The 57,671-nt window shown below is 37.9% G+C and carries 10 protein-coding genes, 1 tRNA gene, 1 rRNA gene and 1 pseudogene (1 of these 13 only partly in view); 8 read left to right on the top strand and 5 right to left on the bottom strand.

All coding sequences use genetic code 11. The annotated features are described in order from the left end of the window. Positions 1-376, top strand: a pseudogene (locus C3B55_RS02840) (FKBP-type peptidyl-prolyl cis-trans isomerase); it begins 321 nt to the left of the window's first position. 2,371 nt (positions 377-2,747) lie between these two features. On the opposite strand, the gene C3B55_RS02830 reads toward C3B55_RS02840, so the two are convergent. Continuing rightward, positions 2,748-4,829, bottom strand: a complete 2,082-nt coding sequence (locus tag C3B55_RS02830; RefSeq protein WP_129211280.1) for a carboxy terminal-processing peptidase — start codon at positions 4,827-4,829, stop codon at positions 2,748-2,750. A gap of 4,525 nt (positions 4,830-9,354) precedes the next feature. On the opposite strand from C3B55_RS02830, the gene C3B55_RS02825 reads away from it, so the two are divergent. Continuing rightward, positions 9,355-11,163: an aminopeptidase P family protein gene (locus tag C3B55_RS02825; RefSeq protein WP_129211278.1), complete on the top strand. Its 1,809-nt coding sequence runs from the start codon at positions 9,355-9,357 to the stop codon at positions 11,161-11,163. A gap of 1,178 nt (positions 11,164-12,341) precedes the next feature. Here the strand turns inward: C3B55_RS02825 and rhtA are convergent. Next, on the bottom strand, positions 12,342-13,229 hold the full coding sequence (gene rhtA, locus C3B55_RS02820) for a threonine/homoserine exporter RhtA (RefSeq protein ID WP_129211903.1): 888 nt from the start codon (positions 13,227-13,229) through the stop codon (positions 12,342-12,344). An 837-nt stretch (positions 13,230-14,066) separates the two neighbouring features. On the opposite strand from rhtA, the gene C3B55_RS02815 reads away from it, so the two are divergent. Next, positions 14,067-14,142: transfer RNA gene (locus C3B55_RS02815), tRNA-Ala, on the top strand. A gap of 294 nt (positions 14,143-14,436) precedes the next feature. Then, positions 14,437-14,552: ribosomal RNA gene (rrf, locus tag C3B55_RS02810) — 5S ribosomal RNA — on the top strand. 5,990 nt (positions 14,553-20,542) lie between these two features. On the opposite strand, the gene C3B55_RS02805 is transcribed toward rrf, so the two are convergent. After that, a complete protein-coding gene (locus tag C3B55_RS02805) occupies positions 20,543-21,694 on the bottom strand; it encodes an MFS transporter (protein ID WP_129211277.1) in 1,152 nt (383 codons plus the stop codon). Positions 21,695-25,889: 4,195 nt separating this feature from the next. Beyond that, entirely contained in the window at positions 25,890-26,270 is a 381-nt protein-coding gene (gene queD / locus C3B55_RS02800) for a 6-carboxytetrahydropterin synthase QueD (protein ID WP_129211275.1), read from the bottom strand. Positions 26,271-34,160: 7,890 nt separating this feature from the next. Here queD and C3B55_RS02795 point away from each other — a divergent pair. From C3B55_RS02795 to C3B55_RS04590, 3 genes are all read left to right on the top strand, one after another. Continuing rightward, positions 34,161-39,029, top strand: coding sequence for an NAD-glutamate dehydrogenase (locus tag C3B55_RS02795; protein WP_129211273.1), 4,869 nt, complete (start codon positions 34,161-34,163; stop codon positions 39,027-39,029). 4,219 nt (positions 39,030-43,248) lie between these two features. Then, entirely contained in the window at positions 43,249-44,538 is a 1,290-nt protein-coding gene (locus C3B55_RS02790; RefSeq protein WP_129211272.1) for an aromatic amino acid transport family protein, read from the top strand. A gap of 1,212 nt (positions 44,539-45,750) precedes the next feature. Continuing rightward, a complete protein-coding gene (locus C3B55_RS04590) occupies positions 45,751-45,903 on the top strand; it encodes a hypothetical protein (RefSeq protein WP_157978056.1) in 153 nt (50 codons plus the stop codon). Between the two features lie 56 nt (positions 45,904-45,959). On the opposite strand, the gene acnB is transcribed toward C3B55_RS04590, so the two are convergent. Then, on the bottom strand, positions 45,960-48,569 hold the full coding sequence (gene acnB, locus C3B55_RS02785) for a bifunctional aconitate hydratase 2/2-methylisocitrate dehydratase (protein WP_129211270.1): 2,610 nt from the start codon (positions 48,567-48,569) through the stop codon (positions 45,960-45,962). Between the two features lie 5,341 nt (positions 48,570-53,910). On the opposite strand from acnB, the gene C3B55_RS02780 reads away from it, so the two are divergent. Next, positions 53,911-55,095, top strand: a complete 1,185-nt coding sequence (locus C3B55_RS02780; protein ID WP_129211901.1) for a DUF2252 family protein — start codon at positions 53,911-53,913, stop codon at positions 55,093-55,095. Positions 55,096-57,671 lie beyond the last annotated feature (2,576 nt).

Below are 57,671 nucleotides of genomic sequence, written 5' to 3'. Positions count from 1 at the left end.
AATTTCTTAAGGAAAATTCTAATAAAGATGACGTAATAACTACCGCTTCAGGCCTGCAGTACAAAATCGTGAAAAAACCTATGGCGCTCAGCCTAAGCCTACCGACATAGTAACGGTTCACTATACTGGCAAGCTCACTAACGGCACTACCTTTGACAGCTCTATAGATCGCAGTAGTCCAATTGACCTGTTAGTCAGTGGCGTGATTCAGGGTTGGGTTGAAGGTCTACAGCTGATGCATGTTGGTGAGAAAGTTGAGTTGTACATCCCATAAGACCTAGCCTATGGCGTATATAGTCCAAGCCCTGCGATTCCAGCAAACTCTGTGCTGATATTTGATTTAGAGCTGCTAGCTATTAAGGATATAAGCTTCTAATCTGCCTGCAGAGAAGTAATTGGCATATGAATAACATAGCACTATTTTTTCGATGCTCGTGTTTTTTTGTATGTTTGCTACAGCAGAACTCATCTGATCAAAACACGTATAAATATAAACGAATCACTTGAATCAGAAATAGTCTAGCTTAAGACTGCAACGCAGTTAATCACACATTAGTGCCAAGTTAATGAAGTCTTAGTTTTTATGTGCGCAAAAAACGCCCGATTTAACTGTAAGCCTTATATTGCGTGACTTGTACTCGATAAAACAGGCTCTGTTCACAAGGTTATCAACAATTTTTGTGGATAACCTTTGAGTTATCTAGCACTGAAGTAATGTACGGCGCTACCTTTTATTTTTATTTGTATCTCCTGTCTATGTTTATCTTGATTGCTCGGTTGTGAGCTTTTATTAGTTCCGCTGTTCGCTATTATTGCTAATCAAGATTTCAATGATTTTGTTAGCATGTCCGATAATATTGTTGTGTTGAGATCGGTTATAATATCCAGTAACTATGAACTCATGGCCTCGTTCGTCTGCACTACGATTCAAAAAATAACAGACACAGTTAGCTCTATTGAGCGGCTAACTATACTCACTTTTATTGCTAAGGTTGGCGTGAATCAATTTTTTATGCTAGCTCTTGCAGACCTGCATGGCTTACGTAAAAACGAGGTGGTTGGCTGGTACTTAAGTTGTGAGCAGGTCTGTAGATAAAAATATATCACGCTCATGAATAGCAAAGCAAAACGAATTTTTAATATATACTAGTGCGGTCTAAACGTTACGCATTAGCAAATATTGAGATATTCAGCGCGTTAAAATTGTGATCTTATGCATGAAAACTGGTTTGGTAACTAATTAAGTTTGCTTGCACAAATCTTGCGGTACCACAGCTTTAGCAGAAAATTATTACCGCTAATATGCCCAATAAGATTATTACTAGGCCCAATTTTGTCGTTTAGATATTGTACTTTAGGTATTGCAGTATGTCATGGCTGAAGATATTATCAATGGCTTGAAGCTATTGATATCAACATAGCTGGATCAGCTGCTTACGTTGTTGTTTAAGCAATGATGTAAAGTATTTGCTTGGTTTAGCAGATTGTATGGTACTAGTTTTACTAGGTAATGGTAACGTACCTGCTGGGTTTTAGCTCGGTAATTAACTTTAGTGAATTAATTGCTTCAGTTAAGGTAGTTGTTGTGAACAAAGTAGAAGAATTTTTCTTAATTAGCTACCGTACATGGCTAATGGACAAGCAGATGACCTGTGACATTTATTGACTCAACTTTTCTGATATCAAATCATCGCTTATACATAGCAGACTGGCTTACGCTGAAACAAGTCGATAGCATACTTTTAGCGTCGCATGCGATAGTTAATGCTAGTGCACTATAACTGACCACAGTATCTACGTTAGTCCTGTGCTAGCTCTTGCGTTTAATGTTAGCTTAGCTGCAGAAAATTCGAGCGCCTTGGTAGTGAAGGTATGATCAACTATCAGCTGCCCATTAAGCATTTTTTGATAGCGATGTATTTTGCTGTGAGCAGTATTAACGTTATTTGGTTTTGGCGTTTATCAGGTGCGTTTTATTGATTAGCCGTTCATGTTGGTAACAAAGTATGTATCTAGGAAAAATTAAATTAATACTCATTGCGGTCTCAACTTTGATCTTTTAGGTAGCCATTGTGCCTTAAGTGATCACTTAAACATATGACGCCTTAGTTGATGTGCTAGCTTCAACGAGCGCACTCGCACTAGGTGGGGTTACAATAAATATTGTCAATAAAGTGTTTATCAATTTTATGTAGTTCAGTCTTAATTTTACTTATGAGTGAAGGCTATAATAGCTAAAACTTAAATTATCATCTATTAAGATAATAGAATTTATATCACGCTAATAACATAGCGCAGTTCACAATTAGTTTGCAGGCGTCGGTGGGCGATTGCTTAGTGGGTTCAATCTTTACCTGGCTAAACATGGATGCTGAATTACGCAGCATTTACAAGATATAATTAGCAGTCACTTGCGCGACAGGCTACTTTGAGTTTGCTAAAGTGAAGCAGAACTGGTTATAAAAAACAAAGTAACATAAGAGTGTGGGTGAGTTGTTTAAATCACAATTGAGTACTTTTATAGTAAAAGATGTGTCGTTAGGATAAGCAAATTATTCATTAATGGTTATGCCATGCATACTACCATAAGTTATGGTAATGCTTAATGCATTGAGTTATTTATCCATGATATACAGTATTTTCAATTAAAAAGTTGCGTATTCTAAACCTGAAATCTTTGATTTCAAAACAAAATAACATCTATATAAAAAACTTTTTGTGGTCTAATTATATTAATAGGCTGGCACTTACTGCTTAGCTATCTGATTACTGATTGTGAGGTAGTCAAGCAAGACACGACCTGTCTCAGATAGGTAAATATCATCTTCTAGCTTAGTTTTTTTAGGCTCAACTGAGAGCCCATCTTCATCGTCTTTTTTTAGCTCTTGGAGCTTGTCTTCGCCTTTAGCCTTACGCCGAGCGTTTTCTAGCATAAGTTGCTGATGCTCGATTTTAGCGTGTTGTGCACGGCGATCAGCTTCATTAAGACTGATAGTCTTTTCTTCCATTAGTTTTTTGGTTAGGGCTAGCTTGGCACAGAGAAATACGAACTCAGCATCCTGAGTGGAGCGTATGTAGTGGTTATCCTTCAACTGTGTTAAGTATGGCTTAAATGGGTTCAATATAGGCTTGATTGTGGGGTTAATAGTATCCCACGGCATTGCTTCAGGTAGAGCGCTTTCGCCAATTGCCTTGGTGTCAATGATTGACGGGAAATCAATATCAGGAAGTATGCCATGCTGCTGAGTGCTTTGCCCGGATATTCGATAGAATTTCGCAATAGTTAGCTTTAGTTCGCCATGGTTTAGCGGCTGAATGGTCTGCACGGTGCCTTTACCAAAAGTCTGGCTACCAATGATTAATGCACGGTGGTAGTCTTGCATGGCACCGGCAAAAATCTCTGAAGCAGACGCTGAGAGGCGGTTGACTAATAATGCCATGGGTCCTTTGTAGAACGTGCCTGCGTTCTCATCTTCCAGTACGTCGACATGACCGTCAGCATTGCGTACAGATACGGTCGGACCTTTATCGATAAACAGGCTAGTTAGCTCAGTAGCTTCCTGTAGAGAACCGCCGCCATTGTTGCGCAGGTCGATAATCATACCGTAGACTTTTTCTTTTTCTAGCTCTGTTAGGATTTTCTTAACGTCACGGGTGGTGCTCTTATAGTCCTGGTCACCAGCACGAAGCGCTTTGAAGTCTAGATAAAACGCTGGAATGATCACTACGCCTAATTTGTAGTTCTTGCCATTTTGTGTAAGGTTTAAGACACGTTTTTGTACGGCTTGATCTTCAAGCTTTACCGCTTCACGAGTCAATGATACGATCTTGCTCGTCTGGTCGTTTGGCCCGTTAGTGTGCGGAATCACTTCTAAACGCACTATACTGCCTTTCGGCCCACGGATCAGCTTGACCACTTCGTCCAGGCGCCAGCCGACTACGTCGACTATCTCTTGATCTCCCTGAGCTACGCCGATTATCTTGTCTGCTGGCATAACCTGCTTAGTCTTATCTGCCGGACCTGCTGGTACCAGACGTATAATCCTGATCTGGTCATTATCGCTTTGCAAGACGGCACCAATGCCTTCCAGAGATAGACTCATATTGATATCGAAATTTTCCACGTTATCTGGTGATAAATAATTAGTGTGTGGGTCGTAGGACATCGCGAATGTATTGATGTAAGCCTGGAAAATATCTTCGGTACGAGTTTGATCTAAACGCGCCTGCTGATTCTTATAGCGCTTGGTTAGCAGTTCTTGAATAGCCTTTGGTTCTTTGCCGGCGATCTTCAAGCGCAATACTTCATCCTGGATACGTTTGTGCCACAGGTCGTCAAGCGCAGCATTGCTAGTCAGCCAGGGGGCGTTTTTACGATCTATCAGAATGGTTTCTTTCTGTGTGAAGTCAAACTTGTCAACGCCTTCGTTTAACTGATCCAACACAAAATCTAAACGTGCTTTAACGCAGTCTAGATAATGTTTGTAGATAATAAATACAGGCTGCAAGTTGCCGTTTTTGAGAAAATCATCAAACTTGGTTTTCCACTTGTCGAACTCAGCGATATCGCTAGCCAGGAAATAGCTGTGCGATGGATCCAATAGTTTGAGGTAGCTGTCATAGATGATCACAGAGCGAGTATCGTCTAGCGGTGTCTTGTTATAGTGATAGCGTTTAAGCAACTCGACAGCATTAAGGCTGGCAATCACCTCATCACGATCAGGCTGAAGATTATTCCAGCTATTAGCGATGCATGTATTTGTCAGCTTCAGCGCGAAGTTAGTATAGATAAAAAAAGCAAGGGCGATACGGTAGAATAAATGTTTCATGCTTATTCGACGCGAAGGGCAATTAGTACTGCATATTACGCAGTCTCTAAATAGAGCTGGTTTTATGCAAATCTGCCGCATAATGCAAAAGACCCAGCGCTACAACAATAATGACTAGTTAAGTCAAACCTCAATATGGAGGCATTGTAAAAACATTACAAGGTACTGAAGGTCATATAGCGTGATTGATAGAATGCGGCTCTATATATTTAGCGTAAGTCACATTAGTACTTGTTTGACGTCTGTAAGACTTGATCATGCCGATTTATTGCGGTGCACAGGAAACTCTTTTTACTGCTTCTAGGTGCGAGATATGATGTTGGCCAGGATAGATAGACCATTGGGCTGCCTATTAAATTTTATAAACAGGCGTAGCGCATATCTAAACTATCTCAGGTAGTTTAGATAACTGTATTCTTATTGTTGGTTTTGATCCTGTGTACCGCAACTACTTTAAAGCTGAACTGTTCATTGATTTAAGCCCGCAACTGTCTACAAATCTTGTGATTAAGGACTCCAACGCAGCACTTATCTGACTAACTAATGAGTAATTAGTTTTCTGGAAACTTGATGTTTGTTATTGATTGCAGTCTAATCTAATTCAGAGATTAAGGTCCAGCTAGTTAATATGGTTAATTAAATTTTAGGTTAAAGAAATTTAGCAGCTGACTCAGTGCTGGATCAGCTGGCCAGTCTTGTTATTCATATATACGCAATACCAGGTCATGGTTTACTGCCTGCTAGTCACCAGACTGACAGTAGTAATTATATAGATTATTATGTAAATCCTTAGTATAATACGTCCATCTTAACATCTTAAATTCATGTTTTAGCCATTCTAGCAACCGTTTAATCTTTACCATGCATAATAACTTGGTAACGAAGAATATTCGCAACCATAGCATGGCATAGCACATGTTATGGTTGCGTTCAAATCAATCCATCATAAATACTAACATATGCTGTAATCAGCTTAAGGCTGCAAGCCTATAAATACTTCCATGACTAGTTTGCCTAAGTTGTATGTGTTTAACATTTTTTTGTTATTACGTATAAGCAATTTCGGCCTATTTTGCTTATCTTACAGTGTGGTTTGGTAACTGTGGATCACAGATGGCGCTTCCTAAATCAAAATACTAATATTATTGATTAATATTCTCTTGAATAAATCTTATGTCAGGTTATTTCAAATAAACGCACCTGGGTTGATAGAACAGGCACTAACCAGTCATGTATATATCGCCTGCTAAACAGTTGAGTACGTCAATAACCAACTTCAACAGTACGTACTTTAACCAGTAGCAAATCAAGTTATCCGGTAGCTTCTTAGTAGGCTGGTGTACCACGTCTAGTTAGCCGCTATAGCTTAGATAGATAGCTCGAGAATAGGTTGCAAACTGCCACGGCTAAGTTCATTGCGGTAGTTGACCAGCTTTATAGGTAGCTAACAAATTGTAGTTGCTGATAAAACAGGTGACAAAGATTCTATCAATGTAGTGTAGAGCGTCTTAGCACTACTCTTCTGCACAATTTGTCTTGATTAACCAAGAATGTCATATATGGTCAGAGCTTTATCTTAATCGTGCTTTACAAAGGTTATAGTCAGTTCAAGTTTACGTTAGATCTGACAGATCTATTTTATGCAGGATGCAGGTTTCATACTAATCTTTGCGTTTAGCAAAAAACAATAGTTTATTCAGTAATAATAAACACAGGTATATCACTATTCAAGTGTGTGAGAGCTACGTCATATTATTAACTACTAAACATTTAATGCAGGTAGAGCATCTAGATATATCTTTAAACTCTATTAACCAATAAAAAGCATTTCCTGTGTGCTTGTTATTGGTAATCTAGCGTTAATAGTTTTAATGTGCAGTAGTTCGGAGGCGACCCTCTTCTAGTCAATGGTTATGCTAGTAGTGAGTGGTTAGAAACATAGCTTTGAGAAACCACGGAAGTATGCTGCTTTTATAAGCTTATAGTCATGATTTCTGGGTCGCTATAAGAGAGTGCTGTCACTGTTTACTGAAGTCAATAAAAACTAATATAACAGAGGTTGCTCGCTTAAACTTGATAGGCTAAACAGAGTGACGCATTCATGAAATTTAGTGGTTATCAAGCTACGCATTGTTTTACATGTCTACATTATCAATGTTCGTCAGTTTAGTTGCGTGCAGTCATGCTATACGTTAGCCAAACAATTCATGGAAGCAACCAGATAGACTAAACTGAATACTGATGCACCTCTTTAGCTAAAGTAATACGGAGCTAGTTAGTTTTTTGAGGTGTTTTCTAGTAAGACAAAACAAAACCATGCGATAAACCTAATGCGATGTAGTAATTTTTGGATTGTTATTTACATCATCTAGCTAATATAAGTTAAAGTTTCGCTAGTTAATAGTTTATTAATTTTTTTGAGTAATATAGTGTTCAGCTACCATTAACTTTCTACATACGTTAATGGTGATTTTCTTCATTCTTTGAGTTGCTCTAAGTAATGGTCGTTGCACCATCTATGCAGATTTCCAGCAGTACTAGAAAAAAACAATTTTAGTTGTTTGCCTCAGTACATATCGCTATTGTTTTTACGTAATGTCAATTATGCCGAAAGTATGGTAATCTACCATGGATACATATAAAATTACCAGGTAGTTATAGGGAGTGCATATATTCAGCAAAGTCTTTTCGGAAACCTGCTTCGGATCTGTACTATGCTATTAACGATATTGTACAGGTAAAACTAGGTGGGTTGATATAAATAAAGGTTTCCGGGAACTAAGGTAGTTATATCAAAAACACTCAACACCAATAGGTATATTGAAAGGATTCTTCAGTGTGCGCTTAACTTGAAAAAAGCCAACATTATAAGCTTGTAATGGCGTTATGTTGGTTTAGTGCCAAGATATACAACGCTGGCACTGGCGGCATATGTGTTGGTCATGATACTGGGAATCGCTTGAAGCTCAATATCTTTATTAATTTGCACTGCCACTGGCTATTGCGCGTTTCGCGTGGTTGTACTTGTCATGTGCTCGTGGCTTGCTGCTGTCGTCATAACTACATAGTTTAGCTGTCACTACGGTAAAGCCTTCAGTTGGCGTTTCGGCAACATAATTTGTGTATATTTTGGATATCATGCAGCGTGTGTGGCAATGGAAGCAAATGTCAAGATATGGATTAAAGTATATATTAGCCAGCAAACTAGGCTAAGTTTAGTAAATATTGAGGTGTGTTGTCTATAAAAAATTTAGTTTTAATTAAATGTCTTTATGATATATTGTTGGATCTGTTGTTCAGTTTAGTTTGCTTGCTAAACGTTAGGTTTCACTAATTTTATGTGTTTAGATAACAATTTTAGAGCTGCCAGATATGCTTTACTTCACTGATCTAGCTATTCCTGCAACGGCTAATATTAAAAATGATATTTTCTGGTGGTTTAGCTATTAACACATCTAATCTTTTTAGATGTTGCTTCTATGTCTACTCTACTTTTGGTTCGATTCAATATTTGCTGTATTTGCTTTGCTACAAAATATTGTTTCATGTAATGTCTACTGTACCGTAGCCTATTAGTGTGGCAAGTTTTTTAGTGTTGCTGAGTTTACATATTCATTGCAATCTCCAAAGCATCCGAATTTTTACGAATCGGATTATACTTAAAAATTTCTCTTAATGTTTTTGTCGTATTTTGTTCAGTGGACACTCTGTGGATATCTATGTTGGTACCAAGCGAAAAGGCCTGAGGATTTCTTCTTTTAAAAAAAGCTATACTTTTATGCCACCACAACATTAGCGGACGAGTGACGATTGATATAATCAATAACCGAATATCCTGGCTATCTACGCTAACTTTAGTAATTTTGCGTTTAGTTTTCGAGCGCATAACCTAGTAAACGTTTAAGTAAGTGTACTGTTAGGTTGCAGCGTTTACTAGGTTATGCGCCTATATATTTTCAGGGCTTCTTGTGTCTTTGAAGTAAAAATATCATCAGCAGCATAAAAAACGGTTAGCGATTGCTTTGCGCGAAGCGATCTTTGTAGAATCTTTTTACATGCCGGCAAACAATGAATTGAGCGCTTTAGATAGACATTACTATCATTATTGCTTGGGTGCATGAATATAGCAGATATTATCATATCTAGTGCTGCACTATAATCAAGGTATTCATCGATTTAGCTGAGCAGTTAGTAGGTTTTATGTCGTTTTTTGTGTATGAGCTGTATAGTTTAAAGGGTAGTCTTGCGTTCATTTTGTAAACGTAGTTTTGTCGCTTGAGGTAAAACCAGCTACCATAGTCTTGCGTGAGCATCTGCTGGATTGTTCAGAAAAGATTGCTAGTGTATTTCATGCGGTATATATTATACCGTCCTAGCCTAGGCGGGATTTATCAACGAATACAAAGAAATAGCTATGACACAATACAATTCATCAAGGCCAACAATGCCAGTACATTGGCATTGTTGGCCTTGATGAATTGTGCTAACAATATACAACAATTATGTGTTGTTAGCAGGAGACATGATGAGTGCGCAGCTTTTAATCCACGGAACTATACCCAACCGTCTGGCGCATACTCGTGAACTGATGAACCGCAAAAGTATTCATACCCTGTTGATACCGTCGGCAGATCCGCATTTATCTGAGTACTTGCCTGACTGTTGGCAAGGACAGCAATGGCTCTCTGGGTTTTATGGCTCGGCTGGCACATTGATTGTTACTGCTGATTTTGCCGGTGTATGGACTGACAGCCGTTATTGGGAACAGGCAATCAAGGAACTAAAGAATAGTGGCATCAAACTAGTAAAGTTGCACTCAGATCAATCCAACCCGTTTGAGTGGCTGTCTGAACAAACCCCGGCAGGCGCCGTAGTGGCAGTAGATGGTGCAGTTATCTCCGCAGCCTCAGCGCGTATCCTAGGCGATAAGCTAGCAAAACGCGGCGCGCGCTTACGTACTGATATTGACGTATTGAATGAAGTCTGGCAAGATCGTCCTGATTTTCCTAGTCAGCCGATTTATCAACACCTGCCGCCGCAGGCAGCCATCAGTTTTAGCGACAAACTTGCTGCCCTGCGCGTTAGCTTAAAAGAGAAAGGTGTTGACTGGCATTTTATTGCCACCTTGGATGATATCGCCTGGCTATTTAATTTGCGTGGTAGTGATGTCTTGTTTAACCCAGTTTTCTTGTCCTTTGTGTTGATCAACCCAAAACAAGTTACTCTTTTTGTGGCACAGGGCAAGATCAACGCTGAATTGCGTAAAATGCTTGAACTAGATGGCGTGATCTTGCGTGACTACAGCGAAACGGCAAATGCGTTACGTGCTGTGCCGTCTGGTGCTAACTTACAAGTAGACCCGACACGGGTGTCTGTCAGTTTACTAGAAAACCTTACTGCCGGTGTTAAGCTGGTTGAAGGGCTGAATCCAACCACTTTGGCTAAGTCGCGCAAAAGCTTGGCAGAAACCGATCATATCCGCCGAGTTATGGAGCAAGATGGTGCAGCACTTTGCGAATTTTTTGCCTGGTTAGACAGTGCTTTAGGCTATGAACGCATTACTGAGTTGACCATTGATGAATACCTGACGGCTGCGCGTACATGTCGTCCAGATTATGTGTCGCTGAGTTTTAACACCATTGCTGCGTTTAACGCTAACGGTGCAATGCCGCATTACCAAGCTACTAAAACGTCTAATGCTCTTATCGAAGGTGATGGGTTACTCCTGATTGACTCTGGTGGCCAATACCTTGGCGGCACTACGGATCTTACACGGATGGTGCCTATTGGCACACCGAGTGAGGAACAGAAACATGACTGCACGCGAGTGCTTAAAGCTGTAATTGCTCTGTCCTGTGTGCGCTTTCCAAAGGGTATTTTGTCGCCATTGTTGGATGCCATTGCTCGTGCGCCGATCTGGGCTGAAGGTATTGACTACGGCCATAGTACTGGTCATGGCGTAGGCTATTTTTTGAATGTGCATGAAGGCCCGCAAGTTATCGCCTATCGTGCTGCAACTACACCACAAACCGCTATGCTACCTGGGATGATTACCTCAATTGAGCCTGGCACTTATCGTCCTGGCCGTTGGGGTGTGCGTATCGAAAACTTAGTATTGAATCGTAAAGCTGGAAAGACTGAGTTTGGTGAGTTCCTAAAGTTCGAAACTCTAACTTTATGTCCGATCGATACTCGTTGCCTAGAGCTATCCTTGTTAACTGTACATGAACGCGAGTGGTTTAACGCCTACCATGCTGAAGTGTATGCACGCTTGAGCCCTTTGCTTGGTGGCGTAGCCTTGAAATGGCTACGGGTACATACCGTAGCCATTTAATTGGTAAACGGTGCTTAGGATTTGCTCATAATTGATGCTCAAAGTTTATTAGTGATTAATCTTTAGCCAAGAGCTTTGCGCATTAATTTTAGACGTTATGGACTGCAAAACAAATAAATAGCCTATCAACATGCTTACTTACCTGATACGTTTCTATCAATACTTTGTTTAGCTATGTCCTGAAAGGCGACTTTTATTAGCCATAGGCAATAATGCCTTTGGATTTAAATCCACTTTCTTCAAAAGCGTAGCTTGGTAGTAAGATCACTTAAGTATCTTGCATGTAATCTAGATGGCGTGAACCAGGTCAGCAATCAAAGCGCTTCTAGCTCTTTGATTGCTGAGGAAACACAGTTACAAACTCTGGCACTATGTTTGTAGTACCTATTACATTTTTAGCAAAACTGACTAAGATGTAACAATTTTTAGTTAAATATAACATCTGGAGAAACATTTATAGTAGTTTTGAAATCACTACTAAGTGATGTTAGTATTGGTATACCAATATGCGTTAGTTTTAGTACGTATCGTATGGCGGTTAAGTGCAGGTTGTGCACATTGTTAAAGTGTCTAGATCGAAGCAGCATGCTAGGATTCTGCTTATATTCAGTACTTGCTTCTTCTTTTGTTTTTTATTATTAGGATAAGCTTATTTACTTTAATTTATTTAAAAATAGTAGAGGTCAAACTTCAAGATCTAGACTTCATATGGATAGCTTTTTGTGCAGGTATGGATAAGTTTTCGGTGATTTATTCTTGGTTTAAGTATATCTGCATGATCTTTTTTTATACATATTGACGTAGAAAATTTTCGCCAACTAACCCAGTATCAATTAGCACTGTTGATTACTAAATCAAGCGATATATTCAATATTTCTAGTGGCTTGTATTCTTGTATTATGTCTTACGTACGCATATAGACACCGCATTTTGCATTTAGCAAATACTTGGCAAGTAAGCACTTCAATGCAATCTTGCAGTAGTGCTGATTAACAAGTTAGTATGCGATTTCTTATAGAATTTAGCAAAGTATGTCTGACGCTAATGTTGCAGATAAAGATTTTAATGGTCTATAATTTATTTTCGATTACAGGGTTTCGTTTTTTCTCCAAAAAAAAGATTCATGTATAATGTAAAATGTAGATTAAATGAACAGTAAATGTTGCCACTACCTTCGATTAATTTGCCGACGCTAAAGGTTTGGATTCATTGCGCATCGTCAGTGTAGCACCAATTGATGCCAAAATAATGCAAATGATTGCGAGCCATTGTGCAATAGATAAATGCTCTTGTAGGAAAAATAAGCCGGAGAAAGCGCCAAATGCTGGTTCGATGCTCATTAAGGTGCCGAAGGTACGGGCAGGAAGACGAGTAAGCGCGACCATTTCCAAAGTATACGGTAAGGCAGTCGATAGAATTGCGACGCCTATAGCGACAGGAATTAATGCTGGTGTCAACAGTGCAGTACCGGCATGCACAATACCAATTGGCGCAATAAACAAGGCGGCAATCATGACGCCCAAAGCTGCAGTTTGCACGCCATTATCATTGCCGGCCTTCTGGCCAAACAAAATATATAGTGCCCAGCAGACGCCAGCACCTAATGCATAAGCTACCCCTACCAGATCCATGGTGTTGTCAGTTTTTCCTGTAGGGATTAATAACAGTAAACCTATGATAGCTAGGCTAACCCATAGGAAGTCTACCGCTTTGCGCAGAGCATATATAGCTACGGCAAGCGGTCCAGTGAACTCTAATGCTACTGCAATGCTCAGGGGAAGTGTACGCAAGGACATATAAAAGAGGAAGTTCATACCACCTAGCGCGATTCCATAGATAACGACTGTGCGCAACGATTTTGCTGTCAACTTGGCGCGCCAAGGGCGTAATAGAATTAGCATGATTACACTAGCAAAAATCAAGCGTAAGGTAGTGGTGCCTTGTGCGCCAACAACAGGGAACATACTCTTGGCAAGCGAAGCGCCGGACTGAATGGAGATCATGGCGATCAGCAGCAAGCCAACTGGAAATAATTTCGAGGGGAGGCTGCGTGGTGGGGTGATCATTGGGGTTGGTTCGTCCGAAGTCATGGTAAAGAAGTAGAATGCCTATTATACTTGTCATTAGGCTCTATATTGAATATACAAAAGCAAAATTAAGTGTTGACTATAAATTATATCTACTTATAATTTTAAGTGCTATATGCGTTGTATAAAAAATAAAAAAATCCTGAATAAGCAAAATATGTAAGCTACGATAGTAAAACTACATTCAGTTTAGCTAAGCCTACAAATAATCGCTAAAGCTAAAGCAGGGTTGTGTGGTTCTATAATCAATTTTTTCTTTTCATTAATAGAAAAGAAAAAATTGAGAAAATAAATGTTGACAACAGTTATATAATTTTGTAGCATATGATACCCCTTATTAGCTTAAGGGGGGGGGGAAGAATTTAAAACTATGTATTATGCATAGCCATGTCAAGCTTGACAATTTTGATTATTAATGTATAGTAGTGGCACCTAGGTCAAATTTGGCAAACAAAAACTTTTAACTGACTGCTCTTTAACAATTAAGATTAGAAACCTCCACAATAGCTGGCTAAATATTCTAAAAAATACAGCACTACACATTAAGTAAATAAGTTTATATGTTTATATTATGAATTAAAATAGTACGAACATTTATATACACCACCTTTTTGTCTATACAAACAAATTTTACTATAATTTAGCAAATAAATATTAAATGTATTCATTTAGAATAAAATAATTTAGTAGTAAGCACAAAGCGTGCGCTAAAAAAATATTAACTGCTTTGTTTGAGTTAGGTTTCAGTACAAATAATATTAATTATTAAAAAACAATGCCTTTAGTCTATGTAAAAATACCTGTATAAAAGACAGGGGGGTCATAGCTCAGCTGGGAGAGCGCCTGCCTTGCACGCAGGAGGTCAACGGTTCGATCCCGTTTGGCTCCACCACTACTTTTCTGAACACTTATTTATATTGAAAACCTAAAAAGAGCATCAATGCTTTTGCTCAATAAAAGCGATACTAGTTACAAAATAGTTCAGTTTATATTTGCTACCAACTATTTTTTAGTTAGCGTCCTATTAAGATCTTAATACCTCTTTAAAAAATAAAAAATCTTCTCAAAGGTCGTAAAAACTTTAGATAATTAATTTGTAAATTACATTAGGTATTGAAACATTTTATGTTACGTATATAATTTGCTGAAAAGAGTTAGTTTGATCGCGACTCAGCACCAAGAATTTCTTGACGATCATAGAGCATTGGAACCACCTGATACCATCCCGAACTCAGCAGTGAAACGATGCATCGCCAATGGTAGTGTGGGGTTCCCCCATGTAAGAGTAGGTCATCGTCAAGATTAAATTACAGAACCCCTGCCTGCATTATTAGCAGGCAGGGGTTCTGCTTTTCTATCGCTTAAAAGCATAAGCAAAGCTTGCTTGTATGTTAACATTGTTAATATTTTATAATCATGGACTGGTTATTTATATCTCGTGGAAACATTAGATACTGCTTTGAGTTTTAGTCGCAGTACTGCTTAGAAGTAGTTTAAGTAACCTTTAGTCTTAGATTAACATATCTATTTATATCATTAGTAGTAAATATGTCCATTTATGTCTGCGTTAGTGTTTTTTTGAAATGCTATAGAAATTGCAGCGTATGCGACTTCTTTTAGCTTATTTAGTCATTATTTATAATTTAATAGACTCTACATTAGAAACAGCCATAGTCTCTGGTGCATCCTACTACACGAAATTATATTTACTGCTCTGCGATTAGCAAACTGCACATAGTAGTAAACAATGCTATCAGTTAGTTAGCTTATTTACTGATAATTGATATTATCATTGTACTTTTTCGTACAAGGTAACATTGATACTATTTATGTGTGGGAGCTAGATATAACGCCAAGACAACCAAGCTACTTTGTCGTTGGTCGTATTGGCGTTAAAAGTATCCTGAATATAGTCAGCTAGGCAGGTATTTTGAGGCAAATGCAGATTAACTTAAATTTATAGGCATAGCTGTCCATCCCCCAAAAAAATCTAGTGCTCATTGCGAAGATAAGCGGAATAGTTTTGAACGTAAGTATTGCGCTCAAGACTGTTTTTATATCTTGAGGCAAGATATTTAATAGATCCTGGCAGATCTACACGTATAACAAAGCTGGTGATAGCCAGCGGCGCACTGTCTAGTTATTTCTTAGGACTGATAGCCAGTTGGGCGCCTAAAGAAGTCAATGTTTAAGTATTTTAGTTAAAGTTTTACAAAGTAAGCTCAAACAAATCGCAGTATACAACACAAAACACGTAAAATACCTAAGTTTTGGGTATAAGCTAGCTGTTTCATGCCAAAACTGCTGTTTGCGGCTATGTTGTGCAATAGACTAATGACTGGCAGATATGCGCCAGCTTAATGGTGAGCTAGAAAAGTATCTGTAAGTAAGTTTTATATTGCTAGCAAAGCTTATTAAAGCTACAGATCACAACGATAAAATATGCTAACATTTCAAGTATCTATATAATTTACCTATACATCAGTTATTATTAGATGTTTTCTACTCTGCACATTATTAATGTAGCATATATTATATGTTTTTGGGTAGCTATATAAAGTTTTTCGCTCTGCTGATAACATTGATCATGGAATCTAACCGACAACCTATACCGTATTTTGTCAGTACATAAAAAAAAGAATTAAAATTAATCAAAGATAAAATAAGTTTTTATGCTACACTCAAGCACCTCAATCAGTGTAGCTGCTATAGCTTTTATTCTAGTTACTTGAACTAATATACAGTAGTTACTAGTCTGTGCAGTATGGTTAAGGCTTGAGCGCTTACTAAGTTTGGAAATAGCTGATCGCTTCTGGATATGGAAGCCAAGTGTTATTTTACTACAATTCTTATAAATATAAGCACAGCTCTAGATCAATGACTACCATAACTTTAGAAGTAAATATTCGCAACGTTAAACAGTTTTACGCATATGTTAATCTGTATATCCAGTTAAACGCGATAACATAGACCGCACTAACTCATTTAAACCTAGAATAGAATAATACCTATATCTTTGGTGTCCGCAACATACTGGTGTAAGTTGACCATAGATATGCTACCCAGCATTATATTCAATGAATGTGACAGCATCTTAACTATGATTACAATTAATACAGATAAGCATTAATGCTATATATGTCTATTTTAGTTAGATACTCCAAGAAAATTATGCTGCTTTATTAGGCTTTAACTATTTAAGTAATAGCGCTAGCAGCTGCATGTATGCTAAGTCTAGATTTATGAATCTAGGGTACTTCTAATTAATACTCTGTCTTTGCTGTCAGGCCTAAGAATTAAACTAAACTAACAACGAGAAATCATGATGAACCTGCTCATTGTCTGAGTTAGTATGCAATTTTCACTACTTGTGTGTTATCCAATTTAGATAGCTTATTTTCCTGATGCTGTTATTATGGGTTAACTTAATTAATAATGGTAAACAGTGTGCCTCCAAGCTTATAGGTCTATATGAACTACTACAAATTCACTATTATATTATGTCGTAACTACTAAATTCTAGACAATATCGATACCTTGTAGAAACAATTTGCCAGACTACTTCGCCCCCCCAACAGCTCTTCTAACATACAATAATTAATAAGTACTTTTCTCTTGAGCCTAGCGTTAGATTCTTTATGAGCGCTATATAAACCTGCACATACCGAAGGTATGTGCATTGATATTCACAGCCTAGGTTTTAAATATATCAGCTACTCCACACTAGCAACAGTGATATACCTGCAACAGTTTTACGTCGTGACGTGGTAATCTAGGTTATTTAAAAGCCCTATAGCTATTCAGCACTCAACATTTTAGTTATAAGTTTCAGTGCCGCTTAAAGCGTGAATAGCGTTCGCTCTTTAAACAAATTTACCATTTGAGGTAGTTTATGCATGATGCCAATAAAGTATAGTTTCTTTATATTTTTTGTAGAAGTGTTTACTTCGGCTATCGAACTCTTGATAGCTGCTTTGATCCAAAGTATTTTTCAGATAGGCTTGTCATTCTCAAGTTAAAATAATCGAGATTAAGCTGAGTTATAGCACTAATTTAAACCATTGTAACATCTTACTTAAGCATAAATTTACTGAGAAAATCATCTGCACCTATGAATACATTCATAGGTGCAGATTCTGCTGAAGTAGTACATCAATTCTTAGTTTCAGATTAGAGGTGTAGGATAACAGCTAAACTTTAATAGTTTGGCGCTAAGGATTATTACTACCACGACAAAAAGTATATTATAGATTGTTTATAGATAGTTTGCGAGAAGTAGTACTTATCCTGACTAAAGGGGTTCTCATCTATTTTAGATTGTTCATTATATTTGTCTAATGCAAACGTACTTGGCTCTGTTGTACTAATGCATGTACATTATGTGTTAGCTTATATACTAAGGTATACGGAATTAGGCGTTCTGATTGCTCTTACAAGACTGTGGCAAGAATTAATCATAGTTACGTTGTAGCTAGTATTATGATGAAAGCGTGAAAAAAGATGTTAAACTACATTATATTCTTGTAATAAACATATTTTATTGTACCGTTAAAGATTAACAGAATACAGTCACTAATGGAGATACCTAACATAAATAAAGATTTGTAATCTTGGCTGCTGCAGCTATTTGCATTCATGCAAGTATTTAGTAGTGTCATTGTTATGAAGGCCTAGTAAATTTACCTAAGCATCTAGAGCCTACTACGTTACGCTGCTAGTATTTATCTAATCCTACACAGAAAGCTTAATGGTCACTACGGCTGATTTTGTAACGCACAATATTCTTCCTGAAAAATGCCGTGAAGCGCGATTAGTTTAATAAAGCAGTGCAGATGTTTTTAGACTCTGTGCAGGCATAAAAGTTAGTGAGTGCATAGCTCATGCGAGAATAGTAGCGCTACATAGATATGTAGCTAGTCAATTCATATGCATACTACAGAAATCAAAGATTCTTAAAATGTTTACTGATGCTAAAATCGCAGGGTAAGTCGGATAACCTTAAACCTAAATAGTAATATATGGTTTGTTTATATATATTTTATTTTAAAATAAAACGAGTATCTCGTCGATGTAATGTGCTAAGAACTGCTTAGCTAACTCTTTAGTTGAATACTTGGTGATAAGTATATTCAGTATAGCATTAATATGCTATCTAGTATTAGCTATATGTGCGAGGTACAACTATTCTAATACTTAGTTACCAAGGTATACAGAGGTTTACAGTATTATATTTCTTGATTTTTTGTTGCTCTAAATAGAATAGATATACTCGTATAAAAAAATTTTAGTCAATAGTTAGTGGCTTCTGACAATATAAAACAGATACATGCAAAGATTCTAATACCGCAATATTTTGAATAAAGCCACAATGTAGATTGCTGAGTTATTTATTAGTAGACAATATATTAAAAAATATTTTTAGGCATAAGTCTTCAAATTACCGCTTAGCCACTAATGAATTATTTACGGTTAGTCAATATTCAATAGTGCTAATAACTATTTTTAAAAAGGATATGGTTAGTTCTTCACTAACTACGCAGCTATTTTGTGAGCATTTTTTAATTAACCAAATAAATAAATTTTAATATTATTGATCATTATTTATAGCCAGTTAATGTAAGATTTTTCTGGAATTTATCCGAACTAGTGGTAGATTATGTTTATGCATCATACTCATAGTTTTAAACTTTAATTTATATTAAAGGCTCTTCACTTTATTTATAACTATAGTCATGTGCACCTTTGTATATGTACTAATTATGCCTCATTGCAACACGGTTTATTAATATCTTTTAAAAAAAGATAAAAAGATCAGCTAATCTAGAAAACTAATTTAGTATTGCATAATCTAGTAGCGCTTAGCACTTATTATAGTCACTAGTAGCAATAAATACATAGTCAATATAACGAATGTCGTTCTACAAAAAAATATTTAGTACAATGAGGATTGATTGATAGTATTTACTTCTGTTAGTTTTATTTATCAATAAAATTGATGTTTTCGTTAAATTTCATTTTAACTCAGGCAAGAATAATTAATGTAATCTAACTGTTTTAAAGTATATTCAAACACATTTTGAATATTTTCCTGTACAATTAATAAGCCTGTATAAACTTTTATCTAGATAACAGTTTATATCACTAATAATTTATTGATTAATAAACTTAAATATATTAATTGGAGTTTTACGCAACCTGTCTTCTTTCGGTATTAAATATATAATTAGCAGGAGATGAATATAAAATACTAAATCAGTAGTATATAATCTATATAAATTAAGTTGGTGGTAATACTCTCAGTTTATATATCAGCGCTGTACATAACTACTATTTGATTGAAATTATCCTATTTATATAAAATATATTAGCATGCGTTAAAGAGTGAAAATACTAGACATTAGATTTCGTATATAATATTCGAAAAAATACTGTTCAGGATTTTCAGGATATTTCTTACATTTAATTAAAAAACTACTATTTGGTATTGTAAGTTGTTCATGTTTAGCTGTAATGTTATGTGTGGCAGTTTAGTACATGTACTTTTTATTTATATTACTAAGAAGTAATTCAAAAAAAATTTAAAATTATAAAATAATTTATAAGATCTATAGAAAAAATCTATACAATGTTACGTTAGTAGCGCTAATGTGCAACCCAAGAATCTATTTGCATGAATCGTAAGATAAATTTATCTAGCTTATCAGGTGTATTGCATGCTATTGTTTATCTTCATTAAACTTCCTAGAAATTTTTACGTTAAATTAATAATACATAGATTATTAGCTATCATTAAGCGTAATTAAAAGCCTGTCATGAAATGTTTTATTGCGGTAATGATTTTATTTTTTGCGGAAAGTGCTATATTTACTGCGTTAGTAGTTATTATAGAGCGCTTACACTGATTATGTGAGTATAACATTTCTAGCATATGAAGTTTAATAAAAGTAAGTGTGCATGCGAGCTACAGAGAAACTTTAGCAAGCTATATACATTTTTAAGGAAAAGCGTCTCATACAGCTTTTTCTATAAGAAATTAGACTGTAGAGAGAGGGAATATTTATTCCTGAACCAACTGTCTCTGGTTACCCATGAAAAGGTACATAGAATACGGTGTGCACCGTAAAACCATTGATCTCTCAGGTTTGCTGCGCTATTTGGCGTGCTAAAAGAATATATTTTTTGAGTTACTAAGTCACGAAGACTAGTTTTACAACAAAAGTTATAAGTATTGACCAGTACAATACAAAATATATACAGCATAAATAATGTTATAGTCCAGTGTAGTGAGTAGTTTACATCTTAAGAATTTTACCGCTAATAGCTACACCAGCCAGTAGTAGCGCAATCAGTACAAAAGCAATACTTAAACTGCTGCCATGAGCAATAAAACCGATTATGGTAGGTCCGGCAAGAATGCCTGCATAACCTAGAGTAGTGATGGCTGGTACAGCAATATGTTCTGGCATAACCGTTTGTTTACTGACGGCAGTGTATAGCACAGGTACGATATTTGAGCAACCAGCACCTACTAGTGCATATCCAGGCAGTGCAGTTTTCCAAGCGGGGAAGAACGTAGCTAGTAATATACCACCGGTGGCCAGCACGCAGCCAACTACAATTACGCGAGAGGCACCTAGGCGTCGTACGATCGCGTCACCGGTTAGACGCCCGGCAGTCATAGTTAAGGCAAACGCTGCGTAACCAAGGCCGGCATAAGCCCCATCAAGACTGCGTTCAGCGCTAAGAAACACTGCGCTCCAGTCCAGTATAGCGCCTTCAACCATAAACACGATAAAGCATAGGCAGCCGATAAACAGCACTACGCCATGAGGCATAGAAAACGCCGGACCTGAGATTTTACTGCCGTAAGGCAATAAATGAGGAATAGCTTTAAGTAGTGCCGTTGCTATGATAGTTATCACTACAAGTGTCGCCTGCCATGGCAACAGACCGAGCCCTAGCAACCCAGCAACCCCGGCTGCGCCGACAATGCCGCCTAGGCTAAACAAGCCATGGAATCCAGACATCATAGTCTTGCCACTGGTGCGTTCTACTAGAACTGCTTGCAGGTTACTTGTTAAATCTACAGTACCTAAACCTGCACCAAACAGTAATAACGCGGTCATCAGTAATGGAATTGAACTGACCGTAGCAAGCATCGGTAGCGCTAAGCAGATCATAATTGTTCCAATCGTCAATACGCGACGACAGCCGTACCGTGATGTTAGTACGCTTGCTGCAGGCATCGCAATGATAGATCCAATGCCTATGCATAACAGCAATAAACCAAGCTTTCCATCATTAATGTTTGTCCTCGCTTTGGCATATGGTACTAGTGGTGCCCAAGTCGCGATACCGAAGCCAGCGATGAAAAAGGCTATGCGGGTTGATATTTGTTCTGGTCGCCCAGGAACTACTAGTGCGGTAGTTGGTATGATAGTCATGCAAAATCCTTGGTATACATTCATCTGACGATGTGTAGCGCGACATTCTTGTATGTCAGGCCTAATCAAGCGAGCCGGGCCCCTTAAGACGGGATTGGTTCAGTAGGTTGCAAGATTGATAGTTACAAATTCAGAACGCTTTAGATGATGGTTACCGCATAAAGAATATTGAATTTAGGCGACTATCTGGATAGTGTGTAATATATGTAAAAAACAAACAAACCATAGTTTTAGCGTTGAATTACCATCTATAAGTTCGTTTTTTATAGTATGCTAATTTTCTCAAACATAGCTTGCAGGCATCTGGATAGATGAGTCATTAGCAAATTTTGAGATGACGATGTTTTACTATGCATCTAGCAATATCTACATCTATCGTGTCGTTAGCTATAGCTATCCGTTAAACCTAGGTATTGTAGTACCTAAACGTGCTAATGGCTGCAAACACTCGTAATTAGTGAGTTGCACTAATGATTGCGTCCAAATGTAAATATGGCGCTGTACCGTGATAGAGCGATTACAGATCGCTCCTATGTGACGGTTTACCGGTCTAATTTATAGTTTAAGCTACTAGTTTTATGTTCTGATATACCAATATTGGTAGCTTGCCTGCTGAACGTGGTAGTATTTTAATTAACAATTTCTCAGTTACTGGCCGATTAGGGCTGAAAATTAACGCTATAAGCTGTGCGTGCATTCTGATAAATCAGATAATACCTCTCTGGTGGCAACATTTTCCTAAAAAGGTTATATTTAAACGCTTTGTAAAGTAAATCCTAAAATAGTTGATATATCATAATCTTGGCTACATTGCAGCTTAATACTAAACAAAAATAACTTTGCGCAATACAAAACGCACAGTGCTTGGTGCAGCTGTATTTTCCTGGATTAGCATGGACGCTGATATATTGTGCCTTGAAGGCTACTATGGCATATGGCTGACTTATTTTTTGTTGATCTATTATTATTATATATAATAGTGAATGTTGTAAATTATATAATCCACTTAGAGGCGGAAGGAAAGCACTACAAAGAAATATTTTTAGATTAAGCAAAATTTATTTCAAAAACGGCGATAACCAACGAAATTACCCATAATGTATCTGTCTTACCTTAGCGCAGGTAATTGCTAGACATGCTAGGTGATAGTTCGATCTATATTGATGAGCTTGTTGCTATCTAGTCTAGACATCATTAGATTTTAAAGATTGTAAGGTTACGGAGGCACTTACGTAGTTAGGTTGGTGGTAATTTTAGTAAAAAATCTATTATGATGACGACTAACTAGTCTTTACTATCTTAGTGAAGTATGTATTGACTAATAAGTATACGGAATCTGTCTGTTGAGCAAGATTTTTCTTGCTGGCTACAAACTATTGGCGAAAATTCTCTGCACTATGACTTGTAGTTGATTAATACTGCTAAGTGCTGCTCTGTGCGAGATTGAGTAACACAGATCATATGCTACCACACGAAGTGTAAGTCGAGACGATGTTAGTACTAGTAAAAGTTTTGCGGTGATCTTTTTATAGATCTTGTCAAGCCTGAGCATATAGCAGACATATTGATCTAATATGCACAAAATTTATCAGAGTAATTTAATGTGTTTTTAGGACTGTATGGTTGTTGCCTATAACCAGAAAACTTCTAGAACGCAAACGTTAGATGCAAATGGATTGCGGCAAAATACGAGCCTGCAGTGTTTTATAAAAATATTTGCTAGCCGTGAACAAACTAAAGCTAATAATAAAATTTATGAAAGAAAAAGTCAACTTTAGTATGAGGCGAATAAGCTATATTTAGAAGCTAAAATGCTACCAAAGAAAACCTTTAAGGCATTGGCTGGTGCTTACGTTAGCAATAAATATTGCATTTATACTTGTAACAATACCAGGTTTGCGCACATTATTAAATGTGCAACTTCTAAACAGCTAAGTCATGAAATAGGAGCAGCATGAAAGCACTCTTGTCAGTAGTAAGATATTTTCTTACGTTTAAGAGTGGCATCAGGCTAGCGTGTGTTTGATTGATTATGATGAATTCATAGAAGACTTATGGCAGTATTACATACACGGTTATGTTACAGTGTAGAGGTGTCAGTATAAATATATGGTTGACTAGAGTAAAATTCGTTAAGCTGCCAGTATTGCTGATGTGGTCACGTTGTTTTTATTCTTAAGTGGTTGTTTCTTGACTAAGATAGTCTTATCTATAGATAAGTAAGCGTAAACTGACCGGTTAAATAACCTTTAAATCAGTGCTAAATAAAATTTTTTGTGCCGTTGATGGTTGGGGCACAAATAACGATAATTTTACACAACGTTAAGCGAGCTAATCTAAACTAGGTTGAGGTACTTAGCTGGATCTAAACGTATTTTTTAGTTATTAATAAGATCCCTAAAAATTATTTTTACTCTGATAGAAAACACTATATATAATATATACCGAGCTAGCATGCGATCTGTCTTAATCAACATTATTAAATGCTTAGTTTATTTTTTAGGCCATACTAAGTGTTACCCAGTGTGGGTTTTCAAATAAACCTTGTGTTTTAAACTTGTATTAGTTTAGCCTTGATATCTACGTTGTATTATTGCAATAATAGCCAAGATCTTCTTAAAGTTGTCGACGCATAAAGTTAGCCTTCCTAACCCATATAATACTACCGGCGTTTTAAAATTGCACCATTAGATCCTACGCTATATTTGCGAATATTAATTGGATCTTGGAAAAGAGCAGAAGCATCATGAGTTCTTACACTTTCTTCTTGAATACCTGTGGTGTCTATCGTACTACTGACTTTAAATTCACCTAAATTTTTTTCAGGTCAAACACCGTTTATCAACTATAATAATCTAGTTTTAACATCTTAGTGCTTAACGATAAGCACTAGCGCGAAATTTTTGGCTTTATGTACTGTCGTGCTCTTAAGTGCACCAGCCGCTAGCGTTCTACTGTCCACGCTCCAAAATAATCCTGACTAACATCATAAGCATTACAGTGAACAAGAGTATTTTAATAGAGCTTAAGCTGTCTTATAATACGTACTCAGTAACGCTAGAGGCCTAGACCTTGAATTTATTATCATGTCTGTCTATAATAAAATACCATACATGCATCGCAATATAGGTCAGCTTTTGCCAGATTGCTGAACAGATATTAAATGCTATTCAGCATATATATAATATCCAGCTTATCTAAGCGTAGTTACGCCTCTAACAGTACGCTTTAGATAGCTAAATCTTTAGGTTAAACTAAAAGCAGATGGTTTAATAACCATATGCTTATAATTATGACTAAATATCTGTGTGACAAGAAACACCGGCTTAAGCGTCGCCATCTGCCGAAACTAAGTAAATATTATAAGTATAAATATAACCAAGCATTTCACACTGCAATTAATTGATTGTACGCTAATTAGATATGGATTTTATTGTGTAATTGACTGTTCATAAAGGACTTGGTTAGCGCAGGTTGCCGTTTCATTAGTGCGTTATCATTGCCAACGAAGTAAAGTAGCAGAACCTCGAGCTGTAAATAACTTCACGGTAAAGATCTGTACTAACATTGTTAGTAAGTTAGCTAGCCGTGCTAGTTGCTAGGCTTTTACTGTAACTCAGTGTTTTTAGCAAATGCGCTAACAGGCTTCTAGTGCCTAGCAAAATATTGCTGCTGCCAAGAGATGCCACTGGTCAATGATTTTAGTCATTGGCTGAAGTATCTGTGTTCATGCTGGTTTTGAATAGTTCGTTGGTGTCGATTACGCAGCGGTGTCTTGGGAAGTGCTCTGAAAACTTTGCAGATGCAAGTTTTCAGTTGAGCTAGATACAAAGCTATAAAATCCTGGTGCTTGCGTGGGAGGGGTAAACAGTTAGACGCAGTATGCGTTATCATAAATAATTTATAGATTTAAAGTGGTGCCGCATGTACCCAATGCAATAATAGCAAATTTCCTTAGTGCTCTTTGAGAAAATGCGCATATGAGTCATCGCTGCATTGGTATACAAACGGATAGCTATTTAGTTGGCTATCATTAGTTAAATCTAAATCGAATAGCTTATCTTAATGATAAGCTCTTCCAGATAGTAACCATATCAGTATTACTGATAAAGCAGATTATCGTTTACTTGTTTTCGTGTTAAGATGCGACTATACAAGAACTAGTTATAAATAAACCACTGTAAGGGTAGTCTATTTATTGTTTTGACTTACATGTTGCGATATTGCCTCGATAAATGCAACCGCTTGTGCAGGTCTCATAAATTCGAACTGCGCTGAGCTCTGGTAGCGTAGGCTTGAGCTCAGTCCAGATCCACTGAGCCAATACTTCGCTAGTTGGGTTTTCTAGGCCTGGGATGTCATTAAGATAATTGTGATCGAGGCGTTCATGGAGCGGCTTAAAAATTGCCTTGATGTTTGAGAAGTCACGAAGCCAGCCTGTATTATAGTCTAAATTGCCGACCAAGTGAATTGCTACTTTAAACGAATGTCCGTGTAGGCGCCAGCATTTATGGCTTTCTGGTACGTATGGTAGACGATGGGCGGACTCGAAGGTGAACTCTTTAAAAATTTCCACGGTGTGACCTATATGGCTTGTATTGCATAGGTTTAATATGAATATCAGTTGCTGATACACTAACCAATAGACTATATTAATAGTTTCTATATGTTAGTGAAGTTATCTGTTCAGCTTTTATATTATTAATGCCAGGTAACATAAGTTGACGTTTATTTTAATCTATTTTAGGAATGCACTATTCTAAATCTAAATTGTCGGTATTTGTCGGCATTATATACAGATGACTACAATTAACTACTCGCTTCAGTGTTATGCTAATTATTTTAATATTCGAAACTTGGCGTATTTTTACCATAGAAGTAAGCTATGGCTTTTAGCTTTTAGTACTAATGCGTCCGGATAATTAGTATTACTCCACAACGAAGTGATACTTTTACTTTTGACCATAGTCTGCAAGACGATGTTAGTTATTAGCATGTTTATTCATTCATCACATAAAATACGATCTAGTTACGTTAGGGTTAAAATTTTTTAGTCGAGTTAGATTTGTGCTAGCTTTTGCCTCTGTTACTGATGTTAGTATGAGCGATGTTACTTTTTAGCTGCGACATCGTGGTGAGGTTGTACCAATTAGATGGCGAAGCTACTTTTATTGTGATTGTCTAATCTTACCTTATTAGTGAGCAGCTCATTTTTGTGCCGTCTAGTGTACTAAATTTCAGCACTCATAAAAAATCTTATTGGTTATCGTTTATCCTGTATAAGTCGGTCTTGACAGATTCTGAATTTTACTCCATACAATATAATGACCAGCTTATCATTATTAATAGCTGAAAGTGGTGCTGTTTTATATGTTTACTGTCCTGTTGTAAATGCAATGCTATTTAGTGAGAACACTTTCATACCTGCATACTTATTGCCACCATAATAACCAATCAGATGCGGACAAGCCTGATAGGCTTGGTTATTTACCGCAATCACAACGATTACCGTGTTAGCGGTGATTGCGTGCCACGTCTAAGATATCAAGCGTATACCGCACGACAAGTTAAACACATAAAATTGTAAATTTGCGCAATAGGATGAAGCTGGCAAGACTTTACAGCAGGATATACAATATTTTGGCTATTACGCAACGTGTTGGAGAAGGCAAGATTACTTTGTAATGTGCAGATAGCCGGAATTTTAATTTCTCTTGAACATTCGCTAGGTTGATATCGGCGCGATCCATAATAACTAACAGTATATTACTGATTTGTTCATTTGCTATCCAGTTGGTCTGGCTTAGTTTATAAAATACTAGTAAGTATACGTCTTTACTAGATACGCTGCTATGCGTATATTGACGTACTGGTGCTAGCTGACTATATATGTAAGCAGCTAGTATTTAATAAGTCAACCATTTATGTCCTGGCGTAAACTAAGCTACATCTCAGCGCTACGCGTGCTAATTGATAGACGGTTGCGTCAAAGTATATACGCCACAGACAACGATATGCTGTGACAGCTATGTACGGTTATCCATATCGTTCTGTGTGTGACTCGTTATAGCTTGTGCTGCGTTAGGTTATCTAAAATCAAGATTTTGAGCAGGGATGCTTTCCTTGGAATCTAAGTCTTAATTAAATCTACCAGCTCATCGATTAGATTTAAGTTTGAGTTTTCCGTATGGTTGCACTTAATAGTGCCTAGCATGCTTACTTGTGAAGTATTATAATCAGGTTGGTTTAGGAGTTAAGGTATTTTGTAAGTGATACTAACTACCACTAACTACCTGATCAGCCTATGTATTGTTGACAGCAGTCAAGAGTGGCCAGGCTAATAGCCTTGCTCTGTGCTATCAGTTACTATACTCAATTTTATAGCTATTATTCGTTATAGCTACGTTTGGAGGCAGCGCCTAGCAAAATCTTAGTTTGTGCTGAGTTTACCAGTGGTTTTGATTAGCAATATTGATTGCTGCTGTAGCTATAATCCTAGCGTAATTAATTGTGGCGCTATCATAGCTACACACATTGATTAAGGTATAGTTTTTTATTACTTGACGGTTAGTCTTGCATATGTATTGTGACATGACGCATGCATTAGCTGAGTTTAGCGGTAGCATTTATATTAAAAAATACCGCACTGGATATTTCAAAGCCTATAGGTTTGTATTTAAAGACACATCAAGTCTTTCTGCTACTATTTTTGTTTGAAGCTAGGTAGTGTTGAGTGTGTGCAAGATGTATAGACGTTCATGGTAGCGTTGCGCAATATTAAGTAGAAGCCATGGAATTATTTGCGAGATTATGCTTATATGGCACGCATTAGTAAGCCAAACTATAGGTCTATATTGCGACGGAAACGAAAAAGATATGGTGTGTTTATCCGCTAGTTATCACTTAGATAGCTTCGCCTACTGCGTTTTATATATTGGTTAAGTCTAAATATGAAGCGTTAATTGCCAACTATCGTTATTGAGCCTTAGTGATCGCCTATAGCAAACCGTTTTCTAGTCTTGGTTTTCCGTTAACTCGTAACGCTTCTCGTTAGTCAATTCGCATACAATAATACACCAGTGGTATATTAATACTTAGTTGTTGCTTTAGCAGTTTTTAGTATGCATCATGCAATATGATGGCATAGAAAGTCTTCAGATGTATAGCTATTGTTGAGTCATTGGCTTCCTCATTTATTTATCAGACTCCAGCTTAAGTCTGCTGGTTACCTGCAGCATTGTCAATAGTGTGGCACTATACCTCAGTAGTGCGTATGCAATAAAATTTAGATTTAATGAAATCTTTAAGATTTAGAGCGCAAGCATATAAAAACATGCATATGTGTATTAAGTATTTTATATATTGCACTGTCGTTTAAATGCCTTTAGTGTTTGAAAATGGTTATTTTATAAGCCTATGAAGGCAGGTTTCTATTTATTGTGGTAGTTGGCCTTCTGTAGTAAAAATAATATATAATTGGCAGCCTGCGTTAATGCAGGAGCAATAAGTAATAAAATAATTATTTTATGTAGTTGGATAATAAACAGTACACGGAGTGTGTCGTGCATAACGCTATGTGTAAAAACTATTTCCAGCTTCATGGTTAATATTTGCTAAATGATGTCGACGCTTTCTTCCAGCGATATCTTCTGCAACAAAATAACCTTGTAAATCTTTTGCTGCTACTAGAGCTTCACATTAGTCTACTGCAGCGTATGCATGGTTGTGCTAACAAGCAAATTCAGTATATACGGTATGTAGCAATATATTAGCGTAATTATAAATCCTGGTCTGATATAATCAGCGCATTATGGCTGATGGAGATAAATATTGTTTAGTCTTTGAGGAAAGTTTTAAGTTGTAAAGTCATACGGTGTAACATTCACCATGGTACAGAGTCGCTTGCATTGCAAGCAAACTTCCTGATTGCCCAGCAAGTTTGATGTAATTTAACTCATTATTGTAATTTTGATGGTTAATAACGTAGCTATTTTGCATAGACCGTATTAGCATCTTCAGTGAAAGTATAAGACATATTTTCGGGGCGCTAGCAATTATAGGCAATACTTATGTATTTCGCAAAAAATATCGCAATAGTAAAGCATTGAGTAGCCGTCTTTTTGATCTAAATCGTGTTTTTATGAATTTTATATCGTTGTATATCAAGAGGTAGCGTTGATATACAAATTCAATTATCGATTGATTCAAATATTTGGTTATACGCGTATTGAAAAAGTAATCATTATGCGATCTATCAAGATTTTTTGTTTACAGGCCTAAAATTTCAAAATAATTATTTTATTACCTATGGTTGTTGTTTAATGGCTCAGTTCTTGTCTTTAAGATTGAAAGCGCTCACAGGTAATGTAGTGTTGGTAGCTTTTTTAAATGTATTGTTGTATAAACCGCCATCTTGCATTAAAAAATGCGATACTGTGAAATTACTTTCATAGTAATTGTTATACCTATTCTAGGGTGCACTACCGAGTTCATTGCTATTTATTTTAAAAAATAAATGCTTAAGTTGAGTATTACTTATATTGTAACCTTGAACAAGAAATACGCGATCTGGCACGAGGTTAGTAACTAGTACTAACTAGCCTGAATACCGTATAAAGTTATTAGTTTAAGAGTAGTTTGCTACTGTACTCCCAGTACTTGCTGTATTTGTTTGCACGATGATGCTGTCAGTCTCGACACAAAGTATCGGATGCAGCACAAATTCAATCAGGTGGTTTCGTGCACTGGTTTATGGCTAAGTGCTAGTAGACATTCTCCAAGGTGTGCTATGTAACTTAACCTTCTATTTGTGAATATTTTTAGTGCATGGCTCTGGGTAGTGCTAATGGTGTTTCTATCATTATTTTAGCTATTAGTACTTACTATTGCATAGTGCAGGCAGTGGTCTACTTCCTGCTTAGTGAGTTGATCTAGTATGGCGCACTGTTGGAGTTGTTCGGTATATTTGTGATCTAGTTAGTTAATAATGTGCCAAGTTAGATAACTGATGGATAAGGATATAAAACATGCTCAGTTATCTAGTTATCATTTCGATTTTTAGTAGCCTGCAGGTATGCAGGCTTAAATAGATTTGTGATCAAATAACTATTGACAGTACTGTTTATGCTCATCAGCGTACTACTTAGCGAAAGCAATCTGAATAGTTGGCTTGTGGATAGCCATGATCTACTTTATAAGCGTAGAATTAAAAGTTAAGGTTCGATGCGGTTGTTTTGTCGGTAGCGTACAGTGATGCGAGTAAGCTGTGAATTGGGGTAGTTACTATTGCATAACTGCGCACCAGTAGGCCATCAAATCAGGTTATGGAACATGGATAGAAATAACATTATTAACAGCGAATACAATTTGAGTAGTAAACAAAGAGATCTTTAGCTTGCCATAAAAATGAAAGTAACTTGCACTGGTTAATCTCATGTATGAATAAATTACTATTACTGGGCAGTTAACATCAATAAATGGCGTAAATTCACTACTTGATTAAATCTGTGCGCTAGGTTTTCCGTTAGCAGCGCAAAGAATTTTGCACTGCAGTTTCTATTAAATTGCTTATATTTGTTTGGTGTGCCTAGTAAGTTTGCTAGACGTACCAAGGTTAGCGGTGATGGTTATGTATACGCGGGTAGTTAGTCGTCTCTAGTCTCTAATTGTTATTTAGTGAACTGCTAGACATTAAAACTATTTTTTGACACAAAACAGCCTGTGGCCTCAATGAAGCAAGTCAATATCTCAAAGTAATGATGTGAAATTGCTGCATAGACATTGTTTGAATGGCGACTTTAGCATAGTAACTAAAAAAATAGTCAGAAGCAAGGTTACGCGTGTGGGCGTGATCTGTTTCTCTTATCCAGATATTGTCTTATCTGCTGAGGTTTATAGTCACTTATTCAAGATGGAGCATGCTCGTATATGTTATTTTGAATAAAAATACCATTATACATATACCGATGATGGTAATACATTAGTAGACCTAAGATATTAGGGTATATATCTGTTACGGTTAGGCATGCATTGGTTGCTATTATTCTGCGACTACAAAACTAATAATGGTCGCGCCAACGAAAGAATTCAATAAAGTCTGACTACTTTAGTTAGTAACGTATCTAGAAGTGTAGCCTATCATAGTAAATTCGCTTATTAGTAAGATACTTTGTTGCAATTTATACGCATCATAATTACTACATAGTTAGTCCATGGTGCTTGTGGTATGCAATTAATGAATAGATTCAATAATCTATGCGTGGATACTTAATTAAAATAGAAGAATTTCTTAAAAATAGCACAATTATAATAAATAAAAAGGTTATGTGCGGTTTGTACAGATTTGCTGACTCAAAGTAGTTTTTTATGTATATGTATCACAACAACAACAGCTATCTTAAAAGACTTACAGCACTGACTAGAATTAATTTCTAGCTACTATTAAAATAGTATGCAAGCGCTGATAAATTCTGTCTTTGCTATGCCTAGCTGAGGTAGACTAGTTTACCTTTAAATCTGATGCTGCTCACACTTTGTGTGATATAATAGTTACCCTTGTTAAAACACTATTGATCGTGCGTTAGCGTTGCTACAGACAATATGTGCTCACTTAATTAGCAGTGGTTGGGATTTATGGCTTTGGAATAACTGATCATGTTATATGGTGTTTACCTGATGCAGAAGTAAGCAGGTATGTAGCCTCCTAGAGTGTATGTTTTAAAAAAACATTTTCTATTGTGTTCAGTCAATTTTAATTAGTGAACTACCTGTTCAGCATTTGCTGCTAGTTAGTGGCTCGCTCAACCGTATGCAGCCAACACAAAACATCACCGCTCGATTATGGGTTGGTAGCCAGCCCCTATCTCGACATTAGTTTTAGTGCTGTGTTCCATTATATGCTAGTTGCCATGAAAGCAATAATCAATAAGATGTAACACTTATCTACTGAGCAGTACAGAGCTGTGCGATAGCTTTATCGAGCTGCCCGGCAGTAACTTTTGCAGCATTTCTACGGATAATGGTTTGCTGCAGATATACCAGAAACTGTCTGTGACTATTAAATTAAAAATAATGTATTTATGGATGGTTATGGCGACAGCTTAGAACTTTGTTCAGCAATGTAGACAAACATCTTGTTTTAAAGTGTGTGGCTCTGAGCTTAGCTATGAGCCTATAGTACGCGATCTAGTAGATGCGGCTGGTTGATATAGCAGCAATAGACCAATCTAGGCCATATACAAGCTGTAGCATATTACCTCAAATATGACTTCATCATACTTCACTTGCATACACAGCGTCAAGTCGCCTTCTTCTAGTGCCAAACTGGCTTTGCGCAGTGCTTTCATTTAGGTTTGCTCACTACTAACTGGTGAGTACTGTATGCCAAGTAAGGCTTCCAGCCTTAGAAAAGCGCCATGCATGCTTAACTGCATTAACAGATCTGGTCATTGTTATCACGATAATTAGCTTAGAATGATTTTTGTGAAGATAGGTTAAATGTTACAATAACCTCTTAGCTGAGGATGGTGTCTACTTTAATGCATTGCGAGTTGCGGTGACTAAAGATGCATGCGATGTTTTCATCAAAAAATATTAGCTTTTAATGTAGGCTGAAAAACCATTATACTGGTGAACTCTGTTCAGCTCTTATATTTAATTGCAATGTTATTTAAATTCAAGCAAAATTACTTGCATCACTAAGAATATTCAGCAAAAGTTTCTTTTGCTCTCGATTAGATCTGATTCTGTAATAGTCTAGACTACTTCTAGATAATTGTTGCTACCTAATGCAACGTAACCATCATAAACCAGTGTAACCACAATGCAAATAAAGATCATTTTGTGTCTGGATAAATGGTAAGCATATAAGCATTTCGCCTGTCTGCCATGGTAGCAGAGCACGACCATGTTATCTATTCCTTGTTTCATTATAGTGGTTAGTAGTGTATCGGTGTTTAGTTGTATCATTAAAAAATCTTGGCCGTTGGGGGGGTGGTAAAGTGTAGCGTAATCATTCGCTATTAATAATAAATTTATGCTGCATCCTGTGCCACATTCAGTGTGTAACTTAATAAGCAAGTAAAAATTATATTTTGGTACTTACAGACTTAAAATTAACGGGTTTTTCGTCAGAAAAATACTGGATGCATCATCAGTGCACAACCATAAACTTGCGCACTGATGATCTAATATGTTGCAGCGTCACAAGTAGCTATTTTCTACATTCATTAAGCTAAATAGTAGACCTATTATGTATCTAGAGCTTGATCTGCCAGTCTTATCAATATCTATCGGTGTACAAACTTATGGAAGTTGTATGCGACCGTATTTTTTATATAGCCTCCCTGGCTGCCACCATAATTTGTTTATGATGCTTTTTAATAAAATGTACGAGCAGAGCTAACGTTTCCGCAAGAGAATAACGCGCGATGTTTTATCAATAACAAGCCAAAGTGGAGTGCTACAGATGGCGTTCTTCACCGCAGCCAGCAAGTTCGACTTCCAGTATCAACTGCAAGCGTCGCTGGCTCAGCATGTTAGTGAACCGGTACTGCCACAATTGGCGCTGTTCGCTGAACAATTCTTCGGTATTATTTCTCTGGACGAACTAACCCAGCGACGCCTTTCCGATCTTGTCGGTTGCACCCTATCTGCCTGGCGCCTGTTTGAACGCTTTAATCACATGCAACCGCAAGTGCGTGTTTACAACCCAGATTATGAGCGTCATGGGTGGCAGTCGACACACACTGCTGTTGAAGTGCTGCATTGTGATTTACCTTTCTTGGTAGACTCAGTCCGTACTGAGCTGAACCGCCGTAGCTATAGTATCCATACCCTGCAAACCACTGTATTTAACGTGCGGCGAGGAAAAAAAGGTGAGTTACTAGAAATTTTGCCAAAAAGCACCGATGGTAAAGATATCCAGCAAGAATCGCTAATATATCTGGAGATTGACCGTTGCGCTAATATTGCTGAATTGAATTTACTGAGCAAAGAGCTTGAGCAGGTGCTAGGAGAGGTGCGCGTAGTTGTAGCCGATTTTGAACCTATGAAAGTTAAGGTTCAGGAACTGCTATCAAATATAGATGCCAGTCAATTCAGTATCGACGTTGAAGAAAAATCTGAGATAAAGAATTTCTTGGCATGGCTGGTAGATAACCATTTCACTTTTCTTGGTTATGAAGAGTTTATAGTACGTGACGATAAAGATAGTGGCTATATTAAATATGACGTTCATTCCTTCCTCGGTCTAACTAAGCTGCTTCGTCCCGGCCTCGCTGCTGAAGACCTTCAAATTGAAGGCTATGCCGTAGCCTATCTAAGCGAGCCGACTGTGCTGTCGTTTGCCAAGGCTGCATACCCAAGTCGTGTTCACCGTCCAGCTTACCCTGATTATGTGTCGATCCGCCACATCGATGCTTATGGCAAAGTAATTAAGGAGTGTCGCTTCATAGGTCTGTACACCTCTTCGGTGTATGGTGAAAGTGTGCGTATGATTCCTTATATCCGCCGCAAAGTTGCGGAAATTGAACGCTTGTCTGGCTTTCAGGCTAAAGCTCACTTAGGCAAAGAGCTTGCCCAAGTGGTTGAAGTGTTGCCGCGTGATGATTTGTTCCAGACTCCGGTGGGCGAACTGTTCAATACGGTTATGTCTATTGTACAAATCCAGGAGCGCAACAAAATTCGCGTATTTCTGCGCAAAGATCCGTACGGTCGTTTCTGTTATTGTTTAGTCTATGTGCCGCGTGACATCTATTCTACTGAAGTGCGTCAGAAAATCCAACAAGTATTAATGGATCGCCTGAAAGCTTTAGACTGTGAGTTCTGGACCTTTTTTTCCGAATCTGTGCTGGCCCGCGTACAGTTAATTTTACGGGTAGACCCGAAAAATCATTTATATATCGACCAAGTTCAAATCGAACGAGAAGTAGTGCAAGCTTGTCGCAGCTGGCAAGATGACTACGCAAGCCTAGTAGTTGAAAGTTTTGGTGAGGCTCTTGGCACAAAAGTACTGGCTGATTTCCCAAAAGGTTTTCCGGCAGGTTACCGCGAGCGTTTTGCTGCGTATTCAGCAGTAGTAGACATGCATCACCTTAACAGCCTAACTGAAGCTAATCCATTAGTCATGAGCTTCTATCAGCCGCTAGGTCAGGTTTCCGGTCAACGTGAGCTGCATTGTAAGCTCTATCATGCGGATACCCCATTAGCGTTGTCTGATGTGTTGCCGATCCTAGAAAATCTTGGCTTGCGCGTGTTAGGTGAATTTCCGTACCGCTTACGCCACACCAATAGTCGCGAGTTCTGGATTCATGATTTTGCGTTTATCGCTGCCGAAGGCGTGAATCTAGATATCCAGCAGCTTAACGACACCCTGCAAGATGCATTTGTACATATTGTTCACGGCGACACTGAAAACGATGCATTTAACCGTTTGGTACTTACCGCTGGTTTACCTTGGCGTGATGTAGCATTGCTACGAGCCTATGCTCGCTACCTAAAGCAGATCCGTTTAGGTTTTGACCTTGGTTATATCGCCAGCACTCTAAACAACCATATCGAAATCGCTCGTGAGTTGACTAGGTTGTTCAAGATGCGTTTCTATCTGGCGCGTAAGCTCACTGCTAATGACCTAGAAAATAAGCAGCAACGACTAGAGCAAGCGATTTTAGCTGCATTAGATGATGTTCAGGTGCTAAATGAAGACCGCATATTACGTCGCTACTTGGACTTGATTAAAGCAACTCTGCGTACCAACTTCTATCAGGCTGACGCTAATGGCCAAAATAAGTCATATTTCAGCTTCAAGTTTGACCCGCGTGTAATTCATGAATTACCAAAACCTGTACCGAAGTTTGAGATTTTTGTATACTCGCCGTGTGTTGAGGGTGTGCACTTACGATTTGGTAACGTAGCGCGTGGTGGTCTGCGCTGGTCTGACCGCGAAGAGGATTTTCGTACTGAAGTGCTCGGTCTAGTAAAAGCTCAACAAGTTAAAAATTCTGTAATTGTACCGGTTGGCGCTAAAGGCGGCTTTTTGTCGCGCCGTCTGCCATTAGGTGGCACCCGTGACGAGATTGCAGCTGAGGGCATTGCTTGCTACCGCCTCTTTATTTCTGGTCTATTAGATATCACCGACAACCTCAAAGACGGCATTTTAGTGCCACCGGTTAATGTAGTTCGCCATGATGATGATGACCCATACTTGGTAGTGGCAGCGGATAAGGGCACCGCGACCTTTTCTGACATCGCCAATAGCATCGCTATTGATTATGGTTTTTGGCTTGGCGATGCGTTTGCTTCCGGTGGTTCGGCCGGTTATGACCACAAGAAGATGGGCATCACCGCTAAGGGTACGTGGGTTGGCGTGCAGCGTCACTTCCGTGAGCGTAGTATTAATGTCCAAAAAGACAGCATAACTGTGGTAGGCATAGGTGATATGGCTGGTGATGTTTTTGGTAACGGCCTGCTTATGTCTGATAAGCTGCAATTAGTTGCGGCTTTTAATCACCTGCATATCTTTATTGACCCTAACCCGAACCCAGCAAGTAGCTTCGTTGAACGTCAGCGTATGTTTGAGCTGCCGCGTTCAGCATGGACTGACTATAACACTAGTATTATATCCGAAGGTGGTGGTATCTTTTCACGCAGCGCAAAGAGCATTGCTATTTCGCCGCAAATGAAAGAACGCTTTGATATTCTAGATGATAAGCTAACCCCAACTGAATTGCTAAATGCTTTGCTCAGGGCACCGGTAGACTTGTTATGGAATGGCGGTATCGGTACTTATGTCAAAGCTAGCACCGAGAGTCATGCTGATGTAGGCGACAAAGCTAACGATGCTTTGCGCGTCAATGGTAATGAGTTGCGCTGTAAAGTAGTAGGCGAGGGCGGTAACTTAGGCATGACCCAATTAGGTCGCGTTGAATTTGGTCTAAATGGAGGTAGCTCTAATACCGACTTTATTGATAATGCTGGCGGTGTGGACTGCTCAGATCATGAAGTAAACATCAAGATTTTGCTCAATGAAGTGGTACAAGCCGGTGACATGACTGACAAGCAGCGTAATAAACTGCTAGCGAGCATGACTGATGAAGTTGGTAACTTAGTATTAAGGAACAACTATAAACAGACCCAGGCTTTATCTCTGGCTACCCGTAAAGCTTATGAGCGCGCCGCAGAGTATAAGCGTTTGATAAGCGACCTAGAGGGTCGTGGTAAGCTAGACCGCGCTATCGAGTACCTACCAACCGATGAGCAGCTTACTGAGCGTGCTTCTATCGGTAAAGGTTTAACCCGTCCAGAGCTGTCGGTCCTGATATCTTACAGTAAGATAGACCTTAAGGAATCTTTACTCCAGTCGTTGGTACCTGATGACGACTATCTGACTCGTGATATGGAAACTGCATTCCCACCGAGCTTGGTTATTAATTTCGGTGAAGCCATGCGTTGTCATCGTCTGAAGCGCGAAATTGTCAGCACTCAGATCGCTAATGATTTAGTGAACCATATGGGTATTACTTTTGTTCAACGACTTAAAGAGTCTACTGGTATGAGCCAGGCGAATGTAGTCGGCGCTTATGTAATCGTACGTGATATTTTCCACCTCCCACACTGGTTTCGTCAGATCGAGGCTCTCGACTACCAAGCCAGTGCTGACTTGCAACTGGAATTAATGGATGAGCTTATGCATCTAGGCCGCCGCGCTACACGTTGGTTCCTGCGTAGCCGTCGCAATGAGCAGGATGCCGGGCGTGATACTGCGCACTTTGGTTCACACTTGGCGACATTAGGTCTGAAACTTGATGAGCTGTTAGAAGGTCCAACTCGCGAAAGCTGGCAGGCTCGTTACCGAGCTTATATCGAAGCTGGTATGCCAGAGTTATTGGCACGCATGGTTGCAGGTACTACTCATCTGTACACCTTGTTACCAATCATTGAGGCCGCTGATGTAACCGGGCATGACGTTGCCGATGTGGCCAAGGCCTACTTTGCCGTTGGCAGTGCCTTGGACTTACCTTGGTACTTGCAGCAGATCAGCGATCTGCCAGTGGTCAATAACTGGCAAGCTAAAGCCCGTGAAGCATTCTGCGATGACGTAGACTGGCAGCAACGGGCAATTACTATTTCGATACTGCAAATGATCAATGCGCCACAAGACATGGAGGCTTGTGTGGCTCTATGGCTTAAGCAACATCAAGACATGGCTGATCGATGGCGTGCAATGATGGTAGAAATTCGTGCTGCTGTTGGCACTGACTATGCTATGTATGCTGTTGCAAACCGTGAGTTGTTGGATTTAGCATTGAGTGGTCAGTCGGTGTTGCAGTCGGCCTGATTCATTAATAGGAGAAGAGATTATGTATCAGATAATACTAGTGGGTGCTTTTGTTTAAGTATGACGCATCAATCAATTCTTATACTTGGCCGATCGTTCCTATGTATATGGTTTATTCTGACAGACAATCTAAACAAGGCTAAAAAACTTTTTGATCTATAATTGTTTGTTATCCGCAAAAAATGTTATAGCTAAAAATGACTATTGTTTTAGTATAGATCAAAAAAACTTTTAAAGTTTAGTGAGTAGAGTGAGGACTATGCTAGTTTAGCAAATTAGTTTATCTCGCACTATAGTAAAGTCCATATTTAAACCCAAAAGTTATTGAATGTGTAATGGTGGATACGTCTTATATATTACTATATTTATGCTCAATAGCTAAATTTGTACTAACGTTTTTAACTAGATTAGTTCAAAAGTATAGCTATTTATGGCTAGTTGTGCTAACATGAAATACACTGCATAGACTATGCAGATTATAGTTTGATTAATAATGTAAGTTTCTTTATTACATGCTTGCGCATATGCATTGCAATGCCTAAAGAAAAAGAATAGCTATTATGTTCTGGTCAGCCAAGAGTTAGTCATCGCGGGCAAGCCAGCCTCTATGTTTTAATTTCGTGACTAGAAATTTTGATACACTAATATTACTATTTGTTAATATATAAAGCATATCCTTGTATCTATATATTAGCTTAATTGGCGTGCTAGATGTTGATGTATTTGCAGTGATCAAATCACCATGTTAGCAATTTAGTTGTAGATCATGTCAGCGCCAGGCTGATTCTCATGAACTAGTCAACAGCTAAAATTTATACTAGATCAACCATTACTCATCGTTTTGAGTATAGTTATCAAGAATCACTAACGCTGCACCTAAAATTTCATGAGCGCTATTTACAAGTAATCACCTACTTAAACAGAACAGTTAGTAAATTAGTTTATATTATAAATAGCCACGTACCTGTGGTGTTCGTGATAAACACGATAGCTTGACGAAGTAGATAAATTAATAAGCTGTCGAAGCTAAACAAATTACAGTGAAAATTACTAAGCTGTAGGTAGACAATGCCAATGTTATATTGTTATAGCTGAATAATTATTTGCGGTAGCGCTGCGTATAGGGTGACGCAATACCAATCATAATCCACAGCTCTCGTGCTGCTGCTTAAGCAGCAGTCACACGTATATGTGAGATATACATATTACGAGGTACAATAATAGCGCGACTTAAAATTTATAATAAATAAAAAATTATCAGACTTTGAGATTAATAAATCTCGATCTAATTAGTTGGTTAGTAATGTTAATGCTTGAGTGGTTAGTGAACGAGAATATTTACATGTAAATTTCTTAGAGGAACATAGTGTGATCACTATTTTATGCAGGCAAGAACAGTTTTAAGCAGCATATAGCGCGTTGGTGTGTGCCGTGTAGTTATACTGCATGAGTCTGTTTTTACGTTTGATGAATTATTAGGAATTATGTATTTTACGTAACTGAGTAAAAAATAGTCTATACTGATTAACAATGTGCGTAAAATCTACGAACTTGGTCGATAAGAGCGATTTGCTCGTGCGCCGGTTACGGTTTGTTGAATTTAAGAATAAGAGCATTGAGGAGTTGTAGATATAGTTAATTAAATAGGCAATCCACCGTGCGCCTCCAGTGCGCCTTTCAAAATTTCTTACAAAACTTAATTGGATGTTGATGATTCAGAAAATGATGCATGCAATAACATTAGCGATAGGTATAGCTAAATAATTACTCTGGTGAGTTGCGTTTACAGGTCTGCTAGTCGAAAAACTTCGTAGTTAATTCAAAGGTCATATAAATCTTGCATTTAAATAAGCACAACATACCGTGAGCTGATATGTTTATTTTATAATAGAGAAGCAATTACTGTTTAGCCTACGTGTATCTAACACTACCATTATCAGTATCTTGCTCATGATTTAGTTTGACCTGGTATTGCCTAATTTAAATTATTGCAAGTCAAGCTTACTATTGTAAGATTTTTGTAGATGATTGATTTGTGAGCCAAGCTCACGGGCACAGGTACCAAAGATAAGCTAATATCAGTGTTGATCGTGAGTAGTCATTTCATTCAAGAGATTAATGCTTGATTCGAGACTTCTTTACTAGATACCGCAAGGTTCTTACGATTACAGAAGTTAATTTATATGAGCCAAGATCTGATATAGTAGATTTTAGCACTACTTATATAGCTTGTTTAGTTAGATCCTTATAAATTTTGATCACCATGTGCAGCAGTTTTATATCTTATCCTTAACATTTAATCTATGTCAAGATTGCCCACCGTGCAGCATGCTTAAAATATTTGCTGCATTAACCTTATAGATTGACTATGGAGCTAATGCCATACAGACTGCAGTCTGTAAGTATATTTACTTCATAGTTACCTATGGTAATCTAATTTGATTATTTTTATTGTATTATTGTAAGCATTCAAGTTAGTGCATCTAAAAATTTATCTCAATTTAGATAATTAATTGCTTTTTTTGTTGCATCTCATGTTTGTTTAGTGGGTATGCTGTAAGGGCTAGTGATAATAGCAGTGCATGCTGTAACTAGCCGCCGTCTGGACTAGGATCATATAAGACTTATTGCTCTCGATAATGTGTGGGTATTCGTTAAGAATTTGAGAAGATTAATATAATAGATTTTTAAGACAGCATGTTTTTATAAATAGAAAAAATTCCTGCATGAGTATTATTAAATTTAATATCTCGCTCTTGCATTCTTTTCATATAATAATATGACATTATATATGTTATATTGTAATCTATGCCCACCTTGACATATAAATCCTCAATAATTATATGAGTATAGATTTTTTGATGGTAGATTTAAAAATTTAATTTTATCGCTAACTGTTAGGTTAGCGTCAACATAAACATAAGTATTCTACAGCTAGTCATTAGCTTATTAAGCAATACTACTAACAATGCCTAGTATGTTGAGCACATAACCACTGAATTTAATATACTTTAAACCGTATTATAACTGCTAAAACTGGTTGTTTATTTAGAGAGGTGAATCTACCATTGTTAATGTGCCTGGTAACAAAATAGGTTCATCAGCGTTATGCGTACAGTAATGAACTAGCTGCTAGTACTCGGCACGCGTTCGTGCTCGAAGATTTTTCCGGTTAGTCGTATAAATTAGCGTGTATGTTAATGCCTAAATGGTCGCTTGTTATATTAGTAGCCATAAGGAGAAACAATAAAAACTATTTCTTCTAGTAGGACTTTATAAAGTATCCATAATCATCGTCAGGTTGATTCATCACTACATCAGAGTCATGGTCTAATTAATTCTTCAGCTGACTTTTCCTGTCGACTGATGCATCTTATGGCTATCATGTGTAGTGTAGTGTTTCGTGCAGCCTCAATAAATTTATCCGACAAACTACTACCTTGCGTCATACAAGTAATAGTTATATCACCGATTATTATCGTGTATGTGGGCAGTATAGCTTTACAGTCTTTATCTTGTATCTGCGCAAAGATACTTTATGGTGCAACACCACGTGTAGTAACATATTTACATATGTTATGTATAAAGTCTGATATTAAGCAGCTCACGTTATAACTGGTAAAGTGATTTAATAAAAATAAAGCTACAAGATCAACCTACGAGTATACAGTACATCATTAACTGCCGCTATTTTTCTTGATAGTCAAGATTAAATTCAGCTAAGGTTTTATGTTTATTCTAGAAACTAGTGTATCTTTGCATATAAGCTACCGATAAATCTATCGTACATCGTGGTTGACGATGTAGCTACGACGTATGAGGTGTGTTGCTATGCAATACATAATCATAAAATAGATGCGCATTACTCATTAGTGATAATTTTGCGGTTGATTTTAGCTTATTTGCGAGCTAGTGCGTGCCATATATGGTAGAGCTCTAATTTTTTAGTATAGGCATATATTGGATAAATCCAGGAGCGCTGATCCTGATCCTGATTCTAAAATAAATTTGTGCAAGAATGTATTATCTATATCATACTTAGGCCAGCTGAAGCTATTGTTTACGTCAGTTCTGGTGTATCTGTACTGCTTAACTGTCCCATGGCTAAGTCTTTGCTTATTCAAGAGCATCTTAAGCAATCGCGGAATTGTTATAAGAGGCACTGTCTGTTACGTTCTTCTGGCTTGTCTAAGCCATGGAAATGCGGAGATCAAACCAGATGAATCATCAGGCTAATGGTGTTGAGGAACGCTATATAACAACATCTGTAACCCTTACAAGTTGGAGCCGCCAAGATACTACCTGGATGCTCGGCTTGTTCGGAACAGCTATTGGTGCAGGTACGTTATTTTTGCCAATTAATGCTGGTCTTGGAGGCTTCTGGCCATTAGTTATCCTGTCTTTGCTGGCGTTTCCGATGACGTTTTTTGCCCACCGCAGCCTGACCCGTTTCATATTGTCCAGCCATGATGGTTCTGATATTACTGGTGTGGTTGAAGAGCATTTCGGCCTCAAGGCTGGTATGTTGATAACTTTGTTGTACTTCTTCGCGATTTTTCCAATCTTATTAATCTATAGCGTAGCACTAACTAACACTGTAAGTAGCTTTATGGAACATCAGCTGCACATTATGCCGCCACCACGGGTGGTTATGGCATTTGCATTAATTCTTAGCCTGTTAGCCGTGGTGCTTTGTGGCGAGCAAGTGATCGTTAAAGTTATGAGCCTTATGGTTTATCCGTTTATCGTCGCTTTGTTGCTGCTAGGAGTGTACCTAATTCCGCACTGGACCGGTGGTATCTTTAGTACCATTAGTTATGTTCCGGAGCCATCAACCCTACTTAACACTTTTTGGCTAGCAATTCCGGTAATGGTATTTTCGTTTAACCATTCACCAATCATCTCCGCCTTTGCGGTTGACCAGAGGCGCCAGTATGCCGCCAATGCCGATAAACGTAGTTCACAGATTTTATATCGTGCGCATTTGTTAATGGTATCAATCGTGCTATTCTTTGTGTTTAGCTGTGCGCTAACTCTATCATCTGCGCAGCTAGCTGAAGCGAAAGCACAGAATCTATCAATCCTGTCGTACCTTGCTAACCAATTTGATAATCCAGCCATCGCCTTTGCTGCACCGTTGATTGCGTTTATGGCTATTGCTAAGTCGTTTCTAGGCCACTATATTGGCGCTAGCGAAGGCCTTAAGGGTCTCATAATTAAAACCGGCAGCAGCCAAGCTGCTAAGTCACTAGACCGTATCATCGCTGCTTTTATATTAATAACGTGTTGGTTTGTTGCGACACTAAACCCAAGTATTCTTGGGATGATCGAAACTCTCTGCGGTCCAATCATCGCGTCGATCCTGTTTCTAATGCCAATGTACGCGATTCGCAAAGTACCGGCCATGGCTAAGTATCGTGGGCAGGTGTCTAATGTGTTTGTTACGGTAGTAGGTTTAATGGCGATTACTTCATTGATCTACTCGTTTATTTCTATTATAATGAAGTAGCTTTACTTTTTTGAAAAAAGTAGCGAATCCATGGTGGTTAAACTGTCCATGTATTAGTTTCTTTAAAAGAACCAGCAAGCCTACTCCTACGACTGCTTATAAGCAAGTCATACGTCACTTTACTAACCTTTTGTATAGATTCGAAAGTTGCCACTAAAAAAGGCGAAGTATGTATCAAGATTGAGCGCAAGGAGCATTCTATTGTACTCGACAAACACTAATTTTCTTGCATGCTGGTAGCAAGATTAGTGTCAGTATATTATTATTTTAGTCTGTCTGATTGCTGTAAAAAGACAATAGATTGCCGCTGACAATGATCAGAAGCTTACTTTTCGTAAAGTGCGGCGCCTTATTTGAGTATCATAACATTTCATTAATATTTGGTATATATCTATAGATATGCACTGCTTGTGTCAAACCTATAAAACTATTCTTCGTAAACTTGCTGACTAACAGAATAATTCTAACTATGGTTTGGTTGGTCTGTTGCGTATGGTAGGTAGTTACCACCAAAAATGCAATTCTTCACATTGAGTTCTTGTAATAGATTTTCTATAGCCGTATGATTAGCTAGCTAAAAGCTAACAGCTAAGTTGCTAGATATGATTATAATCATGGCGCACAGCAAGACTCTCGTTATTCATTAATATAGGCTTGGCTGATTGAAAACTTAAACAGACATTTTGTTGTTGCACCACTAAATCGTGTTTAAGATATTTTGTTCTGAGCAATCTGTACTACTGGATTACTTGGTTTTCGCTTTAAGACAAGATTATAGTCTTATATTTTGAGCCAGTGTATTACTAGCATGTTTAGTGCTAGCTGTTTGACAACCGTCTCGGTAACGTTCTTTTTTTATTTTGAGATATTGACTGACACTACTACAAGACTAGCAAAAGATAATGCAGTATTGAGACCATACGTGTTGTTTGGACTGGTGTTGATCATTTAGGTGCTATTTTAGCTGCCTATCTTCATTAAAGCTAGGTTAATGTGCACATTACGCTTATGCCTAGCGTGTTTTTAATTATACTTTCTAACATCAACCGAATTAGTTTTATTTAAATATCTTCCCGTACTGCTATGCGCCGAACAGTTTCATATAAGCAACAGGTGTTTACCTGGACAAGGATCCTGTATGCAGAGTTTAATAGTACTACTGGTTCGTTCGCACTGCAGCATTGTTAATGCATGACTAGTTAGGCGATGGTCGTGGCTAATCTGATCTTTGGGTTGTTCAGCGGTATTCCTGGCGGTATGGAATATTCAGCTACTTCGGCTAAACATCCGACAGGCGCGCAGATAACAGTTTTCTGTAATCGTTATTGCGCAAGCACTATTTTAGTTGCCTTAAACGTTAACTGAGCTTTGCAGCTCATGCCGCAGATAAAACCTTCGACATCTTTCTGCTTTAATATATTTTAGGCCTGAATCAATGGAATGTTAGCGTTTGCTGATATTTTGTGAAATTCGGTAATCTGATCAAAGTTGAGGTAGCGGTAAACATCGCTAGCTATGATGTTTAATTTTGTTGCGTAATCCATATACTCTTTGACGGTCGGCAAGCGACCTAGAATGGAAGCAACTGTAGCTAGCTCAGCTGATGCTAGGTAGACATTTGCGCCATCACCAAGACGGTTCTGGAAATTACGTGTAGAAGTTGACACAACAGTTGAGTTTTGCGCTACACGTGCCTGATTACCCATGCATAGCGAGCAGCCAGGTATTTCTATGCGTGCGCCAGCTTGACGGTAGATACGATAGTATCCTTCTTTAGTCAGTTGGTGAGCATCTAGCTTTGTCGGCGGCGATAGCCAGAGACTGGTTGGCAGCTGGCTATTAATCTGCTCTAGTAGCTTACCGGCAGCGCGAAAGTGACCAATATTAGTCATACACGAACCGATAAACACTTCGTCAATCTTTTCTCCAGCAACGCTGGACAACAGACAGGTATTGTCCGGGTCGTTAGGTGCGCAGAGGATCGGCTCGTTAATTTTAACTAAGTCGATTTCGAGGATTGCTGCGTATTCAGCATCGGTGTCAGCTTCCATCAGCTCATGGTTAGCAATCCATGCTTCCATCGCTTGAGCTCTACGCTCTAAAGTACGTGTATCACCATAGCCTGTACTTATCATCCAGCGCAGTAATGTCATGTTGGAGTTAAGATACTCAGTGATAGAGTCTTTCGATAGCTTGATAGTACAACTAGCAGCAGAACGTTCAGCTGAAGCATTGGATAGCTCGAAAGCTTGTTCTAGCTTTAAGTTGCTTAAACCTTCAATTTCTAAAATACGGCCAGAGAAGGCATTTTTCTTGCCTTTTTTCTCTACAGTTAGTAGGCCAGCTTTAATAGCGTAGTAGGGAATGGCATGAACTAAGTCGCGTAGGGTTATACCAAGTTGCATTTTTCCTTTGAAGCGCACTAAGATCGATTCTGGCATATCTAGTGGCATGACGCCAGTTGCTGCGGAGAACGCAACCAGTCCGGAGCCAGCCGGGAACGAAATACCCATTGGGAAACGTGTATGGGAGTCACCACCAGTGCCGACGGTATCCGGCAGCAGCATACGGTTCAGCCAGCTATGAATAATACCGTCGCCTGGGCGAAGCGAGACACCACCACGGGTCATTATAAAGTCAGGCAGGGTATTGTGGGTTGTTACATCAATTGGCTTAGGGTAAGCTGCAGTGTGACAAAAAGACTGTATAACCATATCAGCCGAAAAGCCTAGGCATGCTAAATCTTTCAGTTCATCACGGGTCATTGGACCGGTGGTATCCTGTGAGCCAACGGTAGTTATCTTGGGTTCGCAGTAAGTGCCAGGTCGCACTCCTTTGTTTTTTGCTAATCCGCAAGCATTTCCAACTATTTTTTGTGCTAGAGTGAAGCCATGGCTACTTTCAGCTGGATTTTTCGGCAGTTTGAATATAGTTGAAAGCGGTAGACCTAGCTCAGTACAAGCTTTTTTTGTCAGGCTACGACCAATAATTAGCTGTATACGCCCGCCAGCACGGACTTCGTCCAGTATTACCGTGGTCTTTATTTCGAACTTGGTTATTACTTCATCAATGCCGTGTTTACAAACTTTACCGTCATACGGGTAAATATCTATTACATCGCCCATATTTATATTGGTGACGTTGAGTTCGATTGGTAGTGCGCCGGAATCTTTCATAGTGTTGTAAAAGATTGGAGCAATCTTACTACCGAAGCAGAAACCACCTGTACGCTTATTAGGTATATAAGGAATGTCTTCACCAAAAAACCATAATATCGAGTTGGTTGCCGATTTACGCGATGAGCCGGTACCGATTACGTCACCGACATAAGCTATAGGGAAGCCCTGGCTGCGCATCTTTTCGATTTGCTTTATTGGGCCGATTTTACCTTGCTCATCTGGCGTAATGCCTTCGCGAGCCATTTTTAGCATGGCCAGAGCGTGCAATGGGATATCAGGACGTGACCAGGCATCCGTAGCAGGGGATAAATCATCAGTATTCGTTTCACCATTAACCTTAAACACGCGCAAGCTGATCATATCGGCCATGATTGGGCGGTTTTTAAACCACTCACCATCAGCCCATGATTGAATTACGGCTTCGGCGTGTTCATTGCCTTTCTTGGCTTTTTTAGCCACTTCGTAAAATGTATCAAACATCAACAAGGTATGTTTGAGTTGTGTGGCCGCAATAGGTGCCAGCTCGGTAACATTTAGCAAATCTACTAATGTCACGATATTGTAGCCACCTTGCATAGTGCCAAGCAGCTTAACAGCTTGTTTTTTGTCAATCAAAGGGGAAGTAGTTTCTCCATGAGCTATAGCGGAAAGAAAACCTGCTTTTACGTAGGCAGCTTCGTCAACACCTGGTGGGATGCGGTTAGTGATCAGGTTAACTAGATATTCTTCTTCGCCAGCTGGAGGATTTTTCAGCAGTTCGACTAAGCCTAATGCTTGTTCGGCGTTTAGCGGTTTGGGAACAATACCTAGTGCTGCACGTTCTTTAATATGTTTGCGGTATGCTTTCAACACAGTTATGACCTCTCATCAATAATTTTACAGAAGACTCAGCAAGCGCTGCTGACATTCTTTACAGAATGTTGCTGTAAGAGTTTTACGCCTGAAGAGCGGCACTGATAATGATTAGTGCAGGCCCTTGCTTTATAAGTGGCAAACTCACGCTAATATTGTTCTTAATGAACGATTGTATTCTTAATGCTTAAGAGTAGTGGTTTGCAGAGGATTATTAACGTTCTGGAAACCGGATAATTTTATGACAAAAAAATTAAAGATAAGTTGTCTAGTTAAACTTAACTGGTGATTAAGCTGAATTAAATGGTTAATTTAGCGTATCGTTTCACCGATGTGTTTGCCTTGCTCATATCAAACTGAGCTATCAAGCTTGCCTCCTACATTAGTTTATATTGAATAGCTTACAAACAATTGCTTAAGCCTTGGCTGCAACTTAAGTAGCTATTGGTATAGATAATGAGTAGGCGCACTAGCTAATCATTAGCGACAAGATCATATGCTGTCATATAGTAAAAATTTTAAGATTAGTTTCGCACAGCACCAATCCGAGTATCAGTAAGCGTACCCATTGATTGGTAGTAACGCGCAGGTAATTTTGAAATTCATGATTTCTGCATCCTATTCTAGATGCATTACTAATACCACTTATACTATATTCGTTAATGCACTTTCTGGAAGGCTTAGTATGCACTGCTCTACCAAAAATGGTTACTATCACCTGTGACAATATATCACATTATAGGGTAGTAGCTCAATATATTGAGCACATCTTTATTGAGATACAAATGTATTTTGTTGATATTAAGCTTAGCTTGGAGTGTCTTGCACTGTTTATGATTACGCGTTTCTAAATTTTCCCTGAACTAAAACATTCGGCTTACTGTCAATAGCGTGAGTGATAGTGTAGCACTAATTACGTATAATTATTATGTTGAGTAGTCATGTAATATAGAAGCCATAGTCAATGATTATTTCATGTAGTCAATTATATATACTATATCAGTAGTTACTTTATAATCGTTTTTCTGCGAGCTAAATTTGAGCAGCACGAAACAGTACTGAATATTTGTATTTTTGTTGTAGGTATAGTAAATACTGGTGCGCACATATGGCGTCAGCGATGAACTTAGCGCTATTTTGTAATTCTTTTTTGCCACTTAGCCTGGCGAGCTTGTTAGAAATAAACGAATTTTTAGGTTGCCGCCAACACCAGCACAAATCTAGGCTGGTGCTGGCGGATTAAAAATTTTTTCTGCACGACTTACTATAAGAATTGTAAATTTATAGTAGGTAGCACTGCTATTGTTATGGTCGTCAACCAGGGCTAGTTAACTAGCGAGATTTACAGTGAATTGCGCATGCAGATTATATGTTTGTCCTTTGAGCTCAAAATCAACTTGCATAATATTCTATTATGCGCTAAAGTAGAGAAATTGATTATTGATATATTTTGATTCAAGTAAGATAGAAAGCTAGTCTCCAAGCTGTTAAGCTGTAGTTAGGTCAGAATATAGTGAGCACTTAAGTCAATTAAAAACATTGAAGCCTATGGTAAGCGCAATTGCGTTATCAACAACGCAACCCTGTAAGTCGAGGCGACTGTGAGTACCTCTGCTGTTGTGCATTCATAATTTTATTATCTTTAGATCGAACTTCGCTATATACTACTCATTAGTGAGTAACCTTCTGCGTAATACTATTCAGTACACAGAGTATCTGTGTAATAGTGATTGTTAATCAAATACAGTAATAGTTAGGAAGTACTGACTAATCACAATAGCTCTAACGTTCTGATAGATAGTTATTCTAAATTCTATGAACTTTTCTAACTCGTCGACGGTAGCTACGATCGTTGCGCTAGCTTGCTTTAGTGTTGGATTGGCACTAAATTAAGCAGGTCAGCTAGCTGCATAGCAAACCATTAAAATGCTCAATTCTATGGTGGTGACTGGACATTATTTAGATAATGCGAGCGTATACTGAGTATTGATTATCATCAATATTATTATACCATATTATAGCATTAATTAAAAATTAAAAGTTATGTTTTATTATTATAGGTATGCCATAATCTTGCTTATGTTTTTAGACATATAGACGCTATTATATACTTTAGTTTTTTATCATTACGAAAAGCGCTAGGATATCTATAATATTCTGAAACTCAATGCATTCTTTGTTATTTCTATAACGCAGTGTGTCGCAGAAGCTAGTCTATAAGCTATATTGAATTGACTAGTCTTCAGTATTTACTGAATAAGCGTTACTGAGTAGACACAGTGAGATGAAAGATGGAAAAAGTTTTTTAAGTGTACTCAGTATTCCTATGTGTTAGAAATTTAGGATAGTACCGAGTTGGTTGTATGCGTTGCAATGAGTAACCATAAGCTTTAAGGCTATTAATCTAACATCCTAGAATTGTAAAGTTGCGATAGTATTAAGTGATTTAAAATATCACTGATAACATTAAGTAATATTAGGAGTTATTAGATACAACTAAACCATAAATTAGTTAGATTCGCTAAGTAGCACAATCGATAGGCCTGGCCAATTTTGTTTAGCTAAATTCTGTGTAATTCTAATTTATAGGTAACATATCATTACTCCAAAGTAGACCCTTGTAGGTCGACTATGAAAAAGTTAGCTACATGTGGTAGTCGATATTGTCGATCAAATAATTAAATAACCAATTACCTCGTAATATATAAAATATAAATGGTACCAGAATAGTAGTTTTGATGCTCTCATGCTATAGATGTGCTAGCCAAAAATTTTTTAAACTTTATATATACAACTATTAACAATAACTAATAGTTTGATATATTTAATCATTTATATTACTGAGAGATAAATTTTTGTGGTGCTTCTTGATTTGTAAGTCGCCATTGTTCATTATGGCTTGCGCTAAACAGGCGTTTTAGTAGTGAATTATATTCACATGTTTTGGTGGCACTAACAATGACGTGTTTATGTTTTAGGAAAAAAGTCAGTCAGCTCAAATTGCTCATCGATGAAAAGTTTATAAGAAACCATCGCACTATAAGTAAATATGCTTTTCTGTTTAACTTATGTAGTTTTACTACTAAGAAGTAGTTAACGCCTGCCTTGTAGGCCCATGATAGTTGAGTTTTACTGGTTGATATACCTATACGAGATAGTATTGATTTCACACTATTTGATTTTTTGTATTGGGTAATCTAGCATATACTTGAACTATTATGCGGTTTCTCATAATCTAACCATTAAGTTAGACTTAAGCTATGTATTGGGTTTTTGCAGATTTATACTATGTGCTACTATCTGCAGATCTACTGTCGTTTACTAAAGATCTATATCTAAATTTCTTGACGTTTACGCTATCCTAGAAAAGACGTACATCTAACTTAATTATTTGGGTGTTATGCGTAATAGATAAAAATTACTAGCAGTAGTGCATTTTATCTACCTGTGATTACAGTTAGCAGAATAATCCACACAATAGATTTCTATGTTGTACTAAGTGACTACGGTGTTTCTGGCTACGTTAGCCACTATGTGTAATAGTATCATTGAGCCTGAGCATTTTATTATAATACGTTTATTTTAACCATCTAACTTGTGTGTAGCTCCAATTAATGTATCTTCCACGCTGCAACAGTGGCTGGCTCTGTTGATTTTGATTTGGCAAGAATAGTTGCGTGTCTGCGTATTATCTTTAAAATGAAGACATGTCTATATTAAAGTGTTACCTAAGTGCCTGGCTGTGTAAAAATACTTATCAGCTGTCCATAAAAATTTTTAAAAGTCTAGACCAGCTGTGCTAATGAGATAATGATAGCTTGTAAAGACGCAGTATAAGAACCACCTAAGCGTTAGGTACGTGATAGCTTTAGCGTATTTTTTATAAATTAATTTTAGATCTAAGTTTTAATACAAATTAAAGTATTTATGCATATTGCATATTGTAAGAATATAGTGTTTTATAAAGCGTACCTCAGCATGACCTGTGTGCTGCTACCGAAAGCTGCAGGTAGAAAACATTGCTTAATTAGCAGATATAGTAGTTACCATCGAAACAATCTAACCACTTATCAAAAGTTTTAATGCTTGTTGCGATTGCTGATATTGTTTATGCACTACAAGTGTAGCATATATTATTCATTAAAAAGGTTCAAGCGTGTCGATCACGTATTCATGCACCATCAAACCTAGTGGCGCTGCAAGATGGTGCATACTCTATCATTAATTGATTCAGAGAACCTGCGCTGTTAGATGTTAATATTCAGCTAATACTTCGATCAGCTCGTTAGCAATCATGCTTAAATTTCATAAACAGCAGTGTTAATATTTGTCATTAACATTCTAACTTTCAAAGAAAACTGAGAAATAAATGAATGCTAGCGTGATATTGGAACGCCTGAAGTAGATTAATCATATTAATCGTAGTTAACGTGTTGCTGCAGGCAACTTTTAGTATTACTTGACTGCCCTCGATTATGTTAATAATCGCGCTGATTGTTTTATCTGAAAAGTTGAATCTTGTTTGTGGCGCTTGCGCAGAGTAGATTACTGATGGAATAGAAGGCTATATGCAGTAACGTTGCTATAATGAATAATCCCACTAGAATTTTTGATCATAATTGCTGACCTTTAGCGTATCTTACATTGATAGTGGACGTAATCCCTTAAGTGTGAGCCTATGCATGAGTCAAATAATACTCCGTGTTCGCAAGAAAGTCTGCTTTCGTAGATAATTGCATGTCTAGTCATATTTATTAAAATCGTTCCAGATAGTATAAGTCAGCTTTAAATAATTTGACATTTTGATCATTACTGTTTATCAAAATCACTGCGTATATGTTCTGGCTTAGTACATAAACCATGTGCATACCAATACCTACTAAACGAACTGGTTTTATGGAGCGGTACATCGATAAGTTGCGTCTATACCAATATTCAGCCACTTGACTTTATAGTGTTGATGCATGGCTAAATTGCTCTAATTACCGTTCAGCAAAACCTGCTATGTGATTTAAATCGTTGTTCAAGATTAACTTTAGTAATAGGGTTTTCTCGATGACTTTACTGAGCGCTTGGTGCAGGCTGTATCCTCTCAGCAGCTAAACAAACCGATGCCATGGTTAGAAGTTAGGCGTTACCTAGATGCTGACTTCTGATACGTCACCGGTAATAATGTCGCTTATGGTAATTATAACATACAAGTAATTACTTTCTAAAAATTCGATTGGGCTAGCGTTTAAGTTCTAGCTGATAGAGAGGAATACTCAAGCGCAAACTTTTATTCGTGAAATAAAATGAAATATTTATGGAACCTTTCCAGTACTTCGTACCAAGTTCATCCATGAAAATTCCGCGTCCATCTAACCGTATGCCTCATCTTATTCAACTGCGCAATCTGAAGATGGCTAGTTCTGCACATGCCTATGTGCGCGGCAGCACAGTACAGTTTTATGAATGGTTGCATAGCCAGCGTGGTTGCCGCTTACCACATGGTCCAGAGATATGGATCTGTGGCGATTGTCATGCAGGTAACCTTGGTCCTACTGGCGATCTCAGGGGTCGTATTGACATGTATATCCGTGATCTTGATCAGACTGTAATTGGTAACCCAGCTCATGACCTTGTACGATTAGCCCTTTCGTTGGCTACTGTTGCACGTGGCTCTGACTTGCCTGGCGTGATCATTGCGCGTATGCTTGAAGGAATTATGCTGGGTTATGAGTATGCTTTTAAAGACAAGCAAGACAAGGCTGCGCTACGTCCTTCTCAGGTTAAGGTAGCCATGCATAGCTCTATTGAGCAAACCTGGAAAAACTTAGCGCGTAAACGTATCGAAAATACGCGTCCGACTATACCTCTAGGTAAGCATTTTTGGTCATTGTCGCAGGCAGAAAAAATCGCCTTACAAACCCTCTGCTCCTCGTATGAAATCCATCAGTTAGTAAATTCGTTCAAAGGTCGCCATAAAGACGCCAAGATTAAACTACTCGACTCAGCTTACTGGGTTAAAGGTTGCAGCTCTCTCGGCTTATTACGTTATGCTGTTTTGCTGGGCATAGGTGATAAAGATGATCAAAGGTATTGCCTGATCGATATAAAGGAGGCAGTGGCTGCTACTGCACCATATATAGTTAAGTCAAACATGCCGCGCGATAATAGCTATCGCGTAGTCGAGGGTGCCCGCCACTTGTCTCCAGGTTTAGGGGAGCGTATGCGCGCTACGCGTTTTCTGGATCATGTTTTTTTTGTCCGCGAGTTACTGCCTCAAGATATGAAGCTAAAACTAGATGAACTGAGCGAAACTTATGCTATATACGCTGCTGGTTACCTAGCTAGCATAATAGGTATTGCTCATGCTCGGCAGATGGATCGTGATACGCGTAAGGACTGGATGGCGGTACTGCAGGAAAACCGCTCCAAGCAGCTAGATGCACCGTCGTGGTTATGGACCAGTGTAGTGCAGTTGGTAGGTAACTACGAGCAGGGGTATTTGAACCATTGTAGGCGATATGCGTTAAAGTGTTGAGTCAGTCCAACTTCAAGCTCATGACTGGACAGTCAAAAAAATTAATTAAGTGCTCTTTACTACGCTAAATTTACCACCGCTGCACTGAACTTTGACGTTAGATTATTATAAAATTCACAATGGATATTTTTGTGGAGGTATGCCAATAGTTAGTAATGGCCGTCTGCAGTGTTTTCTGATATGTGTACTCAGTTGGCTTTAGTACAGCACGACCGCCCTTGGATCCGCGGCAAATCCTTTACCTACAGTTATTTCCAGCCGAATGAGATAGTTGCACTCAGTTCCGGGTAACCTACTACTTATAGTGTTGATTACGCTGTAGATATAAGCAAAGCCAGGTAATCCTAGCTTTGCTAGTGCCGCTATCTTAGTATACATGGCTATTTGCTGGAGGGTGGGGGCAGTGAAAAAGTAATTAATGAGTTTTTTGGTTGACTTTATTGTGTGGTCTATGCATTTTTAATTATTAGCTGAATACACCTCCACTGAGGTGGAGGTGTAATAAATCTGGTTTTGTCTAGTAAGCGCTAAACTTTTCTTTGTCCTGCCCTTGTAGGTGGTGGCGTTATGCTGGTCAGCATATTAAAGGTTATTAAGGTTGAGAACCATGCTAGTTATTTGCTGCCACAGCCATAGCTTATGCTTTTAGGTGTTTTGACGTCACTTGAAAAGGACTATGCCTATCAAGTTTTAGTGACTACTTTGTTTGTTTGACATGGCCTGCACTAAAATAGTGCGTATCGACGGTATAGCGCACTAGATTAATAATTGTATTTATTTTGTCTTACAAAGTTCTGCATGAAGCGTAGAGCAACTACATTGTTGTGGGTTGTCAGCTTTTGTGTTTGATTAGTTTTCTAATGTTTGTTCCATGGAGTACAAGGACATCAATCATACAGCTAGCCAAATCATGACTTTATTGGCTGACTATTTTATCAGTGTAGTGCGCAGTGTTTTTGGTGATCCTCAATACGCGTTGATCTTTCTATATGCGCAAGCTTAAGGCTTTGGCCTTATACTCTCTCAAGCGCTAGCTAGTTAGCATCGATGCAGGCAACTATAACTACATTTAGTTATAGCAAACTACGTGACTTTAGATCGTGATTTATTCGGTAAGTTATGACTAGTCAAATAAATGTCAAGTAGCTGGGTGATAACTGCTACAGGTTGACTACAACTATCACCAGCATAATATTAAAATTAATCTACTTCTCTAACGAGATAGCCTTCAGCACCAACTAGAAAAAAATTATTTTAGCAATTTGCAGTTAGCCAGTAACAACACCTCTACAGTTAGCTAGATTAGGCTTAGGATATACAGTAGATCATAATACTGAACAGTAATGCACGGCTTAGGCTCAATTAGGTCTTACAGAGTAGCACCGGTACAAATCATAAGCGCAAAGATGATGCTCAAGTTATAGTGCTGATCACCTATCAACAGCCTGGGCTGCACGTTAACTTGCTGCCTTTAGCGGATCAAAAACAACTACACACCGGCATAGCGCCATTAGCCGCTATGCATTACGCCTAATAAAACTACAATCAACTGACTATAAACAGGCCTATTAAGCACGATAAAATATGTAAATATTACTTATAGTGGTAAAAAACGTAACAATACGAAGCCTAAAACTAATTGCGATCGCAGTATTTATTTTTTTAGATAACTTACAGTAGTACACCCAACATATTAGCAATGGCGACATTGGTTATTATAAGAAAAACGTGGATGAAACTTTATTGCTTTCGTACGCTAGATACAGATTGCTGGTCGATACCTTTACTGAGACAATCTGCATTTGCAAACTTCTGCCTGTAATACATCTACTCATTTATTAGTAATTAGTTGATGATCATATCTTAGTGTTGGTAATGCTCAGCCTGGTATATATATTAATGCTGAATGTAATGAATCTATTAAAGGTATTTTTATGCACAATGTGCACAAGACTTCAGTTCCTCTGTAACAGAGTAATGTCTAGCTAAGCTGGTTTAATCTAAATTTGAATTATTTGTCACTGCCTGGGTTAGATAAATCTTTTGTTCACTGTGAGAGCGTTTAGAACTAATCATAGATCAGTATAATCAATAATATTCACTGCATATTACCATTATGAAGATCTGGATAATTTTTATTGGAGACTGATGGTAATATTAGTATACCGAGGATAGGCCATAACAGTGATTATGGCTTAAAGTATAACTGTAGATTATAGAACAGTGGTAGGCAGCATTAGTATTCGATGAGATAAAAGGCGATATTGAGTAAAACTCACCATTCCGTGTAAAAAATAGAAAGCGCAGCGTCATAAGTTGATTTTTAGCAAACGACATATTTTTATCAAAAAACACTCTACAGTGAGCCGCTTATAGTCTTCATCGTAACTAATGTATAGTTAGAAATAGAACTAAAACGTCACTTATATGGATAGATATAGTGTGTTGCATATATTGTTATCGTCATTAATCAGTTTAACCTCCAGCAGGAGTTCAGTTGCTGATCAGCTTCATCATAAAGTTGCAGGTAAATTTAGTTACAGTTATGAGTAAAATGTGGATCAATATCATATTCA

It is taken from the genome of Candidatus Pseudomonas adelgestsugas, from assembly GCF_004124255.1.
Taxonomy (GTDB): Bacteria; Pseudomonadota; Gammaproteobacteria; order Pseudomonadales; family Pseudomonadaceae; genus Aquipseudomonas; species Aquipseudomonas adelgestsugas.
This window is presented reverse-complemented; position numbering and strand designations above follow the sequence as displayed.

Excerpts from the sequence above, each read along its gene's own strand:
- C3B55_RS02830 (WP_129211280.1), bottom strand. The coding sequence starts at position 4,829 with ATGAAACATTTATTCTACCGTATCGCCCTTGCTTTTTTTATCTATACT.
- C3B55_RS02825 (WP_129211278.1), top strand. The coding sequence starts at position 9,355 with ATGAGTGCGCAGCTTTTAATCCACGGAACTATACCCAACCGTCTGGCG.
- rhtA (WP_129211903.1), bottom strand. The coding sequence starts at position 13,229 with ATGATCACCCCACCACGCAGCCTCCCCTCGAAATTATTTCCAGTTGGC.
- C3B55_RS02805 (WP_129211277.1), bottom strand. The coding sequence starts at position 21,694 with ATGACTATCATACCAACTACCGCACTAGTAGTTCCTGGGCGACCAGAA.
- C3B55_RS02795 (WP_129211273.1), top strand. The coding sequence starts at position 34,161 with ATGGCGTTCTTCACCGCAGCCAGCAAGTTCGACTTCCAGTATCAACTG.
- C3B55_RS02790 (WP_129211272.1), top strand. The coding sequence starts at position 43,249 with ATGAATCATCAGGCTAATGGTGTTGAGGAACGCTATATAACAACATCT.
- C3B55_RS02780 (WP_129211901.1), top strand. The coding sequence starts at position 53,911 with ATGAAAATTCCGCGTCCATCTAACCGTATGCCTCATCTTATTCAACTG.